The sequence below is a fragment of the Mesorhizobium sp. M0189 genome (assembly GCF_040322135.1).
GTDB lineage: Bacteria > Pseudomonadota > Alphaproteobacteria > Rhizobiales > Rhizobiaceae > Mesorhizobium.
Genome location: NZ_JAMYSW010000003.1, coordinates 222,876 through 279,103, shown reverse-complemented (window position 1 = coordinate 279,103; position 56,228 = coordinate 222,876). Strand labels below are relative to the sequence as shown.

General features: G+C 63.4%; 54 protein-coding genes and 1 tRNA gene (2 of these 55 cut by a window edge). 11 read left to right on the top strand and 44 right to left on the bottom strand.

What is annotated here, in order from left to right:
- The 12 genes from NKJ09_RS07055 to NKJ09_RS07000 all read right to left on the bottom strand — a co-directional run.
- Positions 1–296 carry the 5' portion of a hypothetical protein gene (locus tag NKJ09_RS07055; RefSeq protein WP_023719652.1) on the bottom strand. 145 nt of this gene lie to the left of the window's left edge, so 296 of the gene's 441 nt are visible here — the first part of the coding sequence; its start codon is at positions 294–296; the stop codon falls past the left edge of the window.
- Between the two features lie 50 nt (positions 297–346).
- Positions 347–607 (bottom strand): DUF2312 domain-containing protein, encoded by a 261-nt coding sequence (locus tag NKJ09_RS07050; RefSeq protein ID WP_023719653.1) that lies wholly within the window; start codon positions 605–607, stop codon positions 347–349.
- Positions 608–768: 161 nt separating this feature from the next.
- The gene (pyc, locus tag NKJ09_RS07045) at positions 769–4,227 is read right to left on the bottom strand and encodes a pyruvate carboxylase (RefSeq protein WP_352480942.1); all 3,459 of its coding nucleotides are present in this window, start codon (positions 4,225–4,227) and stop codon (positions 769–771) included.
- Positions 4,228–4,401: 174 nt separating this feature from the next.
- Positions 4,402–5,520 carry a branched-chain amino acid ABC transporter substrate-binding protein gene (locus NKJ09_RS07040; RefSeq protein WP_023719655.1) on the bottom strand — a complete coding sequence of 373 codons (1,119 nt, stop codon included), beginning with the start codon at positions 5,518–5,520 and terminating at the stop codon, positions 4,402–4,404.
- 140 nt (positions 5,521–5,660) lie between these two features.
- The gene (locus NKJ09_RS07035) at positions 5,661–6,008 is read right to left on the bottom strand and encodes a DUF6867 family protein (protein WP_023719656.1); all 348 of its coding nucleotides are present in this window, start codon (positions 6,006–6,008) and stop codon (positions 5,661–5,663) included.
- 17 nt (positions 6,009–6,025) lie between these two features.
- The gene (locus NKJ09_RS07030) at positions 6,026–6,754 is read right to left on the bottom strand and encodes an ABC transporter ATP-binding protein (protein ID WP_023719657.1); all 729 of its coding nucleotides are present in this window, start codon (positions 6,752–6,754) and stop codon (positions 6,026–6,028) included.
- Positions 6,754–8,241: an ATP-binding cassette domain-containing protein gene (locus NKJ09_RS07025; protein WP_051409683.1), complete on the bottom strand. Its 1,488-nt coding sequence runs from the start codon at positions 8,239–8,241 to the stop codon at positions 6,754–6,756. The genes NKJ09_RS07030 and NKJ09_RS07025 overlap by 1 nt, the downstream gene beginning before the upstream one ends.
- Before the next feature lie 23 nt (positions 8,242–8,264).
- Positions 8,265–9,860 carry a high-affinity branched-chain amino acid ABC transporter permease LivM gene (gene livM / locus NKJ09_RS07020; protein WP_352480943.1) on the bottom strand — a complete coding sequence of 532 codons (1,596 nt, stop codon included), beginning with the start codon at positions 9,858–9,860 and terminating at the stop codon, positions 8,265–8,267.
- Between the two features lie 4 nt (positions 9,861–9,864).
- Entirely contained in the window at positions 9,865–10,767 is a 903-nt protein-coding gene (locus tag NKJ09_RS07015) for a branched-chain amino acid ABC transporter permease (protein ID WP_023719660.1), read from the bottom strand.
- A 334-nt stretch (positions 10,768–11,101) separates the two neighbouring features.
- Complete coding sequence (locus tag NKJ09_RS07010; protein WP_023719661.1) at positions 11,102–12,103, bottom strand: 4-hydroxyproline epimerase; 1,002 nt, start codon at positions 12,101–12,103, stop codon at positions 11,102–11,104.
- 28 nt (positions 12,104–12,131) lie between these two features.
- A complete protein-coding gene (locus tag NKJ09_RS07005; RefSeq protein WP_352494144.1) occupies positions 12,132–13,382 on the bottom strand; it encodes an NAD(P)/FAD-dependent oxidoreductase in 1,251 nt (416 codons plus the stop codon).
- Between the two features lie 48 nt (positions 13,383–13,430).
- A complete protein-coding gene (locus NKJ09_RS07000; protein ID WP_352762525.1) occupies positions 13,431–14,324 on the bottom strand; it encodes a dihydrodipicolinate synthase family protein in 894 nt (297 codons plus the stop codon).
- Between the two features lie 103 nt (positions 14,325–14,427).
- Here NKJ09_RS07000 and NKJ09_RS06995 point away from each other — a divergent pair, with 103 nt between their 5' ends.
- A complete protein-coding gene (locus tag NKJ09_RS06995; RefSeq protein WP_023719664.1) occupies positions 14,428–15,081 on the top strand; it encodes a GntR family transcriptional regulator in 654 nt (217 codons plus the stop codon).
- Positions 15,082–15,095: 14 nt separating this feature from the next.
- Here NKJ09_RS06995 and NKJ09_RS06990 read toward each other — a convergent pair whose 3' ends face one another.
- The 3 genes from NKJ09_RS06990 to NKJ09_RS06980 all read right to left on the bottom strand — a co-directional run bounded on the left by NKJ09_RS06990 (position 15,096) and on the right by NKJ09_RS06980 (position 17,819).
- A complete protein-coding gene (locus tag NKJ09_RS06990) occupies positions 15,096–15,410 on the bottom strand; it encodes a hypothetical protein (RefSeq protein WP_352494142.1) in 315 nt (104 codons plus the stop codon).
- A gap of 305 nt (positions 15,411–15,715) precedes the next feature.
- Positions 15,716–16,015 (bottom strand): hypothetical protein, encoded by a 300-nt coding sequence (locus NKJ09_RS06985; RefSeq protein ID WP_023719666.1) that lies wholly within the window; start codon positions 16,013–16,015, stop codon positions 15,716–15,718.
- A gap of 307 nt (positions 16,016–16,322) precedes the next feature.
- A complete protein-coding gene (locus NKJ09_RS06980) occupies positions 16,323–17,819 on the bottom strand; it encodes a CoA-acylating methylmalonate-semialdehyde dehydrogenase (RefSeq protein ID WP_023719667.1) in 1,497 nt (498 codons plus the stop codon).
- A 375-nt stretch (positions 17,820–18,194) separates the two neighbouring features.
- Between NKJ09_RS06980 and NKJ09_RS06975 the strand changes: the two genes are divergently transcribed.
- Positions 18,195–19,076 carry a LysR family transcriptional regulator gene (locus NKJ09_RS06975; protein ID WP_352480948.1) on the top strand — a complete coding sequence of 294 codons (882 nt, stop codon included), beginning with the start codon at positions 18,195–18,197 and terminating at the stop codon, positions 19,074–19,076.
- 38 nt (positions 19,077–19,114) lie between these two features.
- On the opposite strand, the gene NKJ09_RS06970 is transcribed toward NKJ09_RS06975, so the two are convergent.
- The 8 genes from NKJ09_RS06970 to rsfS form a co-directional block, all read right to left on the bottom strand.
- On the bottom strand, positions 19,115–20,371 hold the full coding sequence (locus NKJ09_RS06970; protein WP_352494141.1) for a D-amino acid dehydrogenase: 1,257 nt from the start codon (positions 20,369–20,371) through the stop codon (positions 19,115–19,117).
- A gap of 138 nt (positions 20,372–20,509) precedes the next feature.
- Positions 20,510–21,679: an alanine racemase gene (gene alr / locus NKJ09_RS06965; RefSeq protein ID WP_352494140.1), complete on the bottom strand. Its 1,170-nt coding sequence runs from the start codon at positions 21,677–21,679 to the stop codon at positions 20,510–20,512.
- Between the two features lie 29 nt (positions 21,680–21,708).
- On the bottom strand, positions 21,709–22,230 hold the full coding sequence (locus tag NKJ09_RS06960; protein ID WP_352480951.1) for an RNA pyrophosphohydrolase: 522 nt from the start codon (positions 22,228–22,230) through the stop codon (positions 21,709–21,711).
- Between the two features lies 1 nt (position 22,231).
- The gene (locus NKJ09_RS06955) at positions 22,232–23,443 is read right to left on the bottom strand and encodes a divergent polysaccharide deacetylase family protein (protein ID WP_352494139.1); all 1,212 of its coding nucleotides are present in this window, start codon (positions 23,441–23,443) and stop codon (positions 22,232–22,234) included.
- Positions 23,444–23,641: 198 nt separating this feature from the next.
- On the bottom strand, positions 23,642–24,967 hold the full coding sequence (locus NKJ09_RS06950; protein ID WP_352494138.1) for a S41 family peptidase: 1,326 nt from the start codon (positions 24,965–24,967) through the stop codon (positions 23,642–23,644).
- Positions 24,968–26,311, bottom strand: coding sequence for a murein hydrolase activator EnvC family protein (locus tag NKJ09_RS06945; RefSeq protein ID WP_352494137.1), 1,344 nt, complete (start codon positions 26,309–26,311; stop codon positions 24,968–24,970).
- Between the two features lie 151 nt (positions 26,312–26,462).
- The gene (gene rlmH / locus NKJ09_RS06940) at positions 26,463–26,945 is read right to left on the bottom strand and encodes a 23S rRNA (pseudouridine(1915)-N(3))-methyltransferase RlmH (protein ID WP_352494136.1); all 483 of its coding nucleotides are present in this window, start codon (positions 26,943–26,945) and stop codon (positions 26,463–26,465) included.
- Between the two features lie 61 nt (positions 26,946–27,006).
- Entirely contained in the window at positions 27,007–27,384 is a 378-nt protein-coding gene (rsfS, locus tag NKJ09_RS06935; protein WP_023678068.1) for a ribosome silencing factor, read from the bottom strand.
- A gap of 240 nt (positions 27,385–27,624) precedes the next feature.
- On the opposite strand from rsfS, the gene NKJ09_RS06930 reads away from it, so the two are divergent.
- Positions 27,625–28,482 carry a mechanosensitive ion channel family protein gene (locus NKJ09_RS06930; RefSeq protein WP_023719676.1) on the top strand — a complete coding sequence of 286 codons (858 nt, stop codon included), beginning with the start codon at positions 27,625–27,627 and terminating at the stop codon, positions 28,480–28,482.
- Between the two features lie 29 nt (positions 28,483–28,511).
- Here NKJ09_RS06930 and NKJ09_RS06925 read toward each other — a convergent pair whose 3' ends face one another.
- The 5 genes from NKJ09_RS06925 to obgE form a co-directional block, all read right to left on the bottom strand.
- Entirely contained in the window at positions 28,512–29,801 is a 1,290-nt protein-coding gene (locus NKJ09_RS06925) for an MFS transporter (protein ID WP_023719677.1), read from the bottom strand.
- 72 nt (positions 29,802–29,873) lie between these two features.
- Complete coding sequence (locus tag NKJ09_RS06920; protein WP_031194203.1) at positions 29,874–30,461, bottom strand: nicotinate-nucleotide adenylyltransferase; 588 nt, start codon at positions 30,459–30,461, stop codon at positions 29,874–29,876.
- 249 nt (positions 30,462–30,710) lie between these two features.
- Positions 30,711–31,997: a glutamate-5-semialdehyde dehydrogenase gene (locus NKJ09_RS06915; protein WP_352480953.1), complete on the bottom strand. Its 1,287-nt coding sequence runs from the start codon at positions 31,995–31,997 to the stop codon at positions 30,711–30,713.
- A gap of 13 nt (positions 31,998–32,010) precedes the next feature.
- Complete coding sequence (gene proB, locus NKJ09_RS06910; protein WP_023719680.1) at positions 32,011–33,165, bottom strand: glutamate 5-kinase; 1,155 nt, start codon at positions 33,163–33,165, stop codon at positions 32,011–32,013.
- A 2-nt stretch (positions 33,166–33,167) separates the two neighbouring features.
- Positions 33,168–34,199 (bottom strand): GTPase ObgE, encoded by a 1,032-nt coding sequence (obgE, locus tag NKJ09_RS06905; protein WP_352480954.1) that lies wholly within the window; start codon positions 34,197–34,199, stop codon positions 33,168–33,170.
- 171 nt (positions 34,200–34,370) lie between these two features.
- Between obgE and NKJ09_RS06900 the strand changes: the two genes are divergently transcribed.
- Entirely contained in the window at positions 34,371–35,240 is an 870-nt protein-coding gene (locus NKJ09_RS06900) for an endonuclease/exonuclease/phosphatase family protein (protein WP_352480955.1), read from the top strand.
- Between the two features lie 10 nt (positions 35,241–35,250).
- Here the strand turns inward: NKJ09_RS06900 and NKJ09_RS06895 are convergent, their stop codons facing one another.
- The 3 genes from NKJ09_RS06895 to NKJ09_RS06885 form a co-directional block, all read right to left on the bottom strand.
- Complete coding sequence (locus NKJ09_RS06895) at positions 35,251–35,838, bottom strand: GNAT family N-acetyltransferase (protein ID WP_352480956.1); 588 nt, start codon at positions 35,836–35,838, stop codon at positions 35,251–35,253.
- A 115-nt stretch (positions 35,839–35,953) separates the two neighbouring features.
- On the bottom strand, positions 35,954–36,223 hold the full coding sequence (rpmA, locus tag NKJ09_RS06890) for a 50S ribosomal protein L27 (protein WP_023678077.1): 270 nt from the start codon (positions 36,221–36,223) through the stop codon (positions 35,954–35,956).
- A gap of 98 nt (positions 36,224–36,321) precedes the next feature.
- Entirely contained in the window at positions 36,322–37,029 is a 708-nt protein-coding gene (locus NKJ09_RS06885) for a 50S ribosomal protein L21 (protein WP_352480957.1), read from the bottom strand.
- Positions 37,030–37,367: 338 nt separating this feature from the next.
- Here NKJ09_RS06885 and NKJ09_RS06880 point away from each other — a divergent pair.
- The 3 genes from NKJ09_RS06880 to NKJ09_RS06870 all read left to right on the top strand — a co-directional run bounded on the left by NKJ09_RS06880 (position 37,368) and on the right by NKJ09_RS06870 (position 39,386).
- Positions 37,368–37,457, top strand: a tRNA-Ser gene (locus NKJ09_RS06880).
- A 431-nt stretch (positions 37,458–37,888) separates the two neighbouring features.
- Positions 37,889–38,527, top strand: coding sequence for a DUF1326 domain-containing protein (locus tag NKJ09_RS06875; RefSeq protein ID WP_023719685.1), 639 nt, complete (start codon positions 37,889–37,891; stop codon positions 38,525–38,527).
- A gap of 61 nt (positions 38,528–38,588) precedes the next feature.
- On the top strand, positions 38,589–39,386 hold the full coding sequence (locus NKJ09_RS06870; protein ID WP_352494135.1) for a DUF2182 domain-containing protein: 798 nt from the start codon (positions 38,589–38,591) through the stop codon (positions 39,384–39,386).
- 129 nt (positions 39,387–39,515) lie between these two features.
- Here NKJ09_RS06870 and NKJ09_RS06865 read toward each other — a convergent pair whose 3' ends face one another.
- Entirely contained in the window at positions 39,516–40,091 is a 576-nt protein-coding gene (locus tag NKJ09_RS06865; protein WP_352494134.1) for a DUF308 domain-containing protein, read from the bottom strand.
- Positions 40,092–40,167: 76 nt separating this feature from the next.
- A complete protein-coding gene (locus NKJ09_RS06860) occupies positions 40,168–40,767 on the bottom strand; it encodes a TetR/AcrR family transcriptional regulator (RefSeq protein ID WP_352494133.1) in 600 nt (199 codons plus the stop codon).
- A 736-nt stretch (positions 40,768–41,503) separates the two neighbouring features.
- On the opposite strand from NKJ09_RS06860, the gene NKJ09_RS06855 reads away from it, so the two are divergent.
- Both NKJ09_RS06855 and NKJ09_RS06850 read left to right on the top strand, forming a co-directional pair.
- A complete protein-coding gene (locus NKJ09_RS06855) occupies positions 41,504–42,397 on the top strand; it encodes an alpha/beta fold hydrolase (RefSeq protein ID WP_352494132.1) in 894 nt (297 codons plus the stop codon).
- A gap of 197 nt (positions 42,398–42,594) precedes the next feature.
- Entirely contained in the window at positions 42,595–42,849 is a 255-nt protein-coding gene (locus NKJ09_RS06850; protein WP_245278615.1) for a hypothetical protein, read from the top strand.
- 21 nt (positions 42,850–42,870) lie between these two features.
- Here the strand turns inward: NKJ09_RS06850 and recQ are convergent, their stop codons facing one another.
- The 9 genes from recQ to uxaC all read right to left on the bottom strand — a co-directional run bounded on the left by recQ (position 42,871) and on the right by uxaC (position 52,209).
- Positions 42,871–44,706: a DNA helicase RecQ gene (recQ, locus tag NKJ09_RS06845; protein ID WP_352494131.1), complete on the bottom strand. Its 1,836-nt coding sequence runs from the start codon at positions 44,704–44,706 to the stop codon at positions 42,871–42,873.
- Positions 44,707–45,068: 362 nt separating this feature from the next.
- Positions 45,069–45,407 (bottom strand): cupin domain-containing protein, encoded by a 339-nt coding sequence (locus NKJ09_RS06840; protein WP_023719692.1) that lies wholly within the window; start codon positions 45,405–45,407, stop codon positions 45,069–45,071.
- 24 nt (positions 45,408–45,431) lie between these two features.
- Complete coding sequence (kduD, locus tag NKJ09_RS06835) at positions 45,432–46,199, bottom strand: 2-dehydro-3-deoxy-D-gluconate 5-dehydrogenase KduD (protein ID WP_352480961.1); 768 nt, start codon at positions 46,197–46,199, stop codon at positions 45,432–45,434.
- Positions 46,196–47,053 carry a 5-dehydro-4-deoxy-D-glucuronate isomerase gene (gene kduI / locus NKJ09_RS06830; protein WP_023719694.1) on the bottom strand — a complete coding sequence of 286 codons (858 nt, stop codon included), beginning with the start codon at positions 47,051–47,053 and terminating at the stop codon, positions 46,196–46,198. The genes kduD and kduI overlap by 4 nt, the downstream gene beginning before the upstream one ends.
- A 28-nt stretch (positions 47,054–47,081) precedes the next feature.
- Positions 47,082–47,858, bottom strand: coding sequence for a FadR/GntR family transcriptional regulator (locus tag NKJ09_RS06825; protein ID WP_352480962.1), 777 nt, complete (start codon positions 47,856–47,858; stop codon positions 47,082–47,084).
- Positions 47,859–47,868: 10 nt separating this feature from the next.
- Positions 47,869–49,149 carry a TRAP transporter large permease gene (locus tag NKJ09_RS06820; RefSeq protein WP_023719696.1) on the bottom strand — a complete coding sequence of 427 codons (1,281 nt, stop codon included), beginning with the start codon at positions 49,147–49,149 and terminating at the stop codon, positions 47,869–47,871.
- Between the two features lie 4 nt (positions 49,150–49,153).
- Positions 49,154–49,681 (bottom strand): TRAP transporter small permease, encoded by a 528-nt coding sequence (locus tag NKJ09_RS06815; RefSeq protein ID WP_023719697.1) that lies wholly within the window; start codon positions 49,679–49,681, stop codon positions 49,154–49,156.
- A 103-nt stretch (positions 49,682–49,784) separates the two neighbouring features.
- Positions 49,785–50,762 (bottom strand): TRAP transporter substrate-binding protein, encoded by a 978-nt coding sequence (locus NKJ09_RS06810; protein WP_352494130.1) that lies wholly within the window; start codon positions 50,760–50,762, stop codon positions 49,785–49,787.
- 37 nt (positions 50,763–50,799) lie between these two features.
- Positions 50,800–52,209 (bottom strand): glucuronate isomerase, encoded by a 1,410-nt coding sequence (gene uxaC / locus NKJ09_RS06805; protein ID WP_352762515.1) that lies wholly within the window; start codon positions 52,207–52,209, stop codon positions 50,800–50,802.
- Between the two features lie 175 nt (positions 52,210–52,384).
- Here uxaC and NKJ09_RS06800 point away from each other — a divergent pair, with 175 nt between their 5' ends.
- Together NKJ09_RS06800 and uxuA are read left to right on the top strand one after the other, a co-directional pair.
- Positions 52,385–53,887, top strand: coding sequence for a mannitol dehydrogenase family protein (locus NKJ09_RS06800; protein ID WP_352494128.1), 1,503 nt, complete (start codon positions 52,385–52,387; stop codon positions 53,885–53,887).
- A complete protein-coding gene (gene uxuA / locus NKJ09_RS06795; protein ID WP_352494127.1) occupies positions 53,884–55,062 on the top strand; it encodes a mannonate dehydratase in 1,179 nt (392 codons plus the stop codon). The genes NKJ09_RS06800 and uxuA overlap by 4 nt, the downstream gene beginning before the upstream one ends.
- A gap of 1 nt (position 55,063) precedes the next feature.
- On the opposite strand, the gene lepB is transcribed toward uxuA, so the two are convergent.
- Together lepB and NKJ09_RS06785 are read right to left on the bottom strand one after the other, a co-directional pair.
- Positions 55,064–56,041: a signal peptidase I gene (lepB, locus tag NKJ09_RS06790; protein WP_502895829.1), complete on the bottom strand. Its 978-nt coding sequence runs from the start codon at positions 56,039–56,041 to the stop codon at positions 55,064–55,066.
- An 89-nt stretch (positions 56,042–56,130) separates the two neighbouring features.
- On the bottom strand, positions 56,131–56,228 hold the 3' portion of the coding sequence (locus NKJ09_RS06785; RefSeq protein ID WP_023719703.1) for a F0F1 ATP synthase subunit epsilon. The gene runs 310 nt beyond the window's last position; 98 of the gene's 408 nt are visible here — the last part of the coding sequence; the start codon falls outside the window, past its right edge; the stop codon is at positions 56,131–56,133.

Here is a 56,228-nt window from a genome sequence, read left to right as displayed (position 1 = left end):
TCTGGCCTGAGCTTCAGCCTGTCTTCGATGGCCGGCTGGAACGGCTTCAGCCGCGACCAGGCTTGCGTGGCACCGAACTTCTCGTTGCGGCCGAAGAAGACGCCGACATGATTCTGCGCAGGCGCGACGTACATGGAAAGGACCAATGCGAAGTCGGGCAGCCCACGCTGCCAGAACCACGGTCCACGCCTCGCCAGCAGAGCCCTTTCATCCGGATGCCGTTCCGCGAACAGCGTCCAGAAGCTGCGTTGGCGGAATTCAGAGGCGCGGCGGGCGCCAAAATCGAATTCGCTCATGTTCGAACCGTTGAGGGGCGCCGCAACCGGCGCCCAAGGCTATTACCGGCCTACACCATTCCAAGCGCGGCCTTGTACAGATCGAGGATGGACTCCTCTTCCTGCCGCTCGGCCTGGTCCTTCTTGCGCAGCCGGATGATCGACCGCATCGCCTTAGTGTCGAAGCCGGTGCCCTTGGCCTCGGCGAACACTTCCTTGATGTCGTCGGCAATCGTCTTCTTCTCTTCCTCGAGCCGCTCGATACGCTCGATGAAGGCGCGCAACTGGCCGGCGGCAACAGTCTGGCTGGTCTCGGTGATGTCGTCGGCCATATTCTTCTCTCCGCGTCGTTTTCTCACCGCGACTCGGGGTGACCCGAGCGGCGAATTGCAGCGGTTCGATGCCCGACCGGGCGCGGCGGGTCAAGGTGCTATCGATGCGGCATGAAGGGCTGCTGCCAGGCGCCGACAAGGCTGTCTGATGCCGGCCTATTTCACCCGAATGCGATCAGCAGATCCTTGGCATCGATCTGGTCGCCGGCCTTGACGAGCACCTCGGCGATGGTGCCGTCGCGCTCGGCATGCAGCGCCGTTTCCATCTTCATCGCTTCGATCGACAGCAGCACGTCGCCGGCCTTCACCGCCTGGCCGGCAGCGACCGCAAGCGCCGAGACGACGCCGGGCATCGGCGCGCCGACATGCGCCTCATTGCCCGGCTCCGCCTTGCGCCGTGCCTTGGCAGCGGACGCGCCATGCGCCCGGTCCGGTACCTTCACGCGGCGCGGCTGGCCGTTGAGCTCGAAGAACACGGTGACCATGCCCTTTTCGTCGACATCGCCCATGGCAAGGCAGCGCACCACCAGCGTCTTGCCTTTCTCGATGTCGACGAAAATCTCGTCTTCCGGCTTCATGCCGTAGAAATAGGTCGGTGTCGGCAGCACGCTGACCGGGCCGTAGGTCTCCTGCGCGGCGGCGAAATCCGAAAACACCTTCGGATACATCAGCCACGACGCGAACTCGAACTCACTGAGCTTGCGCTCGAGCTTTTCCTCGACCTCCCTGCGGCTGGCCGTGAGGTCCGCCGCCTTGAGCAGCGAACCCGGCCGCACCGTGATCGGCTTTTCGCCCTTCAGCACCTTCTTCTGCAATGGCTTTGGCCAGCCGCCCGGCGACTGGCCGAGGTCGCCGCGCAACATCGACACCACAGAATCCGGGAAGGCGATGTCCCGCGCCGGATTCTCGACGTCGGCGACGGTCAGGTCCTGGCTGACCATCATCAGCGCCATGTCGCCGACGACCTTGGACGACGGCGTCACCTTGACGATATCGCCGAACATCAGATTGACGTCGTGATAGGTCTGCGCCACTTCGTGCCAGCGCGTCTCCAGCCCAAGCGAGCGCGCCTGTTCCTTGAGGTTGGTGAACTGCCCGCCAGGCATTTCGTGCAGATAGACCTCCGATGCTGGCCCCTTCAGGTCGCTTTCGAAGGCGGCGTACTGGTTGCGCACCGCCTCCCAGTAGAACGAGATATTCCTGATCCATTGCGGGTCGAGGCCCGGATCGCGCTCGGTGCCCTTCAGCGCCTCGACGATCGAACCCAGGCATGGCTGCGAGGTGTTGCCAGATAGCGAATCCATCGCCGCGTCGATGCCGTCGACACCGCTCTCCACCGCTGCCAGCACGGTGGCCGCCGACAGGCCGGATGTGTCGTGCGTGTGGAAGTGGATCGGCAGGTCTGTCGCCTCGCGCAGTGCCTTGAACAGCACGCGGGCAGCACTCGGCTTTAGAAGCCCCGCCATGTCCTTGACGGCAATGATATGGGCGCCCGCCGCCTGCAATTCGCTGGCCAGGCCGACATAGTATTTCAGATCGTATTTCGCCCGCGCCGGATCGAGTATGTCGCCGGTATAGCAGATCGCCGCTTCGATCAGCTTGCCCTCGGCGCCGACCGCATCCATGGCCACACGCATGTTCTCGACCCAGTTCAGGCAGTCGAAGACGCGGAACAGGTCGATGCCGCCAGCAGCGGCCTGGTGGACGAAATGCTGGACGACGTTGTCGGGATAGTTGGTATAGCCAACGCCGTTGGCGCCACGCAGAAGCATCTGCAGCAGAAGATTGGGTGCTGCCTCGCGCACCAGCGACAGCCGCTCCCATGGATCTTCGGTGAGGAAGCGCATGGCGACGTCGAATGTTGCGCCGCCCCAGCATTCGAGTGACAAAAGCTGCGGCAGAGCGCGCGCATAGGTGCCGGCGATGCCGGCGATGTCATAGGTGCGCACACGCGTCGCGAGCAAGGATTGATGCCCGTCGCGCATTGTCGTGTCGGTGACCAGCACCTCTTTTTGCTCGCGCATCCACGCCGCGAATTTCTCCGGCCCGAGCACGTCGAGCTTCTGCTTGCTGCCGTCAGGCACATTGCCGTTGAGATATGGCACCACCGGTGGCGCCGCATCTGCTTTTGGCTGCGGCCGGCCGCGCGTCTCGGGATGGCCATTGACCGAAACGTCGGCAAGATAGTTGAGCAGCTTGGTCGCGCGGTCCTGCCGCTTCACGCTGGCGAACAGTTCCGGCGTCGTGTCGATGAACTTGGTGGTGTAGGAATTGTCGGCGAAGCTCCGGTGATTGATGATCGCCTCGAGAAAGGTGAGATTGGTCGCCACGCCCCGGATTCGGAATTCGCGCAACGCCCGGTTCATGCGGGCGATGGTCTCGGCCGGCGTCGGCGCCCACGCCGTCACCTTTTCCAGCAATGGATCGTAGAAGCGGGTGATGACCGCGCCCGAATAGGCGGTGCCCCCATCAAGGCGGATGCCGAAGCCGGTGGCGCCGCGATAGGCGGTGATGCGGCCATAGTCGGGGATGAAATTATGCTCGGGGTCTTCAGTGGTGATGCGGCACTGCAGCGCGTGCCCGTTGAGCCTGATGTCCTTCTGCGTCGGCACGCCCGATTCCGCCGTGCCGATGGCAAAGCCGTCGAGTATGTGGATCTGTGCTTTGACGATGTCGATGCCGGTCACTTGTTCGGTGACGGTGTGCTCGACCTGGATGCGCGGATTGACCTCGATGAAATAGAATTTTCCGGTATCGGCATCCTGCAGGAACTCGACCGTGCCGGCGCCGATATAGCTGGTTTCGCGCGCGATCCTCAGCGCATAGGCGCAAAGCTCCTCGCGCTGCGACATTTCGAGATAGGGAGCCGGCGCCCGCTCGACCACTTTCTGGTTGCGGCGCTGGATCGAACAATCGCGCTCGAACAGATGCACCGCATTGCCATGCGTGTCGCCCAGCACCTGCACCTCGACATGGCGGGCGCGCTCGATCAGCTTCTCGAGATAGACCTCGTCCTTGCCGAAAGCCGCCTTCGCCTCACGCTTGCCTTCCATCACCTCGCGGGCGAGATCGGCCTCGGAGCGGATGGCGCGCATGCCGCGGCCGCCGCCGCCCCAAGATGCCTTGAGCATCACCGGGTAGCCGATCGTCCTGGCGAGTTCCTTCACCGCCGCCATGTCGTCCGGCAAGGGATCGGTGGCGGGAATTACCGGCACACCGACTTCGATTGCGAGATTGCGGGCGGCGACCTTGTTGCCCAGCCTGCGCATCGTATCCGGCTTTGGCCCGATGAAGATGATGCCGGCCGTGGCGCAGGCCTCGGCGAATTCCGGGCTCTCCGACAGCAGGCCGTAGCCTGGATGGATGGCATCGGCGCCCGAAAGCCTGGCGACGCGGATAACCTCCTCGATCGACAGATAGCTTTCGATCGGCCCCATATCCCTGGTCAGGTGCGGCCCGCGCCCGACCTGGTAGCTTTCGTCGGCCTTGAAGCGATGCAGGGAGTATTTGTCTTCCTCCGCCCAGATCGCCACGGTTTTGAGGCCGAGTTCATTAGCCGCGCGGAAGACGCGGATGGCAATTTCGGAGCGGTTGGCGACAAGGATCTTCGAGATTGCCAAGGACAGGGCTCCGGACACGGGGAAGGGAACTGCCGGACATGATTAGCGCGAAAATGCTGCAGTGCAAACAAAATCGGGCAGCGGCTAAACCGATTTAAATCAACTCGATGTCGTCAAAACGGAAATGCCCGGCGCAAGCGCCGGGCATTTCCAAAATTATCGTCGTCGACAGGCTTACATCTTCTGGATGTAGGTGTACTTGCCGTCGTCGCCCTTCTTCCACTCGTACATGACGTAGCCGGGCAACGTCGGATCGCCCTTCGCGTCATAGGAGAGGTCGCCCAGAACGGTCTTGAACGGACCCTTCTCATGCAGCGCCTTGGCAACTTCCTGCGGGTCGTTCGACTTGGCAACGGTGGCTGCTTCGGCGATCGCCTGCATGGCGGCGTAGGAGTAAAGCGTGTAGGCCTCCGGTTCGAAGCCCTGCGCGCGGAACTTCTCGACGAGTTCCTTGTTCGTCGGGATCAGACGCGGATCCGGGCCGAACGTGTTCAGCGTGCCCGCAACTGCGTCGCCAGCGATCGAGGCCAGCTCGTTCGACACGATGCCGTCGCCGGAAACCAGCGTCGCCTTGAGGCCCTGGTCAGCCGCCTGGCGGATGATCAGGCCGGCTTCGGTGTGCAGGCCACCCCAATAGATGATGGAAACGCCGGCTTCCTTCATCTTGGCGATCAGCGCCGAGAAGTCCTTGTCGCCGACATTGACGCCTTCGTACATGACTTCCGTCAGGCCGGCTGCGTTCATCGCCTTCTTGGTCTCATCGGCAAGGCCCTGGCCGTAGGTCGTCTTGTCGTGGATGACCGCGATCTTGGCATCCTTGAAGTTCGCCGCGAGATAGGCGCCGGCGATGCTGCCCTGCTGGTCGTCACGTCCGCAGGTGCGGAACGTGTTCCACATGCCGCGTTCGGTGAACTTCGGATTGGTCGCGGCCGGCGTGATCTCGAGGATGCCGTTTTCCGCGTAGACTTCCGACGCCGGGATCGAGACGCCCGAGTTGAAGTGGCCAACCACGAACTTGACGCCGTCGCCGACGAACTTGTTGGCGACCGAGATGCCCTGCTTCGGATCGGAGACGTCGTCGCCGACCGAGAGCTTGATCTGCTCGCCATTGATGCCACCGGCCGCATTGATGTCGGCGACGGCCTGTTCGGCACCCTTCTGCAGCTGCGCGCCGAAGGCGGCATTCGGACCGGTGATCGGACCGGCGACGCCAACCAGGACGTCAGCCCACGCGCTGCCGCTGAACGCGATCAGCGCGGTCAGGGCGACGGCGGACAAAAGTGATTTTTTCATGTAAAACGCTCCCATTTACGGAGTGGGCGTTGGATGATGCTTTCATGCGATGCCCACTTTTACTCGCAGAAAACGTACTTTGCCGATTTTCAGGCACTTGTCACGCCGATTCATCCCCGAAACGGCGTTAATCATGAACGTCAACCTTTCGGCTTCCAGCTCAAAACCGATGCTCTTTCATAGAGCCAATTATACTGTGTCACCATCTGGTTTGTGCGCGTGTATTGATAGCCGATGAAGCCCAATATCATCAGTACGATCGTATCCACGATATAGTAATGCAGCGAGAACATCGTGCCGCCGAACAGCGCGTGATGAATGAACCTTACGCCAATGCCAAGGCCGAGCATGTAGGCGAACAATTGGAGGAAGCTGCGCCATGTCTGGGCGCTGGCCTTGCCGGTCATCCATGCCGCCCAGCCGCCGAGCAGGCAGGTGACGAAGAAGAACTGCCAGATCGAGGGTTCCTCGTAGAGAATGCCCTGCATGATGAAGTCTCCTGAACTCAGTGGTGGCCGCCTTCGAGATAGGCGGCGCGCACTTCCGGATTGGCGAGCAGCTCCTTGCCGGTGCCGCTCATCGTCACATTGCCGTTGACCATGACATAGCCGCGCGTCGCGAGCTTCAGCGCGCCGAAGGCGTTCTGCTCGACCAGAAACACTGTCAGCCCTTGGGTCCGGTTCAACTCGCGGATGGCGTCGAAGATCTGCTTCACGATCAGCGGCGCCAGGCCGAGCGACGGCTCGTCGAGCAGGAGCAGCTTCGGCCGTGCCATCAGCGCACGCCCGATCGACAGCATCTGCTGTTCGCCGCCCGACAGGGTGCCGCCGCGCTGGGCGATGCGTTCCTTCAGGCGCGGAAACAGCGTGAACACCTTCTCGACGTCCTCGTCGTAATGCTTGAGGCCGTCGAGGCTGGCGCCCATCTGCAGGTTTTCCATCACCGTCATGCGCGGGAAGATGCGCCGGCCCTCCGGCGACTGGGCGATCCGCATGCGCGCGATCTCATGCGTTGGCATCTGGGTAATATCGGTGCCGGCGAAGGTGATCGTGCCCGCCCGGGCCCGCGGAGCACCAAAAATGGTCATCATCAGCGTCGACTTGCCGGCGCCGTTGGCGCCGATCAGCGCCACGATCTCGCCCTGCCTGACGGTGACGTCGACACCGTTCAGCGCCCTGATGTTGCCGTAGTAGGTCTGGACGCCTTTGATATCGAGCAGCGTTGTGCCGGCCATCACTTGCGCCCTCCGCGCTTGCCCGCAGGTGCGGCAGCAGTCTTGCCGGCAACTGTTTTCGCAGTTTTCCCGGAAGCGTGGCTCGTTTCCACTTTCCCGGCGTCGACGCGGCGCGAAAATTCCGTCTCCTTGCCGGCGGCGAGAAGCTTGGCCTGACCAACCCAGTCCTCACGGGCGATGCGTCCGTCGAAGGCGAGATAGGCCTCGACGGCCGCGACGTCGGCTTTCTTCCATGCCGCGATCTGGTCGAAATGGAAGATGCCGTGCTGGTTAAGCTTCTTCTCGTTGACCGTGCCGATGCCCTTGATGCGGGTCAGATTGTCGGCCTCGCCGCCACGTGGCGCTGTGAGCCGGTTCGAAACGCCCGCGACCTTCGACTTGGCCGGCGCCTTAGCCGTGGAGGGTTTCGCGGTCGGCTTAGCTGCAGCGGGTTCCGCCTTGGCCGGGGGAGCGGCGGCTTGCGCTGCTGCCTTGCTTGCCGCGGCACTCGACTTTGCATCGAACTGCCCGGCTTTCGAGGCGCCTTTCGACACGGTCACGCGCTCGCCCTCGCTGTGGCCGATCGTATCGGTCACCGGTCCGGCGAGATACGAAGACGATGTGCCTGGGCCGTGCGCGGAATCGGGACCGGTGTCCAATTGCTCGATGACGTCCTCGTCGCCGACTTCGGTCAGTACCGTCTCGACTTCCTCGTCTTCGACGCCGAGATAGGCAGCGATGACGCGCGGGTCCGTGCGTACCGAATGCGGGCTGCCGTCCGATATCTTGCGCCCGTATTCGAGCACCACGACGTGGTCGGAAATCTGCATGACCACCGCCATGTCGTGCTCGATCAGCAGGATCGAGGTGCCGGTGTTGTCTTTGATGTCCATCAGCAGCGCGTTGAGCGCCATTGATTCTTTCGGATTGAGGCCGGCAGCCGGCTCGTCGAGGCAGAGCAACTCCGGACCCGTGCACATCGCCCGCGCGATCTCGAGGCGTCGTTGCGCGCCATAGGGCAGGTCGCCGGCCGGGTCGTCGGCACGGTCGACGAGATCGGCCTTCTCCAGCCAGTGCCTGGCCAGTTCGACCGACTCGGCCGATGCCTTCCGGTAGCCGCTGAAGCCGAACAGGCCGAGCACGGTGTAGCCGGACGCCTTCATCAGCTTGTTGTGCTGGGCTACCAGCAGGTTCTCGAGCAGCGTCATGCCCGAGAACAGGCGGATGTTCTGAAAGGTGCGCGCCACCTTGGCGCGTGCCGGGATTTCATGGTTCGGCAGGCGTTCGAGCAGATAGCTCGAGCCGTCGCGCCTATTGAGCGTGAGCATGCCTTCCGACGGTTTGTAGAAACCGGTGATGCAATTGAACACCGTGGTCTTGCCGGCGCCGTTCGGTCCGATCAGCGCGGTGATCTCGCCGCGCTTGGCCTGGAAGGAGAGATCGCCGATGGCGACCAGACCGCCGAATTTCATCGACAGATGGTCGACCTGCAGGATGGCATCGTTCATGGGAGATGGGTTCGTATCACTCATCAGCCGTGGCCTTCCTTGGTGAAGGAGCCGGATACGGCCTTGCTCTTCTTGAGGAAGGCTGTCGGTTCACGGCTGCCGACGAAGCCGCGCGGCTTCCACAGCATGACGATGACCATGGCCATGCCGAATAAAAGCATGCGGTAGAGTTCCGGGGTGAAGTCGGGGCCGAAGACCTGCTTCAGGAAATCGAGTTCGCGCAGCACCTCCGTGCCGCCGATCATCACCATGGCGGCGACGGCGATGCCAACCAGCGAACCCATGCCGCCAAGCACGACCATAGCCAGAATGATGGCCGACTCCAGGAAGATGAAGGATTCGGGGCTGACGAAACCTTGCCGTGCCGCGAAGAACGAGCCGGCGAAGCCGCCGAACATGGCGCCGGTGGCAAAGGCAGTGAGCTTGGTGGTGGTGGTGTTGATGCCGAGCGAGCGGCAGGCGATCTCATCCTCGCGCAGCGCTTCCCAGGCGCGGCCGACAGGCATGCGCCTTAGCCTTATCGTGACGAAGGCGGTGAGCAGGCAGAGCCCCAGGATCAGATAGTAGAGGAATATCTTGTAGTAGGCGCTCGATGTGGCGATATCCAACACCTTGGCGATATAATTCGGATCCGAAACGTTGAACGTCATCAGGCCGAAAAAGGTGACCTTGGGGATGCCGGAGATGCCGGCCGAGCCGTTCGTAACCTCGCGCCAATTGATCAGCACGAGACGAATGATCTCGCCGAAGGCAAGCGTCACGATCGCCAGATAATCGCCGCGCAGACGCAGCACCGGAAACCCGAGCAATACCCCCCAGAAGGCGGCCATGGCGCCGGCGGCGGGCAGCAGGATCCAGAACGACAGGCCAAAATGCGTGCCGAGCAGCGCATAGGCATAGGCGCCGACCGCGTAGAAGGCGACGTAGCCGAGATCGAGCAGGCCGGCGAGGCCGACGACGATGTTCAGCCCCCAGGCCAGCATCACATAGATCAGGATCTGGATGCCGAAATTGTCGACCCATTTCAGTGAACCCTGGAACCCGCCGGCCATCGACCCTGCGTACACGGCAAGCACCGCCACGACGATGATCGGGTAGAGCGCCAGTGCGGTTATGCCCAACGCCGAGAAATGGGCGAGGATGAAGGTGCGGAAATAGAACAGCACCGAGGCCAGCGCATAGATGATCGCCAGCGCCCGCGCGAAGCGCGCATAACCGGCGAGACCCGGCCCCAGCAAACCATCGAGCGAGCCGGCCAGCAGCGCCAGCACAGCCACTACGACGACGGCAGCAATGAAATACGGCAACCGGAAGAACCGCGTCGCCACGCTTTCCGGCAACAGCCCGGTGGCGATGTCGGCAATCTTCTGGTTGGCCAGGAAGGGCTGGCCGTAGGCAACGTAGAGAAAGCGGCCGAGCATGGTGGCGATCACCACGGCGGCGAGCAGGCCCCAGCGCTGTACGAGGATCAGCTCGTTGGAGATGTTCTGATCGGTCCGCAGGCCGATGAACAGCACGAACAGGCCGAGCGCGATGGCACCAGCATAAAGCGCCTCGCGCGTGGCGCGTTGCACTGGGGTGGCGACGACGCCGCGCTCCGGAGATACAGTGACCGCCATGACCTCAGACCTTTTCGACTTCTGGCCGGCCCAATATGCCGGAAGGCAGGAAGATCAGGACGATCGCCAGGATGGAGAAGGCGGCGACGTCCTTGTAGTCGATCGAGAAATAAGCCGACCACATGCTTTCGATGAAGCCGATCATCAGCCCGCCGAGCACGGCGCCGGGCAGCGAGCCGATGCCGCCGAGCACCGCCGCGGTGAACGCCTTCACGCCGGGCGTGAAACCGTCGGAGAAGGCGATGACGCCGTAATACATCAGGAACAGCGTGCCGGCGACGGCAGCAAGGGCCGCACCCATGACGAAGGTGATCGAGATGGTGCGGTCGACGTCGATGCCAAGCAACGCCGCCATCTTGCGGTCCTGCTCGCATGCCCTTTGCGCCCGGCCTAGTGAGGTCTTGTTGACCAAATACCAGAACAGCGCCAGCAGCAGCGCGGTGACGATGACGATGATGATCTGCTTCAGCGATACGCTGATGCCCTCGATGTTGTAGACCGTGGACACCATCGGCGGGATCGGCTTGTTGCGCGGCCCTTGCGTCACCTGGACGAAGTTCGACAGGGCGATCGACATGCCGATCGCGGTGATCAGCGGGGCCAGCCGGAACGAACCGCGCAAAGGCCGGTAGGCCACCTTCTCGATCGTCCAATTATACAGGCTGGTCAGCAGCATCGCGACGATCATCATGATCAGCAGCGCGATCACCACCGGCAAGGAATAGAACAATGCGCCGAGAATGAGGAAAACGATGAGGGCGGTGAATGCCCCGACCATGAAGATGTCGCCATGGGCAAAATTGATCATGCCGATGATGCCGTAGACCATCGTATAGCCGATCGCTATCAGCCCATAGATCGATCCCAGCGTCAGCCCATTGATAAGCTGCTGGACAAAATACTGCATGCTGTCGTGGCTCCCCTGGAATGTCGCCCATGCAGACGCATTCCTTTTCGTATTTCCCCTAGTCGTAAAGTTTCGAGCCCGGATTGCAACGTGATTTTTCGATGGCTATGCGTGTTTTCGCCGCACGCCGTCCGATTGCCCGTTTTATTCCCGTCCGGCCCCTGGACCATCGCGGACCCTACCATTGGCCTAACGCAATGTCTTTGACGATTCAACCGCACCATGCGCCTCGTTTCGAAGAAATCGCCGTCAAAATAAGTTGATGAGCGGGATCGTTGCGTCGTTGATCGCAATCCGTTTACGCTCTCTTTCTTCCCCTGCGTCAGCGTTTTTTCTATTTGACGACGAAGCCGTGCGCGAACGGGTCGCGGTCGTCGATGAAGATCGTGTTCAATCCGGTCATCCGTGCCCAGCCGCCGATCGACGGAATGATCGCCGGCTTGCCGGCGACGGTGACCTCTTTTTCCACCCTGCCCTTGAACAGCGAGCCGATGATCGATTCATGGACGAAGTCGTCGCCAACCCCAAGCTTGCCCTTGGCGTGAAGCTGCGCCATCCGCGCCGAGGTGCCGGTGCCGCAGGGCGAGCGGTCGATCGCCTTGTCGCCGTAGAAGACGGCGTTGCGGGCATCGGCTTGCGGGTTGGTCGGCGCACCGGTCCACAATATGTGCGACAGCTTGTCGATGCCGGGATTCTCCGGGTGGACGAAGGAATATTTCTCGTTGAGCCGCTGCCGCACCACCGGGCTCCAGGCGATCAGCTCGCCCGCCGAATGGTCGGCCATGTCGCGATAGTTCGTTTGCGGTTCGACGATGGCGTAGAAATTGCCACCATAGGCGACATCGACGCTGATCTCGCCGAGCCCGGGGCATTCGACCGTCAGTCCCTCGGCATAGAGGAAGGACGGCACATTGGTGATGCGCACCTCCTCGACATAGTCGCCGACCTGCTTGTACTCGGCGACGACCAGGCCCGCCGGCGTATCCAGCCTGAGCACGCCCGGCGTCTTCGGCTTGATCAGCCCATGTTCGACGGCAAAGGTCACAGTGCCGATTGTGCCGTGGCCGCACATCGGCAGACAGCCGGAGGTTTCGATGAACAGGATGGCGATGTCGCAATCCTCGCGCGTCGGCGGATAGAGGATCGAGCCGGACATCACGTCATGGCCGCGCGGCTCGAACATCAGCCCGGTGCGGATCCAGTCATATTCGGCCAGGAAATGCGCTCGCCGCTCCATCATCGTCGAGCCGTTGAGCAGCGGTCCGCCGCCGGCGACCAGCCGCACCGGATTGCCGCAGGTGTGGCCGTCTATGCAGAAGAAGGAATTCTTGGCCATGCCGGCTCCCAACTGAATGTCTTCGATCTCAAAACCGTTGCGGACTGAACGGACCGAGATCGAGCGATGGACCCTGCCCGAGAACGAGCTCACGGATCAAGCGTCCGGTCGCCGCGGCCTGGGTCAGGCCGAGATGACCATGGCCGAAGCCATACACCACCGACGGCGTTTTTTGCGACCGCCCGATCACCGACAACGAATCCGGCAGCGACGGCCGGAACCCCATCCATTCGCGGCCATTGGCCGGATCCAGCCCTGGCAGGAATTTTTGCGCCTTTTCGAGCAGTGCTTTCGAGCGCGCATAATTGGGCGGCCTTTCGAGGCCGCCGAGCTCGACCGCGCCACCGACGCGCAGGCCGGTCTCGAGCGGCGTGATGACAAAGCCATGCCCGGAGAAGATCAATTGCCGCTTTACGTCGAACGCAGTCTTCGGCAGCGTCGTGTTGTAGCCACGCTCGGTCTCCAGCGGGATGCCGTCGCCGAGATGTCTTGCCAGCAGATGCGACCAGGCCCCGGCAGCGATGACGACATGCTTTGCCCGACGCGTCGTACCGTCGGCCATGGTCAGGATCGCGTCGCCCTGTCCCGCCTCGATACGCTCGATCCGGGCCTTTTCGAACCCCGCGCCCAACCTCTCGGCATAGGCCCATAAGGCCTTTCCAAGCAGCTTGGGGTCGGCGACGGTCTTCCACCCCGGCACGAACGTGCCCCTGGCGAAGCGCGGCGACAGGCCGGGCTGCAAGGCGGCGAGAGCGCTGCCTTCGACATGGTTGAAGCCGATGCCGAAGCGCTGCCTTGCCGCCCAGCCGGGCAGCGACGCCTTGAACTCGGCCTCGCTTTCGTAGAGTTCGAGCGAGCCGTCCTCGTGCAGCATCGGCCGTGTGCCGGAACGGTCGAGCAAGCCCATCCATTCCGCCTCGGCGAGCTTCATCATCCCGGCCTGCGCGGCAAGGCCGGCTTCATAGCGGTCGCTTCGGCCGGCCCGCCAGAAGCGGACCAGCCAGGGCAACAGCTTCGGCAGATAGGCGGGCGGAATGCTGAGCGGGCCTAGCGGGTCGGCGAGCCATTTCGGCAACTGCCTGATCATGCCCTTGTGAGCCAGCGGCAGCACATCGGAGAACGCCAAGGCAGCGGCATTGCCGGAGCTGGTTTCCTCGCAGATCCCCGTCCGATCGAAAATCGTGACGTTTCGCCCCGCCTCGGCCAGAAAGCCGGCGGCGCAGATGCCGATAATGCCGCCACCAATGATGGCAACATCGAGCGTAGCATTATCATTCATTGCCATGCGCCGCGCTGCACATCTGCAAATACCCTCGAAGGGACTGGATCAGAATGCCGGCAGCTCTGGCCGCACCGCCAGCGCGTCCCTGACGGTCTTTTCGACAGCCTTGCGCCGCTCGCCCGCCAACGGCTGACGCGGCATGCGCACCCGGTCATTGGTATCGATGGCGAAGACCTCCGCGAGCTTGATGTTCTGCACCAGATAGGTCGAGACGTCGAGGTCGAGCAGCGGCCGGAACCAGCGGTAGATTTTCAACGCCTCCTCGCGGCGGCCCTGTCTCATCAATTGATAGATGGCGACTGTCTCGCGCGGGAACGCGGTGACCAGGCCCGCCACCCAGCCAATGGCGCCGACCGACAGCGCCTCGAAGGCAAGATTGTCGACGCCGGTGAACAGGTCATAGCGGTCGCCGAGGCGGTTGATGATCTCGGTCGAGCGGCGGATGTCGTCGGAGGACTCCTTGATGGCAACGAAGCGCTGGTCCTTCGCCAGTTCCTCCATCTGGTCGACAGTGACGTCGACGCGGTAGGCAAGCCGGTTGGAATAGATCATCAGCGGCAGGTCGCCGGCCGCGGCGACGGCGCTGAGTGCCGCGACCGTCTCCTCGGTATTGGTATGGTAGATCGGGCTCGGCACCACCATCAAACCGTTGGCGCCTTCTTTTGCGGCGCGGCGCGCGATCGTCGCCGCCTCGCGTGTGCCGGCTTCGTTGACCGTCAACAGCACCGGTTTGTTGCCGGCGATCTTCTGCGCGGTCTTCAGCACCTCGATCTTTTCGTCATGCGACAGCATCGGTCCTTCGCCAAGCGAGCCACAGACGATGATGCCGTCGCAGCCGGCCTCCATCTGCAGCGCAAAGCAGCGCTCCATCTCGGCATGGTCGAGGCGATCATCCTCGGTGAATTTGGTCGTAACGGCGGGGAAAACTCCGGCCCACATGTCGGTCGCTCCATCTGATATATCAGTCGTATATTTCTTAAGACGCCGGCTGTCAACGTTGAATCTGATATGATATATCAAAAATATATCAGGAGACGCCGCATTGGTATATGACAACCCAGGCTCCGAGCCGGCGACTGCGAAGGCCTACCGCAGGCTCGAGCATATGATCGTGACGCTCGAACTGGCGCCCGCGAGCTTCATCACCGAGGGGGCGCTGATCGACAGGCTCGGCCTCGGCCGCACCCCGGTGCGCGAAGCGATCCAGCGGCTGGCCTGGGAGGGGCTGCTCGAGGTCCGGCCGCGTGCCGGCATTGCCATTGCCCCGCTTCACCCTGGCGACTGGCTGCGCGTCCTCGATGCCCGCCGCGGCGTCGAGGTCGTGCTTGCCCGCTCGGCCGCCCGCTTCGTCACCCGCGAGGCCGCCGACCTGTTTCATGACGCAGCGCTGGCCATGCAAAAGGCCGTGATTTCGGAAAATGTTCTTTGCTTCATCCAAGCCGACAAGGCGCTTGATGAGGCGCTGGCGCTGGCTGCAGACAACCCGTTCGCGGCGCGCCTGGCGGCGCCCTTGCAAACCCACAGCCGCCGCTTCTGGTTCCGCTACAAGGCCGATACCGGCTTGGCCGAATCCGCCGAGCACCATGTCGCATTGATCCGCTCGATCCTCGCCGGCGACGAAGAGGCCGCGGCCAAGGACGCCAAGCGGCTGATGGCGTTGCTGCGCGGCCACGCTGAGGCAGCTGCTACGCGCTGACGCCGCCCGCTCCCTCATGAGTTTTGGCCGGGCAGGGCCTCCACGCTTTCCCAATTTTCGCCGGCTGCGACAATGCAGCTTCTGCCGGCGACGTCGGTCACGATGACCGTCCAGCTTCCGCTATCGGCGACAAAAACTTCCATGACCGCCTCCTGACCGATCAGTCCGAGAGCAAACTGTCTTTCCTGGAAATTCTCGGCCAGGTGGGCGACGAGGTCGCCATGTTCAACGCAGTATTGATATTGGGCGCTTGCGGCATTCGTACCCCCCGCGAATAAGCCAGCAAAAGCTACGGTCTTCACCCATCCTAACAGCGATTTGCGTGCCATAGGGCACCTCCTTTGCCATCACGATCCGGCAAAGGGAGGTGATTGACGGCCTCATTTTGCCGGAGCGATCCAGGCCGGTTCCGACGTCATCATCGCGTCGCTCCTTTCCGTGTTCCGGTCTGCCGCCAGCGGGAACGATTCTGGATGTTCTCGCTATGTTCCATATATGGTATCGCTAACGAAAAATAGCAAGCCGTGCGCGCCTCAAGTGGGCGCGGGGAGATCCGTTTCAAGGTCGCCGAGAACAGGGCCGCAGCCCGGCTGTCGTGCCGAGGCTGCGGCCAGGTGAATAGGAAAGGCCTACTTCAGGTACCGGGCAGCGCCGCTATCGTCATCGCGCTCTCCCAGCCTTCGCCGACTGAAATCACGCAGCTTTGACCTTTTGTATCGCTGGCGAGGATGGTCCAGGTGCCCTTGTCGGAAACGAAGACTTCAAGCACCACATTCGGATTGACGACGCCAACCGCGCTCGGGTTTTCATGAAACTTCTCGCCGAGCGCCTTGACCATATCGGCGCGTGCCGCGCATTGCTCGGCAGCCATTGCCGGGATGGCGGAAAGCGCCGCCGTTGCCGCGCAAGCTATGATCGCCATGAGACGTGTCATCTGACATCTCCTTTGCGCCGGACGATATCCCCCGGAGCCGTCACCAGCGCCGTTGGTTGATCTGCCAGCTCCTCCTTCGCGGCAGGACTGCAACCTAAGAGGATTGCTGCCTTCTTGGTTCCATCACATTCGTGTTCATGCGGATGAAGACGGCGACAAAAAAGGCCCGGGCTCCAAGCCCGGGCCTTTTCTTGCTTTCTGCGATTTGGATCAGTTCATCGTCGGGATGACGAACTCGGCGCCGTCCTTCACACCGGCCCGCGCGCCCGCAGCCGAAGCGAGGACGCGCAGACAGGAAACCGTCCGGCTAATTCATCGTCGGGATGACGAACTCGGCGCCGTCCTTCACGCCGGACGGCCAGCGCGACGTCACAGTCTTGGTCTTGGTGTAGAAGCGGAACGCGTCCGGCCCGTGCTGGTTGAGGTCGCCGAACGAGGACGCCTTCCAGCCGCCAAACGTATAGTAGGCGATCGGCACCGGGATCGGCACGTTGATGCCGACCATGCCGACCTGGACTCGTGAGGCGAAGTCCCGCGCCGCATCGCCGTCGCGGGTGAAGATGGCGACGCCATTGCCCATCTCGTGCTCGTTGGCAAGCTTGATGGCGTTTTCGTAAGTCGGCGCGCGCACCACCGACAGCACCGGCCCAAAGATCTCTTCCTTGTAAATGCGCATGTCGGCAGTCACGTTGTCGAACAGGCAGCCGCCCATATAGTAGCCGTTCTCGTAGCCCTGCATGGAAAAGCCGCGGCCATCGACCACCAGCTTGGCGCCTTCCTTGACGCCGGTGTCGACATAGGATTTGACCCGCTCCAGCGCCTGCGCCGTGACCAGAGGGCCGAAATCGGCGGAAGAATCCGTCGACGGACCGACCTTCAGGCTCTCGACGCGCGGCACCAGTTTTTCCATTAGCCGGTTGGCGGTGTCGTTGCCGACCGGGACGGCCACCGAGATCGCCATGCAGCGCTCGCCGGCCGAGCCGTAGCCGGCGCCGATCAGCGCGTCGACGGTCTGGTCCATGTCGGCATCGGGCATGATGATCATGTGGTTCTTGGCGCCGCCGAAGCACTGCACGCGCTTGCCGGCCGCGCAGCCGCGCGAATAGATGTACTGGGCGATCGGTGTCGAGCCGACGAAACCGATAGCCTTGATGTCGGGATCGTCGAGGATGGCGTCGACCACTTCCTTGTCGCCGTTGACGACATTGAGGATGCCCGCCGGCAGGCCGGCCTCGATGAACAGTTCGGCAATCCGCATCGGCACGCCCGGATCGCGCTCCGACGGCTTGAGGATGTAGGCATTGCCGCAGGCGATGGCCGGCGCGATCTTCCACAACGGGATCATCGCTGGAAAATTGAACGGCGTGATGCCGGCGACGACGCCGAGCGGCTGGCGCATCGAATAGACGTCGATGCCGGGGCCGGCGCCATCGGTGAACTCGCCCTTCATCATATGCGGCGCACCGATGCAGACCTCGACCACTTCGAGGCCACGCTGGATGTCGCCCTTGGCGTCGGCGACGGTCTTGCCGTGTTCGCGCGCCAATATCTCGGCCAGCGCATCATACTCCTTGGCGACCAGCTCGAGGAACCGCATCAAGACGCGCACGCGCCGCTGCGGGTTGGTTGCCGCCCAGCCGGGCTGTGCCGCCTTGGCGTTTTCGACCGCTGCGCGCAATTCCGCCTGCGAAGCCAACGCCACCGTGCCACGCACCGTGCCGTCCATCGGCTGCATGACGTCCTGCTTGCGGCCGCTGGTTCCGGCGACACGCTTGCCGCCGATGAAATGACCGTATTCGATCATGGTCTCTCTCCCTGGTTCGTGATGAGGCATTGTCCGCCTTTGCGGGAGCGATGGCAACGCGAGTGAAAACGCAACCGTTGTGCAGAAAATAGATAGCGGCGCGCGATTGTGCATCAAATGGCGCAAATGGTAGGGAGTGTACTCCTATCGCTTGGATTGCTGAGTTGAGTTTCTTCACACCCCCCTCTGTCCTGCCGGACATCTCCCCCGCAAGGGGGGAGATTGGCGACTTCGGCCTTACCGCCCTTTTTGCGACGTTGGAGATTGGCGAAAGCCGACCGGACATCCGATCTCCCCCCTTGCGGGGGAGATGGCCGGCAGGCCAGAGGGGGGTGGGCGGGAACACGGCGCTCTTTATCGAAACGGACCATCCCCATGAACTGGGATGACGTTCGCATCTTCCTTGCCGTGGCGCGCGCCGGCCAGATCCTCGGCGCCGCCAGGCGGTTGGAGCTCAATCACGCGACCGTCTCGCGCCGCATTGCCGCCCTCGAGGATGCATTCAGGACAAAACTGTTTCGCCGGCTTACCACCGGCAGCGAGCTGACGCCGGCAGGCGAACGTTTCCTCGAAATCGCCGAACGCATGGAGGGCGACATGATCGCCGCGCGCTCGACCGTTTCAGGCGAAGGCGACGACGTTTCGGGCACCGTGCGCATCGGCGCGCCGGACGGTTTTGGCGTCGCCTTCCTGGCCAGGCGCCTCGGCGCGCTGACCGCTCTGCACCGTGAACTCACCATCCAGCTGGTGCCGGTACCGCGCTCCTTCTCGTTATCCCGGCGCGAGGCCGACATTGCCATCACCGTCGAACGGCCGACGGAAGGCCGGCTGGTGGCGGGAAAGCTGGTCGACTACACGCTCGGCCTGTTCGCGTCGCGGGCCTACGCCGACACGCATGGCCTGCCCGGAAGCGCCGCCGAGCTGGGCCAGCACACGCTGATCGGCTACGTGCCGGACCTGATCGTCAGTCCCTCGCTCGACTACGCGGCCGAATTCAGCGCCGACTGGCGCACCAGCTTCGCCATTTCCTCAGCGCTCGGCCAGGCCGAAGCGGTGCGTTCCGGCGCCGGCATCGGCATACTGCACACCTTCGTTGCCCACTCGATGCCGGAGTTGGTGCCTCTCGATATCGTCGCACCCATCCGCCGCGCCTACTGGCTGGTCTATCATGAATCGGTCAGGCCGCTGCGCCGCGTTCAGATCGTCGCGAGCTTCATCACCAAGGCCGTCGAACGGGATCGGGGATTGTTCGCGTGAGATCTATCGGCCGCTGGCTGTCTTAGCTGCTGGGGGTCTTACTTGGCGTATCGTCCCGGCCCGAGATCGCCGACGTCGATGTCTGGCACCCGGCTGGAGATGATGTCGGCCAGAACCTTGGCCGAGCCGCAGGCCATGGTCCAGCCGAGCGTGCCGTGGCCGGTATTGAGATAGAGATTGGAGAAATCGGTGCGCCCGATCAGCGGCGGCCCGTCCGGCGTCATCGGCCGCAGCCCGCACCAGAAGGTGGCCGACCGCATGTCGCCGCCGCCCGCGAAAAGGTCGCCGACCGAATGTTCGAGCGTGCGGCGCCGCGATTCGTGCAGCCGCATGTCGAAGCCGGAGATTTCCGCCGTGCCGCCGACCCGGATACGGTCGCCGAGGCGGGTGATCGCCACCTTGTAGCTCTCGTCCATCACCGTCGACACCGGCGCGGCGGCGGCGTCCTTGATCGGCAGGGTGATCGAATAGCCCTTGACCGGGTAGACCGGGATGGGCCGCTTCAGCATGCGCATGAACCGCGCCGAATAGCTGCCCATCGCCATCACATAGGCGTCAGCGACCATCCAGCCCTTGCTGGTGCTGATGTTGGTGATGCGATCGCGCTTCTTGACGACGCGCCGTATCTCCGTGTCGTATTCGAAGGTGACGCCGCGTGCCGCGCAAAGCTCCGCAAGCCTGTCGGTGAACATCTTGCAGTCGCCGGTTTCGTCGCCGGGCAACCGCAGGCCACCGACGAATTTCTCGCGCACGCCAGCCAGCGCGGGCTCGGCAGCAATGCAGCCGTCGGGGTCGAGGACCTCATAAGGGACGCCATAGGTCTTCAGCACCTCGACATCGCCGCCGACGCCATCGAGCTGCTTTTGCGTTCGGAAAAGCTGCAGCGTACCCTTGGCGCGCTCGTCATAGGCGATGCCGGTCGCCTCGCGCAGCGCCTTCAGCGTGTCGCGGCTGTATTCGGCCAGCGGCACCATGCGCGCCTTGTTCAGCGCGTAGCGTTCAGCCGTGCAATTGCGCAGCATCTTGACCAGCCATATCCACATATGCGGATCGAGCGCCGGCCGCACCACCAGCGGACCATGCTTCATCAACAGCCATTTGACGGCCTTCAGCGGAACGCCGGGCCCGGCCCAGGGCGAGGCATAGCCGGGCGAGATCTCGCCGGCATTGGCAAAGCTGGTTTCCAGCGCCGGGCCTTTCTGGCGGTCGATCACCGTCACCTGATGGCCGGCCTCGGCAAGAAAATAGGCGGTGGTGACCCCGATCACACCGCCGCCCAGCACGAAGATCTTCATCGCTTAGTTCTCCGCAACGGCGTCTCGTCAGGGTTCGGGTCCGGGATCATCGCCGCCTTCTGTCTGCCGGATTCTGCGGCGTCCGCCAAGTGCCGATGCTGAGGGAAACGACATGCGTGAGGACAACAAGCTTGCGTCCTAGCCATTCACATAGCGCCGGTGGAAGCGGTGGCCGAGGCTGGTCAAGACCTCATAGCCGATGGTGCCGGCCTGGCCGGCTACCTGGTCCACGGTCTGCGACGACGGCTCGATCAGTTCGACGAGGTCGCCGGCCTTCAGCTTGCCGGGCGGCAATGCGGAAATGTCAAGGATGATCGAATCCATCGAAACCCGGCCGATGAAGGGCAGCCGCACATTTTCGAACCAGGCAGCGGAAGCGGCGCGTCGATGCCAGCCATCGCCGTAGCCGAGCGAAATCGTCGCCGCGGCAAGCGGGGCCTTGGTGTGGAAAGTGTGGCCGTAGCCGACACCGGCGCCGGCCTCCAGCATCCGCGTCTGGATGACCTTGGCTTGCAATCGCACCACCGGCAGCATCGGGTTGTCCTTCGCCGGCGTCGGATTGATGCCATAGAGAGCGGCACCCGGACGAACGAGGTCGTAGTGATAGCGCTGCCCGAGAAAAATGCCTGATGAATTGGCAAGCGACGCCGGCGCTCCCGGCAGCATCCGGCGCAGCCGTTCGAATTCCAGCCGTTGCTGCTCGTTGGCCGGTTGCTCGGGTTCGTCGGCGCAGGCGAGATGGCTCATCACGAAGGTCAGTTCGACACCATCGAAAGCCTGCGGATCCTGCGCGATGGCTTTCACCTCCTCGGGCGCCATGCCGAGCCGCGACATGCCGCTGTCGACCTGGACGGCGGCAGGCAATTTATGGCCCACCCGCCCGGCCATCTCGCGCCATGCCGCAAGTTGGCTGGCGCTGTTGACGACAGTGCAAAGCCCCGCCGCAACCGCTTCCCGTTCCGCACCTGGCGGAATGCCGTTCAGCACGTAGATGGCCGGGTCTGAGCCGAGCGCCTTGCGCAGCAAGACGCCGCCGGCCAAATGCGCGACGAAGAAAATATCACAGCCTTCAGCCATCAGCGCCGCCGCCACCGGCGCCGCGCCAATCCCGTAACCGTCGGCCTTGACCACTCCGGCACAGCTGACGCCGCCCAGACGCGCCTTCAGCCGCCGGTAATTCTCACGGACGGCGCCAAGATCGACGGTCAGGATCGCCCCCGCCGCCGCTTCGCTGATCGGCTCACTCGGGGCGCCGGCCTGCGGTAGAGAGACGGTCTGCGGAAGGGATTTGCTGGAGATGTCGGGCATGCCGACCTGTTTTAGCGGAAGGCCGGCGGCTACGCCACCAGGTGCCGGAACGCTGCCACCACGTCTTCGTAGACCTTGCGCTTGAACGGCACGATCAGACCGGGCAGTTCCAGCATCGGCCGCCACGCCCACCGGTCGAACTCGGCCTTGTGGCCACCCGGCGGCGGATTGATTTCGATCTCGCTTTCGTCACCGTGGAAGCGGAAGGCAAACCATTTCTGCGTTTGGCCGCGATATCGTCCCTTGAAGGCGACGCCGACCAGATGGGCCGGCAGGTCGTATTTGATCCAGTGCGGCGCCTCGGCCAGCAGCGACACCGAGCGCATGCCGGTCTCTTCGTAAAGCTCGCGCTCCGCCGCGGGCAGCGGCTCCTCGCCATCGTCTATGCCGCCCTGTGGCATCTGCCAGAGCTGCGTGGTTCCAGCGAATTCGCTGTCCGGCTCGGCAATGCGATGGCCGACCCAGACCATGCCATCGCCATTGAGGACCATCACCCCTACGCAGGGCCGGTAGGGCAGTGTCTCGGCGTCAACGAGCTTGTTCTTTGCCATGTCAGCCTTTTTCCGGATCTATGGCCACCGCCGAAATCGGCACGATCTCGATGCCGCGCTTCTTGGCCTCGGTCACCCAGGACGACACGGTATCGACTGTCAGGTCGAAGGCCGAGCCGATGCCGACGGCAAAGCCTTTCGCCCGTGCCGTCGCTTCCAGCCCATCCAGTTTCTTCAATATGGCGCCGCGGTCCTGCACCGCGTCGATCGCCGTATCGCCGCCGACGAACGGCACGCCGTCCTTCAGCGCCAATTCGGATGCCAGGCTGCGCGCCGACGAACCGTCGTCGACATAGGCCAGACCACGCTTGCCAAGCTCGGCCATCAACGGCCCCATCGCCGTCGCGTCGGCCGAAAAGCGGGCGCCCATATAGTTCATGACGCCGGTGTAGTTGGTCGTTCGCGACAGCGCCCAGCGTAAATTCTTCAAATTCTCGTCCGGCGCCGCTGCCACGGTCAGCGTGTTACGGCCGGGGTTGACGTTCGGATAGTCGAACGGCTCGAGCGGCACCTGCATGATGACCTCATGGCCGCCTTGCCGCGCCACCTGCATCCAGCGGCCGATGCTGTTGCCTTGCGGCGCGAAGGCCAGCGTCACTTCCGCCGGCAGCTTGGCGATGGCTGCCTGCGTGCCGGTCTGCGACACGGCAAGCCCGCCGATGACGAGCGCCACGCGTGCACCGCGTGCGCCGGACCACGGCCGCGCATAGACATCGAACGGGCGCCGGCCGTCGGCGGCGCGGATCGGCAGCGGACCGGTCTCGCTGGCCTCGATCAGCGCCTTGTCGGGAATGTGCGCGATCCTGAGGTTCTGGCCGATCGTCGAAGGGTCGCGGATGACAATGGCCGCCTTGGGCGGACCGTCGCCCTCTTCGGTCTGGACATGGATGATCTGCGGACCGCCCATCTTCCCGCTTGTCGTTTGTTCGCCCGTCTTCTGTTCGCTTGCGTTGCTTGGCGCTTCCGTTGCGGGCGTCGCCTTGGCCGGCGCCGCGGCGGGATCCGCCGCTGCCGGCATCTTCGGCGTCGAAACGGCGACTTCTTGCGGCTTGCGGAACGGCTTGTCGCGCAAGGCGATCGCGCCGGAAACGCCGACCACGGCCAGCACGACGAGCGCGGCCGCGACTGCACCGGCGCTGATCCTGCTGCCTGGGCGCGGCGCCCGGATCGCCTGTCCGAGAGGTCGTTCTATGTCCTTGCCGATATCAGCCAAGCCCGCACCCCCGGCGCGCATCTCCGAAGTGAAACCTCCGGAGGCGCAAATCCAAAATGTCGGCGCGTCCCCTCGCTTCACTGGACGCGCAGCATGCCGGCCGCGGCCCCGAATCAAACTGCCGGAGCCTCGCGGCCCCGGCAGCATCGCATCGCTTCGCTCAGGCAGCCAGACCTGTTTGGCCCGGCTTGCCTGCCCTTATTGGTTCAACACGGCCTTCTGCGGATTCGGTGGGAACGCCGGATCGGTCTTCTGGCCGCGCAGCAGCTGCTCGGCATAGATGAGCTGCAAATCGTCCTTCGGTTCCGGCGGCACATAGGCTGCCGAGCCCGAACCGGTCGTGCCTTCGTCGGCGCCCTTGATATGGCCCTTGAGGTCCGATTCGCCGCGCGTCAGGTCCCTGCCCTGCAGTTCCGCCGGCAGCGGCTGGTCGACCTTGATATCGGGCGTGATGCCCTTGCCCTGGATCGACTTGCCGGACGGCGTGTAATAGAGCGCCGTCGTCAGCCGCAGCGCCCCGTTCTCGCCAAGCGGAATGATGGTCTGCACCGAACCCTTGCCGAAGGACTGCGTGCCGACCACCGTGGCGCGGCGCAGATCCTGCAGCGCGCCGGCGACGATTTCCGAGGCACTGGCCGAGCCGCCATTGACGAGCACGATCAGCGGCTTGCCGCCGACGTCGTCGCCGGCCCGCGCGTCGAAGCGGGTGACGTCCTTCGGATCGCGGCCGCGCGTCGAGACGATCTCGCCACGGTCGAGGAAGGCATCCGACACACTCACCGCCTGGTCGAGCAAACCGCCCGGATTGAGGCGCAGGTCGAGCACGTAACCCTTGAGCTTGTCGTTCGGCACCTGCTTCTTGATGGTGTCGATGGCATTCTCGAGGTCGTCATAGGTCTTTTCGGTAAAGGAGGTGATCTTCATGTAGCCGATGTCGTTTTCGACCCGGAACTTCACCGCCTTTACCTTGATGATGTCGCGCACGACCGTCAGTTCGATCGGCTTGTCGGCGCCCTGGCGCAGGATGGTGAGCTTGATCGGTGTGTTGACCAGCCCGCGCATCTTCTCGACGGCGTCGTTGAGGGTCAGGCCGCGAACCTCCTCGCCGTCGATCTTGGCGATATAGTCGCCGGCGAGCACGCCAGCCTTGGCGGCCGGCGTATCGTCGATCGGCGTGATCACCTTGACCAGGTCGTTCTCCATGGTGACCTCGATGCCGAGGCCGCCGAACTCGCCCTTGGTCTGCACGCGCATGTCCTGCGCTTCTTCGGCATTCATGTAGGAGGAGTGCGGGTCGAGCGAGGACAGCATGCCGTTAATGGCATTTTCGACCAGCGATTTGTCGTCGGGCGGCGTCACATAATTCGCCCGCACCCGCTCGAAGATATCGCCGAAGATCGCCAGTTGCTTATAGGTCTCGGAGCCCGCAGCCTTCGCCGTCGAGCCGGGCGCGCCATAGACCAGGCTCATCGCCGATGCACCCATCAGCGCACCGGCAAACAGAAGCGACAGTTTCCGCATCATTCACGTCCTTCCAGAAAAACGGTCCGCCCACCATGGGGCCGGATCGACGGGTTTTCCATCCTTGCGGAACTCGACATAGAGCTCCGGCGTGGCATTTCCATTCTTCGATGCCGAGGTGCTCGCCACCCGGGCCTCTCCCATCGCGCCGACCGGCTCACCTGCGAGCACCGACTGGCCAGACGCGACGCTGATTCTGCTCATCCCCGCTAGGACGACATGATAGCCGTCACCCGCATTCAGGATCAAGAGTTGACCGTAAGAGCGGAAAGGCCCCGCATAAAGCACGTTTCCATCCGCCGGCGCTGTGACGATGGCTCCCGATTGTGTCGCAACCATGTCACCGAGCATCACCGCGCCGTTACCGTCGTTGGCCCCGAAGCGCCGCTTGATCCTGCCGGTGACCGGCAGCGCGATCTGCCCTTGAAGCGCGGAAAACGGCGCAGCAGCGGTGAGCCTGTTGCTCTCCGGCACCGGCAGCGAGGCCAGTTCCGTTGGCGCCGGGGCCGATGCCGGGCCCTTGTCGGCGTCCACCGTCTTTTGCTCGGCTGCCTTGGCCGCATCCGCCGCCTTGCGGGCCCTGTCGGCCTCGAGCGATGCGATCAGCTCTTTCAGGCTGCCGGCCTTGGCCGCCAGCGTCGCGGACCGTTGCTTTTCGGCGGCCAGCGCGGTTTGCGTATCGGCGGCGAGCTTCTGCTTGGCTTCGAGCAGCATGCCGAGCCGCTTTTTTTCCGCCGCCTGCTCGCCGACCGCTGCCGTCAGCCGCGCCCGCTCGGCCTCGATCGAGGCCGTCACCCGCGACTGCTCTTTGAGATCGGCCAGCAACATGTCGGTCTGCTGGCGCAGTTCCGGCACCACGGCACCGAGCAGGATGGCGCTGCGCACCGACGACAATGCGTCCTCCGGCTTGACCAGGATCGCCGGCGGCGGATTGAGCCCCATGCGCTGCAGCGCGCCGAGCACTTCGGCCAGAACGTCACGTCTGGCGGCCAGTGAGGCGCGTATCTTCTGCTCCTGCGCCTTCAGCCCTTCCAGCTTGCCGCCAATGTCCTCGATGTCCTGGCCGAGCTTCTGCTCGGTCATCGCCGACTGGATCAGTGCCGCGGTGATCGAGGCATGGTCCTTCTTGACCGCCGCTATGTCGGCGGCGAGCTTGGCCAGCCGCTCGGACGACAGCGTGATCTCTTTCGATACCTTTTCGTATTCGGCGCGGCTCTGGTCCGGGTCCGGCGCCAGGTCGAGCGTGTTCTCAGCCCGCGCGATCCCGAGCGAAACCACGATCACCGCCGCTGCGATGCCGTAGCGCACGCGCCAGGAGCCCGTTCGTGATTTCCAGTCTTCAGACATTGAAGCCCAACTCTATGCGCGGCTTCGTTAACGAACCATCAACCATGTTCGAGCCCGGCCGCCATCCGCAAACCCCTATGAGCCCAAACTGTCGATGAGCATTGGGGCAGAAATCCGGGCGGCTGGCGTCAATTCGCTGATCGAACCGGCTTCATGAACGATGGTAGGGGTGGCCGGAAAGGATCGTGGCCGCCCTGTAAAGCTGCTCGCCCAGCATGACGCGGACCAGCTGATGCGGCCAGGTCAGCGCGCCGAGCGACACCGTCAGATCAGCCAAGTCACGCAGCGACTGGTCATGGCCGTCGGCGCCGCCAATGGCGATCACCAGCGCCTTGCGCCCGCCATCGCGCAGCAAGCTTATGCGGCCGGCGAAATCCTCGGAGGAAAGGTTCTTGCCGCCCTCATCCAGCAGCATCAGCGCCGTGCCCGGTTGCAAGTGCGTCTGCAGCTTCTGGCCTTCCTCGCGCCGGCGCTCATTGGCCGTCTGCGCGCGGCCTTCGGCAATCTCGGCGATCCCGGCGAATTCGAGGCCTACGGCAGGGCCGCTCTTGGCGAAACGCTCGAAATAGCGGTCGGCCAACTGCTTCTCGGGGCCGGCTTTCATTCGGCCCACGGCATGAACGGTAATCTTCATCCCTGCCTCGGAGAGCCGCTGATGCGTGTCGCACAACGACATGCATCAAGACGAATACGGCTCAGTGGAGGGTCTCTTCCTCAAGATCCGGCGCCTGCCACATCTTTTCGAGATTGTAGAAGTCGCGGACCTCGGGACGGAAGACATGGACGATGATGTCGCCCGAATCGATCAGGACCCAGTCGGCGCCAGCCAGCCCCTCGACGCGCGCCGTGCCGAGCCCGGCATCCTTGAGCGCCTTGAGGAGATGATCGGCGACAGCCGAGACATGACGGTGCGATCGGCCCGACGCGACGACCATGTAGTCGCCGAGGCTCGATTTCCCCTGAATGTCGATTGAGACGATGTTTTCAGCCTTGGAGTCTTCCAGACTGGCAAGGACTGTCTTGATGGCGCGGGACACGGCGTCGTTTACGCTGATCCCGGCCGGCGAAGGCACGATGTCGGCCTTCTTCCGCAGTGCTGTTCTCAGTGTATTTCCTTTCGCAGCAAGAACAACCAAATCACCTTTCAAATCAGGTGACACTGCTTAGATAGGCAGAGTTAGGTTGCAGTTTCAAGACACCGCTCGCAAGCAGACGCCCGGTAACGGCCGAATATGCGGCTTTTCCGGGCCAGAAATTCGGAACCGCCTCGCCCCGCAGCGGTTATCAGCTCATCCACGAACCGGAATCCCGACATGCCGATCGATCCTCAGAACGCCCTCCTCACCGTGCAATCCGGCCTGGCGCAACTCAGCACGCTGATCGTCTCCTACTCGCTTTCGGCGGTCGGCGCCGTCATCCTGCTGGTCATCGGCTACATCGTCGCCGGCCTCGCCGAGCGTTCGATCTATGCCGGCCTCGGCCACGTTCACGGCTTCGACGAAACGCTCCGCCATTTCTTCTCGCAGGTCGTCCGCTACGCCATCCTCGGGCTTGTCGTGATCATGGTTCTCGGCCAGTTCGGCGTGCAGACGGCTTCGATCATTGCCGCCATCGGTGCCGCCGGCCTGGCCATCGGTCTGGCGCTGCAAGGCACGCTGCAGAACATTGCCGCTGGCATCATGCTGCTGGCGCTGCGGCCGTTCCGCATCGGCGAATATGTCGAGGTCGGCGCCATATCCGGTACCGTCGAGGAGATCGGGCTGTTTGCAACAACGCTGAGGACGGTCGAAGGTGTCTACGTGCTTGCACCTAACTCGACCCTGTGGAACCAGCCGGTCCGCAATTTCACCCGCAATGGTGTGCGCCGCGGCGACATCACGCTCAGCATCGGCTCGTGGAACGACATCGATTTCGCGCAAAAGACCATGCTCGGTGTCGCCGCCGCCGACCGGCGCGTCAGGCGGCAGCCGGCGCCGATCGCCTTTGTCGCGACTGTCGGGGACAGCACTGTCGCCATCACCTTGCGCTACTGGACGGCGGCTGCCGATTTCTTCGCCGCCCAGATCGACCTCACCAAGAGTGTCAAGCAGGCGTTCGATGCCGAAGGCCTTTCAATTCCGGCGCCGGCGCCGCAAGCGCCGCAGCCGGAGGCCTCAGCCACGCAGCAATAGAGCATTTGAAGCCAGCCCGCAGATGGCCCTCAAAGCTCTCCGCGCCCGCGCTGATCTTCGGGCGCGAAGGCGAGATCGACAGGCAACGGCGCCTGCGCCGTCATCGGCGCGAAACTGCCGGTCTCGGTGGCGGGCACGGGCCGCACCATGCCGACGCGCCAGAGAACGAACAAGCAGTAGGCGGCGGCAATGACGATTGCCACATAGATGAAGGCCTGCGTGCCATAGATGGCGGAAAGCCCGGTCACAATGCCGGGCACGACGAAGCCGGACAGCGACCAGGCAAACAAGAGCGAGCTCGACAGCGCCACCATGTCGTCCTTGCCGGCGCGGTCGCCAGCATGGGCGCTGGCCAGCGAATAGATCGATTCCGAGGCGCCGTCCCAGACCACGTAGATGACGAGCAGCGTCGCCAGAGCGCCACCGTCGAAACCCAGTGCAAACAGGCCCGCCGCGGCGGCAAGCGCCGACGCCGCGATCAGCACAAAGCGCCGGTCGGTGCGGTCGGAAATCCAGCCGAGGGGAATCTGCAGGATCAGCGTGCCGACCGGCATTGCCGAAAGCAGCAAGGCGACGTCGGCCTGGCTGTAGCCTCTGGCGGTGGCATGGATTGGCGCAAAACCCGAAATCGTCATCGACAGGCCGCCGACGGCAAGCATGCCGGCAACGCCGACCGGCGAGATTCGCCAGGCGCGGCCGAGCGCCACCGACGCCGCTTGCGGCGCCGGTGGCTGCGCGAGCCGCGTCAGCCCGACGGGAAGGATCGACAGCGCGGTGAAGGCAATGCCGATCAGCGGCGCATCGGCCGCGCGGATATCGATCAACGCCAGCGTCGAATAGCCGACGCCGAGTCCGGCGACATAGGCAACGTAGAAGATAGCCATGACCCGGCCGCGGATGGCGTTTGCGACGACATCGTTCAGCCAGCTCTGCGCGACAATGAACAGGCCGCATATGGCAAAGCCGTAGAGCGCCCGTGCAGCGATCCATGGCAATGGGTGCGGCCCGGCGCCGACCGCGGCGTTGGACAGCACGATCAGCGCCGACAGTACCATGAACACGCGGGCATGGCCGACACGCCGCACCAGCGGCCCGGTCAGGATGCAGCCAGCGAGGCCGCCAGCCGAAAGGCCGGTGACGATCAGCCCCGCCCAAGTCGGATCGAAGCCCTCGGCGCCGAGCCGGACTGGGATATAGGCGAACATGAGCCCATTGCCGACGGCGATCAGCGCCATCGACAAGAGGATGCTGGCAATGGCGATCGAGGGCGCCGGCTGCCCTAGACCGTTCTTGTCCTGGTCGCGCTCGAGAATCGTCATGACCGAGGATCGCCCATCAAGCAGGTCAAGGCAGCGGCAAATGCGACATGGCTGGACTTGCCTTCCGCCCCCTCAGCCCTTTGCCACATTGCGGATCGCGCTCGACGACAGCGACGAACGCGGGCCGTGGATGAAGGTCCAGGCCGGCGCGTTCATGCGGGCGAGCCGCGGTGCGTCGCCTTCGTCGACGCGGGCATAGTCGAAAGTCTTGGCGACCACGGACGACAGGAACGACAGCGTCGCACCTGGCCGGTCGACCACCGCGATCGGGAACGTCATCACGATACGGCGCCAGCGCTGCCAGCGGTGGAAGTCGCGAAGCGAATCGGCCCCCATGATCCAGACGAAATCGACGCCGGGGTTACGCGCCTTGACCAACGCCAGCGTGTCGGCGGTGAAGCGGACGTGGTGGGCCGCCTCGAAGGCGGTGACCTTGATCTTCGGGTTCTTGGCGATCTTTTCAGACAGCTGCAGCCGCTCGGCCAGCGGCGCAAGTTCACCAGCGTTCTTGAGCGGATTGCCGGGCGTCACCATCCACCACAGCTGGTCGAGAGCAAGGCGTCTGAGTGCGATCTCGGCGACCAGCGCATGCCCGGCGTGCGGCGGATTGAACGAACCGCCAAACAGCCCGACCGCCACGCCTTTCCCGGCATGCGGCATCTTGAGGTAACGGGAGGATATGGCATGTTCGGACAAGGCAAGCATGCGTCAGGCACCCCCCTCTGCCCTGCCGGGCATCTCCCCCTCAAGGGGGGAGATTGTCAGCTTCAATGACAGCTTGAATTCTGCCCGCCCGGCAATTGGCGAAATCGCGAACGAGAGCTGATCTCCCCCCTTGAGGGGGAGATGTCCGGCAGGACAGAGGGGGGTGGCTGGGCGCAAGGCTTCAGGTTCTTTGAACACAAAGCTTCAAGGCCTCACCTGTCCCGACCCGCGTACACGATATTTGAACGACGTCAGTTGCTCGACGCCGACCGGTCCGCGGGCATGCATCTTGCCGGTGGCGATGCCGATTTCGGCGCCCATGCCGAATTCGCCGCCATCGGCAAACTGGGTCGAGGCGTTGTGCAGAAGGATCGCCGAATCGACCTCGTTGAAGAACCGGTCGACCGCTGTGGCGTCCTCGGCGACGATCGCCTCGGTGTGATGCGAGGAGAACGTCTCGATATGCTCGATCGCGCCGCCAATGCCGTCGACCAGCTTCACAGCGATGATCGCGTCGAGATATTCGGTCACCCAGTCTGCATCGGTCGCGGGCTGGGCATCGGCATAAAGCCTCAGCACCTCGGCATCGGCATGGATCTCGCATCCTGCCGCCCGTAGGGCCTCGAGGATCGGCACCAGGTGCGTGACGGCGACGGCACGGTCGACCAGCAGCGTCTCGGCAGCGCCGCACACCCCGGTGCGCCGCATCTTGGCATTGACCGCGATCTTGACCGCCATGTCGAGATCAGCCGATCGGTCGATATAGAGATGGCAGATGCCCTCGAGATGGGCGAAGACCGGCACCCGCGCCTCCTTCTGCACACGCTCGACCAGGCTGCGGCCGCCGCGCGGAATGATGACCTCGAGATTGCCGGAAAGCCCTTTCAGCATTTCGCCGACGGCGGCGCGATCGGTGGTCGGCACCAATTGTATGGCATCCTCCGGCAGCCCGGCTGCCTTCAGCCCCTCGACCAGGCAGGCATGGATCGCGGCGGAAGAATTCGCTGAATCCGAGCCGCCGCGCAGGATCACCGGATTGCCCGCCTTGAGGCAGAGCGCACCGGCATCGGCGGTCACGTTCGGCCGGCTCTCATAGATGACGCCGATGACGCCTAGCGGCGTGCGCACCCGTTCGATGTGCAACCCGTTCGGCCGGTCCCATCCAGCAATGATTTCGCCGATTGGGTCGCGCAACTCGGCGATCTCGCTGATGCCGTCTGCCATGGCGCGGATGCGGACGGGATCGAGCTTCAGCCGATCCATCGACGCTGCCGATAGGCCAGCCTCCTCGCCATTTCTGATGTCGATTGCGTTGGCGTCGAGGATATCCTGCTCATGCCGAAGGATCGCCTGAGCCATGCCGACCAGCGCCTTGTGCTTGCGCTCGGCCGCTGCGATGGCCAGCGGTCGGGCCGCGGCATGCGCGCGGCGGCCGATATCGGCCATCAGCGCGACGGTGTCATCCCGGGATTTTTCATGCAGCGTCAGCATGGCTCATCCTCCGCTATGTAACCTGGTCACCGACTACTTGCTCACCACCGGCATGGCTCACCACAAGGTCGTCGCGGTGGATCATCGCCGAACGCGCCTCGTAGCCGAGCACGGTTTCGATCTCGGTCGTCTTCAGCCCAGCGATCCTTACGGCATCGGCGGCATCATAGGCAACCAGCCCGCGCGCTATCTCGCGGCCCTCGGGCGACAGGATCGCCACCGTGTCGCCACGCGCAAAATTGCCGCTGACCAATTTGACGCCGGCCGGCAGCAGCGACTTGCCGGAGAGCAGCGCGCCGATGGCGCCGGCATCGACGGTCAGCCGGCCAGCCGGTTCGAGCTGCCCGGCGATCCAGGTCTTGTAACCTTTGACCGGGCTGCTGCTCGGCCGGAAGAAGGTGGCGCGCTCGCCGCGCTCGATTGCCAGCAGCGGCGACAGCCGCGTGCCTGATGTGATGATCATGGCGGTGCCGGCGGCGGTTGCAATCTTGCCGGCATCGAGCTTGGTGCGCATGCCGCCGCGCGACAATTCCGAAGCGGCGGCACCCGCCATCGCCTCAATGTCGGGGGTGATGCGGTCGACGATCGGAATGAACCGAGCGTGCGGGTCACGCGCAGGCGGTGCCGTGTAGAGCCCGTCAATGTCGGAGAGCAGCACCAAAAGGTCGGCGCCCATCATGGTGGCGACGCGCGCCGCCAGCCGGTCGTTATCGCCATAACGGATTTCGGAGGTGGCCACCGTATCGTTCTCGTTGATGACCGGCACCGCCTTCATCTTGAGCAGCGTCGAGATCGTCGCCCGCGCGTTGAGATAACGGCGGCGCTCTTCCGTGTCGCCGAGCGTCAACAGGATCTGGCCCGATTTCAAACCATTCTTGCCGAGCGCATCCGACCAGGCGCCGGCCAAGGCGATCTGCCCGACGGCGGCCGCCGCCTGGCTCTCCTCGAGCTTCAGCGCCCGCTTGCCGAGGCCGAGGATGGTGCGGCCAAGTGCAATCGCACCGGAAGACACAACGAGAATTTCGGCGCCGCCATTGGCCAGCACGGCGATGTCGTCGGCAAGCGAGGCCAGCCAGTCGCGCTTCAGGCCCGTCGTGCGGTCGACAAGCAGCGCCGAGCCGATCTTGACGGCAATGCGCCGATAATTTTTCAGCGATTGCGCGGCCATGGCTATGCGTTCCAGCGCGTCTCGACCGGCGCAGCGACAGCTTCGCGCGCCTTCGCCACCACAGCCATCAGCGCGCGCAACACCGCCTCGACGCCCTCGCCGGTGACCGCCGAAAGCAGCATCGGCGCGCGGCCGGCGGCGCGTTTCAGCGAGGCGGCCTTCTTTTTGCGTGCGTCGGCATCGAGTATGTCGACCTGCGAAAGAGCGACGATCTCGACCTTGTCGGTCAGCCCGTTGCCATAGGCGTCGAGTTCGGCACGCACGGTCTTGTAGGCCTTGCCCGGATTTTCTTCCTGCGCCGAGACGAGGTGCAGAAGGACGCGCGTGCGTTCGACATGGCCGAGAAAGCGGTCACCGATGCCGACGCCTTCATGCGCGCCTTCGATCAGGCCGGGAATGTCGGCAATGACGAATTCGCGCCCGTCGATGCGGGCCACGCCAAGGCCCGGATGCAGCGTGGTGAAGGGATAGTCGGCGATCTTCGGCTTGGCCGCGGTGACGGCCGCCAGGAAGGTCGACTTGCCGGCATTGGGCAGCCCGACCAGGCCGGCATCGGCGATCAGCTTCAGCCTGAGCCAGATATTGAGCTCTTCGCCCGGCAGTCCGGGGTTGGCGCGGCGCGGCGCCTGGTTGGTCGAGGTCTTGAAATGCTGGTTGCCGAAGCCGCCATTGCCGCCCTTGGCCAACAGGAAGCGCTGGCCGACGACCGTCAGATCGCAGATCAGCGTCTCATTGTCCTCGGCAAAGACCTGTGTTCCGGCCGGCACTTTCAGCGTCACGTCGGCACCCTTGGCGCCGGTCATGTTGCGGCCCATGCCGTGCGTCCCGGTCTTGGCCTTGAAATGCTGCTGGTAGCGATAGTCGATCAGCGTGTTTAGTCCGTCGACCGCCTCCACCCAGACATCGCCGCCGCGGCCGCCGTCGCCGCCGTCCGGGCCGCCGAACTCGATGAACTTTTCGCGCCGGAACGACACCGAACCGGCGCCGCCGTCGCCGGAGCGGATGTAGACCTTGGCTTGATCGAGAAATTTCATCGGATTGTATGATTTCTGCTATTGGCTTTGCGGGATTGCTCTAAAGCAAGGCGGGTCGAAGGGCGAGGGCCGTTTTTGCTACTGTAACGTCGCGCGTATCTCTGGACGCGTAGCATTTGGTTGACCCTTGCCGAAAATCGATCTTCGGCTTTCCAAGCGCGAGATGTCGGAATGAAGCTGGTAACTTACAATATCCACTACGGCATCGGCCTCGACGGCCGCTATGATGTCGGTCGCATCGCCGATGCGGTGCGCGGCGCCGACGTGATCGCGCTGCAGGAGGTCACCCGCGCCAACCCGAAGAATGGCGGCCGCGACATGGTGGCCGAGCTCGGCGAGGCGCTGCCCGACTATTTTGCCGTCTACGGCAGCAATTTCGAAGCCGACGCCGGATCGCGCCTGGAGAACGGCCGCGCCATCACGACCACCTTCCAGCTCGGCAACATGGTGCTGTCGAGAACGCCGATCCATCTGTCGCGCAATCTCCTTTTGCCGCGCAGCCGCAGTTTCGAGGCGATGAACTTCCAGCGCGGCGCGCTGGAGGCGCTGATCGAAACGCCGCTTGGCTTCGTCCGCTTCTATTCCACTCATCTCGACCATCGCAGCCCGGTCGAACGCCTGAGCCAGATCCGCTTTCTGCGCGAACGCCTGTTGAACTACCCGCTCGAAGGCGGTGGGCTCTCCGGCGTCGCCGAGATCGGCTTACCGGACTTGCCTTGTCCCGAAGCCTTCGTCGTCATGGGCGACTTCAACATGCTCGCCGGATCGCCGGAACACGTCGAACTCGCCGGCCAGCCTGACCATGAATTCGGCATGCCGGTGACCGCCGACCTCGCCGTCGATGCCGCCGCGCGCCTCGGCGCGGCCGGCACCGATCTCGTCACCTGGGTCGACCCCAAGCGGCCGGGCGATGCCAGCCGCCACAAGCGCATCGACTACATCTTCACCAGCGCCTCGCTTACCAAATCGCTGAGGCGCCTGTGGGTCGACCGGCAAGCGGCCGGTTCGGATCACTTGCCGGTCTGGGTCGAGATGGCGTGAGCCGCATCCATCAAAAATGCACCCAATTCCTGAGGCTGGTCCAGGTCTTGCGATCGAGGCGGTAGCGCTCGACCGGCACCTGGCCGGCAACGATCGAATTCAGCATGCCCTGGCCGGCATACTGGAAGCCGCATTTGTGGATGACCCGGCGCGAGGCCGGATTGATCACCCGCGTCGAGGCGTGCAGCACCTGGATCGTGGTTCTCTGGAAGGCAAGGTCGACCAGTGCGTGCGCTGCCTCCGTCGCGTAGCCGCGTTTCCAGTACGGCTCGCCGATCCAATAGCCGAGCTCCAGCCCGCGATCCGTGGTGTTGAGCCCGGCACAGCCGACGAAGGTCTCGGTGCCGGCCAGCGTCAACGCATAGGCGATTCCGGCCCGGCGCGATGCCGTCATAGCCAGGAAAGCGCGTGCCTCGGCCTCGCCATAGGGATGCGGCATGCGGGCCAGCATTTCCGCGACATGGCGGTTATCGGCGAGCGCCACCAATTGCTCGATATCGCTTTCACGCGGGGCCCGCATGACCAGCCGCTCGGTGACCAGGACCGGGCAATCTATCGCGTAACTTTCGTCGTCTGTCGCTTCCGCTTCGGCAACCATGTCAGTCCTCCAGGCAAGAAAAAGGGGAGATGGAAACCCATCTCCCCTGATCCATTTCCTGGCTTGGCCAGACACCGGTCCCGAGATGGGTGCCGGTGTTCTCTTGCGGAACCGGCTACTCCGCTGCCTTCGTCATCGGGTTCACCGATACGTAGGTTCGGCCATTGGCTTTTTTGTTGAAGGTGACTGCGCCAGCTTCCAGCGCAAACAGCGTGTGGTCCGTGCCAATGCCGACATTGGTGCCGGGATGCCACGTCGTGCCACGCTGACGAATGATGATGTTGCCTGGAATCACGGCTTCGCCGCCGAATTTCTTCACGCCGAGCCGCTTGGAATGGGAGTCGCGACCATTGCGCGACGATCCGCCAGCTTTCTTGTGTGCCATCTAACTACTCCGATGCGCCGCGAGGCGCCTAAACGATCTTATGAACGCGTTCGCGTTCCGTTTCAAGTCCGATCCGGCGACGATTGCGCCAGTTCGTTCTACTTCTTCGCCAATTCCTTGGCCTGCTCGCGCCAGTCCTTGATCTGGTCGGCGCTGAACGGCATGTGCTCGTCGATCTTGGCGACATCCTTGTCGGACAGCTTGGCGATCTGGGCGAAGGTGGTGATGCCCTGTTCGTTGAGCTGGCCGGCGGCAACCGGGCCGATGCCCTTGATCACCGTCAGATCGTCCGGCTCGCCCTTCGGCGCCTTGAACAACGGCGCGGCGGCTTCGGCAGCCTTGTCCCCGGTCGTCTCGGCCTTGCCTTCCTTCTTCGGCGCAGCCTCTGCCTTGGCTGCGGCCTTCGGCGCAGCTTCAGCCTTCGCCTCGGTCTTGGCGGCAACTTCGGCCTTCGCTTCGGTCTTGGCGGCGGTCTTCTTCGCCGGCTTGGCGCCACCCAGCAGGATCTCGGCGATCCTGACAGTGGTCAAAAGCTGGCGATGGCCGATCTTCCGGCGCGAATTCTGCCGGCGACGCTTCTTGAAGGCGATGACCGTGCGGTTCTTGCCCTGCTCGACGACTTCGGCGGTGACCATCGCACCATCGACGAACGGCGCGCCGAACGTGACGTTCTCGCCTTCGCCATGCGCGAGCACATTGCCGATTTCGACGATGTCGCCGACATTGGCTTCGAGTTTTTCGATCTTCAGGAGATCGTTGGCGGCAACGCGATACTGCTTGCCGCCCGTTTTGATGACTGCGAACATTTTTTGCCTTTCGCTGTTCGGTCGGCCTTGATGAACCGCCTGAGGCGGTTCGGCCGTCTTTTTGTCAGTCTGCGGGTTCAAAAAACAAGCGGCGCGGAAGATCCCTCCACGCCGATTGCGCGCTGTCCCTAACCGAAGGTTCGGCTTGAGTCAAGGCAAGCGCCGCGGGCAAGCTGCGAATGGGCTGAGCCCAGTCCGGCAAACATGGAACATCGGGCACCGCAGCTTTGAACGCAGCACGGACGGGAACCTGCGGCGCCGGGGCAGATTGGCCCTTGTAACCTGCCTGTCCAGCCGTTATCTAGTGCGCCGCGCCGGCAACGGCGGACCATGACCGCGGAGAGGTGGCAGAGTGGTCGAATGCACCGCACTCGAAATGCGGCATGGGTGCAAGCCCATCGGGGGTTCGAATCCCTCCCTCTCCGCCAGTGATCCTAATTTCATTTTTTGATTTTTGCCTGCCGAACTCAGCCATAAATGCTCGTGAAGCCGCGGAGCTCAATTGCAGCCCGGCGTTAACCCTTGGCCCGCTAGGTCGTTGACCAAGCAACCGAGCGGTGTTGCGGAAGGTTGTCGGTTCGCAATGTGGGTCAAGCGAGCGTCAGCTGGATCGTGTATTTGGTGATCGACCCGTCGCGAACCTACCCACGACCTCATCGAGCACATGGAACGGAGCAAGAAACCACTTTCGTGGTCGCATTGGATGGTGGCTGGGTTCCGTCGCGAGCAGTTGCTGATCAACGCGGTGACTTGTGTCTGGGGCGTCAAGTCCACCAAAAATCAGCGAGCGATGCACTAACTGCTGGAGTGCGCCCCGCCTTCGACGTATAAATGGCGCTACATTCCGGGAGGAAGAGCCATGAATGCAGTGCCTCAATGGCGGCTCGCAGGCGACTGGTTCGACATCTGCAGCTGCGACATCCCTTGCCCTTGCGAGTTCGCCCAGCGGCCGACCGGCAATCACTGCCAGGGCGTGCTCGCCTGGCATGTACGCGAGGGTCAGTATGGCGACGTGAAGCTCGACGGCCTGTCGCTGGTGGCGCTCGGCGAGTTCGAAGGCAATCTATGGGCCGGCGAGGCAAAGGCCGTGATGGGCATGTACCTCGACGAGAAGGCGAACGAGCGGCAACGTGAAGCCCTGCAGGCGATCTTCGGCGGGCAGGCTGGCGGCTGGCCGGCGGGTTTTGCCGCCAACATCGGCGAGATGCGTGGCATGGAGTTCGTGCCGATCACTTTCGAGGTGGCGGGCGACCTTGCCACCTGGCGGGTCGAGATTCCTGGCCTCGTCGTCGGGCATGCGGAAGCGCTTTCAGGTCCCACAACACCACCCGGCAAGCGGGTGCAGACGATCAACCCGCCGGGCTCGGAGGTCGGCCCGGGCCAGGTTGCCACCTGGGGGCGTTCGGTCGAGGTGAGCACCAAAGGCTTCGGGCTCGACTGGACGGGCACGGCGCGCTCGAGCAAACACATTCCGTTCGACTGGACCGGCCCGAACTAGGGACGTGCCGATGCCTGACGCGTTCCCCGGGAAATCGTCGCGGCTCCGGAATTTGCGTGGCATGCCGCTCGGCCTTCTCGCATCGCTCGTCGTGCTAACAGCGGCGGCGTGGGCGCTGACCCTCAGCATGGATATGCCTATGGGCATTGCGGTGCGCGGCGGGATGGAGGGTATGGAAGGCATGGCCGGCATGGCGATGGCCGGAATTGCCGCTGACGGCTGGTCACTCGCCGGCGCCGCCGCCTTTCTTGCTGTATGGACGGTGATGATGGCTGCCATGATGCTGCCGGCGGCCGCGCCCATGATCTTTATGTTCGCGGCGGCGCAGGCCAGGCGCGAACAGCACGTTGCCGTCCCGACGTGGATATTCGTCGCGGGTTACATGCTCGTCTGGGCGGCGGCGGGCCTTCTCGTGTATGTCCTGGTCCAGATCGGAAGCGAGTTTGCGACGAGCCTCGATCCGCCTCAGCATTCGAAATGGGCGCCGCTCGCGCTCGGTATCACGCTTGGCGTCGCCGGACTCTACCAATTCACGACACTCAAGCACATTTGCCTCAGCCATTGCCGTTCGCCGCTCGCTTTCGTTGCGCAGCATTGGCGCGACGGGCGGGTTGGCGCACTCGAGATGGGGCTGCGGCACGGACTCTATTGCTTTGGTTGCTGCTGGGCGCTGTTTGCCGTGCTGGTCGCGGTGGGCATCATGAGTGTCGCCTGGATGCTGCTGTTGACGCTGGTCGTCTTCGTCGAGAAGCTGCTGCAGCGCGGCCGCCGCTTCGAAGTTGCCTTGGGCATTGCGCTGATGGCCCTCGGGATCGCTGTATCGTTCGGCGCGATCGAGATGCCTTGGATGAGCGGCTAGCCCCCAGCCGGGTGGTGAAATTCCAAACATATCGGTCCTTAAGGATAAGGGCGGGTCGTTGTGTTTGGCGAACCGATACTAGCAGCTGGCAGCCCTCTGATCGGGTCGGTGATGGCTCAAGATGGCGGGCTATGCAGCCTTCCGCCGCAATTGGCTCACACTCAGCCACACCGCCGAAACCAGGAAGTAGAGGGCGCCTACTGCGGCATAGCCGGCCACGTTGGTGATGGATGGCGGCATCGGCATCCGCGCCTGCGCGATGAAAAACGTGCCTGCCAGTGCTGATTGCCCTCCGCTCAGGATCATCGCCCACTGCGCGCCAGAGCTCTTCCAACGGCGGACCGCGGTGCCGAGTTGAAGCAGGCCAGACAGGATCGCCCATAGGCCGAACACCCCAAGCACCCAATTCATGCTCATCTTCAGCGCAACAACGACCGCGAGCGTTGTCGCCGCGCTGACCACGACGTTGATGGTCTGGGTGCGATTCTGTCCCAATCCTCCGCTGCGCGATGCGTCGACAAAATTGGCGAGGGCATCCCATGCAGGATAAGCCACGAGCAAAACCGCCGCCACCACCCCGGAATTCTGTCCCACTGTAAAGGCAGCCGCCACCCAGACAGCCGAGACCGCCGTCCGTGCGAAGTAATAGAGCTTGAGCCATTGTTCCTGGCTGGCGCGGGAAAGATCGCTACTGTGAACCGTCATTGGATGTCCTTTCGACTAGTAGGTAGGTCTCTCGACGAACGTCGCAGAGCCGTTACGGCGATGGTTATTTGAGGTCTTAGGATTGTATCTGGAGGGAACGCGGAGCGAGCCGCTCCAGGAGCGGGCGTGTCACGACGGCGAATATCTTCGGATCGCCATAGGCCCGTGCCGAAAGCATCGCGCCGTGGACAGTCGCCATGAACGCTTCAGCCTCGGCACGAGGGGCACCCATCAGTTGGAATCGGCCGAGCCGCGCACCGCGCTCCAGCACGGATGTCAGCCAAGCCGACAGGGAGCGGAAATGCGCCCGGACCTCAAGGCCAACTTCCTCGGGCAGCACGGGGAGCTCGCTTGCCAACAGCGCGCAGATACAAAACGGAGCGCTGGCATCCGCGATGCAGACTTCCCAATAGCCAGCGTAGTCCTGAAGCTGTTCGAGCGGATCGGAGACCTGAAGTTCGAGATTCGCCATCCCCGCTTCAGCTTCTTCCCGATACCGCGCAACCAGCGTTCGGACCAGATCGACCTTGCTTGGGAAATGGTGATGGATGCTCGCCTTACGAATCCCGACCACATCAGCGATGTCGGCATAACTGAAACCGTTGTAGCCGCCAGCGACGATCAGAGAACGCGCACAAGCCAGGATGTCGTCGGAGGTAGTAGACACGTTGCCCATGCCCCTACCTACCTTCTGGTAGGATGGCAGTCAAGCCCTCTTGCAACGCAACGACCAAAGCGAGAGCAGTAGCGTGGAACGTGGCTATGGCGCAGACGTCATTCGATGTTCCTTGTGTCTCGGCCGCCATCAATTCAAAAAAGCGCCGAGTGTTTGTCGATCGAAGTAGCCGTCCCACTTCGAGGAGAAGGCGACACCCTTCGGCCGACCGGATCATCGCAATCGCCGCGCGGCACTAGGCGTTTGCACCGACTGCGCTATCTCCCCATCGTTAGCCCTGTTCTATCGCTGGTTGAGATCGGGAGGTTTCCATGGATCGGCGACTATTTTTGACAGGAATGTTTGGCATTGCCGGGGCCGCGGCCCTTGCAAGCACGGTTCGGCCAATCAACGCAGTGGCCGGCGTTCCAACTGCCAGAAACGGCATTCTCGATGAACTCGAGGCGCCGGACGTCGAGACCTTCGACGACGATACTCAAGCAGAGTTGCAACCAGTCTATCATCGCCGGTGGCACCGGCCGCGCCGGCGCCGCCGGCGTGCTTGGAGAAGGGTCTGTCGCGTTTACTGGCGGAATGGCTATCGGCGCAGGCGGTGCTTCCGCAGGCGCGTCTGGGTCTGGTTTCGATTCTAGCAATTGGCCGGCTTGAACCCTGGCCATCGCGGCCGGGGTTTTCGCCTCAGGCGACCGTTAGTGCCCTTAGAGAGTTTGTCTGACGGCGCCGGAGGAGGCTGACGGTGTTTGCAGGTTTCAGAGCCACCAGCTTGCGACTGGACGATACGACCATTTTCGCAAGGGTCGGTGGCACCGGTCCGCCGCTGCTGCTTCTTCACGGTTTTCCAGAGACGCATCTGATGTGGAGGGATATCGCCGCAGCCTTGGCGCCCCGCTTCACGGTGGTCGCCGCCGACCTTCGAGGCTATGGCCAAAGCGGATGCCCGGTTTCCTCTGCCGATCATAGCCAATACGCCAAGCGCGCCATGGCCGGCGACATGGTTCAAGCCATGAAGCAACTGGGGTTTGAGCGATTCATGGTTGCCGGACATGATCGCGGCGGGCGGGTTGCCTATCGCCTTGCGCTCGACCATCCCGACAAAGTCCTCAAAATCGCCGTCCTCGACATCATCCCCACCGCCGCAACATGGGATCGGGCGGATGCCAGGCTGGCGCTCGGCTTCTGGCCCTGGAGCCTGCTTGCCCAGCCGGAGCCCCTGCCGGAACGTCTGATTGGCGCGGCTCCCGATGCCGTCGTCGACGATGCAATAACGCAATGGGGATCGTCGACGAAAATGGTCTCCAAAGAGGTCAGGGACGCCTATGTTGATGCGCTTCGCGATCCCGCGCATATTCATGCGATATGCGAAGAGTATCGCGCCGCTGCGACGACCGATCGTGAACATGACGCGCTGAACCAGGCAAACGGTCGTCGCATCGAGTGCCCGCTAATGGCGCTATGGAGTGGCGAAGGCGCCCTGGAGAACTGGTATGCGCAAGAAGGCGGGCCGCTGGCTATCTGGAGGAAATGGGCTGACAGCGTGGAAGGACGCGCTGTCCAAGGCGGGCACTTTTTCCCAGAAGAGCACCCCGACACGATAGCAGCGGTTCTCTCGGAATTCTTCGAGGACAAATAGGACGGTCAGGACAGAGGGTTGTAGAGGTCACATGCTTCAGTTACGCGGAACCTCGGGAGTGCTTCGCGGCCCCAGGTCGAGCATCCTCCGATATTCGTCTGTCCGGCATCAACGTGCTTGATAAGAGAATGAAGCCGATCTCCATGGCCACGCCTGTGATATGCAGCCTGATGTTTGTCGGAAGTTGTGCATCGCCTTTGCCTGCATCCTTTGATGCTGCGAAATACGACAAGATGAGTTGCGTCGAGCTCAACGTGGCGATCGGCACGGTCGCTGACGAGATGTCGGCAACAGCCATCGCTCGCGGCAAAGTCGTCCACACCAACATTCCGGATTGGCTGTGGGGAGGGCAGCGTGTCGCCTCGACCGTCGCTGCCCGCCAGAGCGCGAAGATCGAGCGCTTGCGGCAGCAGGAGGCTGCGATTGCGGCGGCGAGACGAAGCAGGTGCTGATTGCGTCACTGAAGTGGGTCTTCAGCCCGCCACACCGGACTGATGCGCAGCGATCGCGCCGAGGAATATCTCGCCGAAATCCTTGAGCTTGGCGGCGCCGACGCCGTTGACCGCGGCGAAGGCGTCCAGATCACGCGGGCAGCGTTCGGCCATATCGATCAGCGTACGATCCGAAAAGATCACGAAGGCCGGCATTTGGCGTTCCCGGGCAAGACGCAGCCGTACCGCCTTGAGCGCGGCCAGCAGCGCCGAATCCAGACCTTCCGTGCCTGCTGCGGTATCCACAGGACGTATCTTGCCTCGCGATGACTGGCGCGCGTCCACGCGATACCGGAATGAAGCCTCGCCCCGGGCGAGTTCACGGCCTTTCTCGGCGACGGCGAGGCCGCCATGGCCGGCTGAGTCCGATGTCAGGAACCCTCCCGCGACGAGTTGGCGAAGCAGCGACAGCAAGAGACTCTTCTTATGCGCCACACCGGTGCCGAAGCTGGCAAGCCTGTGGTGGTTCCTGGCCAGGACCTTCTCGGTCTCATGGCCGAGCAGGACATCGACAACGTGGGCAGCGCCAAAGCGCTCGCCGGTCTGTGTGATCGCTGCCAGGATGATCCGCGCCTCGGCGTCGCCATCCGCATGCGGCGCCTGGTCGAGGCAGTTGTCGCAATTGCCGCAAGGCGAAGCACTTTCGCCGAAATAGCCAAGCAGGATCTGGCGGCGGCACTGCGCCGTCTCGCAATAGCCGATCAACGTATCGAGCCGGCCATGCGCGCGCCTCTTGTGCTCCGCCGGTGCGCCCTCGTCGTCGATGAAAAGCCGGCGCATACGGATGTCGCCGAGACCGAAGAGCATATGCGCCTCGGCCGCCCGCCCGTCGCGGCCCGCCCGCCCGATTTCCTGATAGTAGGCTTCCAAGCTGCCCGGCAGGTCGGTGTGGAAGACATAGGCGACGTCCGGCTTGTCGATCCCCATGCCGAAGGCGATGGTCGCCACCATCACCACCCCGGACAAGGTCATGAAAGCGTTTTGATTCGCTTCACGCGCGTCCTTGCTCATGCCGGCATGATAGGCGAGCGCGCGTACGCCGTTCCGCTCGAGGAACGCCGCCATCTCTTCGGTCTTTTTGCGCGACAGGCAATAGACGATCCCGCTTCGGCCGGCATGGCGCTGCACGAAATTCAGCAATTGGCGCTTGCTGTCCTGCTTGGGCTCGATGCTTAGCTTGATGTTCGGTCGGTCGAAGCCGAGCACCACGGTATCGACGCGCCCGTCGAACAGTTGCGCGGCAATGTCGGTGCGCGTCGTCTCGTCCGCAGTCGCCGTCAGCGCAATGATCGGCACATCGGGGAAGATGCCGCGCAGCCGCGACAATTCTTCGTATTCGCGCCGGAACGCCGGTCCCCATTGCGAGATGCAATGTGCCTCGTCGATGGCGATCAGCCGGACATCGAGCTTGGTCAACGCCTCGAGCATCCGCGGGGTCATCAGCCGCTCCGGCGCAAGATAGAGCAGCCGTGTCTGCCCTGCCGCGACGCGGCGCCATGCAGCGACATTGGCATCGCGATCGAGCGAGGAATTGATCGTATCGGCCGCCACACCGGCAAGGCGCAATGCGGCGACCTGGTCCTGCATCAGCGCTACCAGCGGCGAAACGACAATGGTGAGCCCGCCCAGCACCAGCGCCGGGACCTGGTAGCAGAGCGATTTGCCCGCACCCGTCGGCATGACGGCCAGTACATGATGCCCGGCCAGCAGCGCCTCCATCACGGCCGCCTGGCCGAGACGAAAATCATCGAAGCCGAAGACATCCTTCAGGACGCGCCGCTTGGAATCCTCTGCCGGCATGCTCGCCGCAATCTGCATTACAGAACTTTCGCGGATACGACCTGCCGAAATTCCCCGGCGAATCGCCGGGTGATTGCCTGGACAGCAGATTCGAACATTTATCGACCCCTCTGGTCCTGTCCTCGGCACCGCCTGAAGCGAACTTCTCTCTCATTGGCCGATATCAGACCGTCGTTCCAGCCCCTATTCGCCTTGGCTGTGAATATCGCGCCGCCTCGGAGCGGTTAATCCTATCTTCACCATCATTCGGCAGGTTCAGGTTCTGCGGTGATGTTTTGAGTACCGCGGCGCCACAAGCGCCCAGGCAACACGCCCGCGTCTCTCCGGAGGCGCGGGTTTTTCGTTCCGAGAACTGACAGCCTGATCTTCGGGCCCGCAGCTCAGTCGAGGAAATCGGCGCGGGGCGGCGTAAAGTTGTCGACCAGTCGTCCCGCCTCCAGTGCCTTGACGCCATGGACCAGGTTGGAAGGAACGATGAAGCTGCTTCCGGTTTCCAAGATCTCGGTCCTGCCGTCGATGGTGACCTCGAAGCGGCCTTCGGCGACGTAGCTCGCCTGGACATGCGGATGCGAATGCAGCGCGCCGACGCCGCCCTTGTCGAAGGCGAACTCGACCATCATCAGTTCGTCCGTGTGCAGGAGCACGCGCCTGCGGTTGCCATCCGGCGTCGGCGTCCACGCACCCTCGCCGGCATGCGAGAAGATCTTGGTTCCGGTCATCGCCAAACTCTCATCTTTTGTTGTTCATCGCGCCAGCCAGCCACCGTCCACCGGCATCACCGCGCCGTGCATATAGTTCGACGCCGGCGCCAGCAGGAAGACGGCTGCGTCGCCGATGTCTTCCGGCGCGCCCCAGCGCCCGGCCGGAATGCGCGCCAGGATCGAAGCGCTGCGGTCGGGATCGGCACGCAGCGCCTCGGTGTTGTTGGTCTCGATATAGCCTGGCGCAATGCCGTTGACGTTGATGCCCTTTGCCGCCCATTCGCAGGCGAGCAGTCGGGTGATTCCGAGCACGCCATGTTTGGAGGCGGTGTAGGAGGCGACGCGGATGCCACCCTGAAAACTCAGCACCGAAGCGATGTTGACGATCTTGCCACGCCGTCCCGGGTCGGCAAGCACGCGCCTGGCAAAACTCTGGCTGAGGAAGAACACCGTCTTGAGGTTGACGCCGATGACGTCGTCCCAGTCGGCTTCGGTCAAGTCGACCGCATCGGCACGCCGGATGATGCCGGCATTGTTGACCAGGCCGTCGAGCGGCCCCGTATCGTCCCAGACGCGGTCAAGCATCGCCTGGGCGGCGGCATCATCGCCAAGGTCGCAGCGGACCGCCTCGAAGCGTCCGCCGGCCGCCGCAATCTTCTCCGCCGTCTCGTCCATCGCCGAGCGACCGACGCCGACGACCGCGCCGCCGGCACGCGCGATCGACACGGCGATGCCCTGGCCGATGCCGGTATTGGCGCCGGTGACGAGGATACGCTTGCCGGCAAGGCTGAAGGCCGAGAGGTCGCTCACTTGAGCTCCTCCATCGCCACCAGGTCGACATCGGTATAGTCGACATTGTCGCCGGCCATCGCCCAGATGAAGGCGTAGTTCGAGGTGCCGGCGCCCGAATGGATCGACCATCCCGGCGACAGCACCGCCTCCTCGTTGCGCACGACGAGATGACGCGTTTCGTCCGGTTCGCCCATGAAGTGAAACACCCGCGCCGTCTCCGGCAGGTCGAAATAGAGATAGGCCTCCATGCGCCGGTCATGCACATGGCACGGCATGGTGTTCCAGACCGAACCGGGGGCAAGCTGGGTCATGCCGACGACCAGCTGACAGGTCTTCACGCCGTCGGCATGGATGAACTGAAAGATCGAGCGCTCGTTGGAGGTCGCCTGGCTGCCGAGATCGAGCCGCTTGGCATCGCCGATGCGGATCAGCCGGTTGGGATGGCTCTGATGCGCCGGCGCGCTTAGCAGGTAGAACTTAGCCGGCTCAGCCGGATTGGTCGCAGCGAACGACACCTCATCGGTGCCCATGCCTAGATAGAGCATGTCGCGCGCCTGCAGCTCGTAGGATTGGCCGCTGGCTTTCACGACGCCTGCACCGGCGATGTTGACGATGATCATCTCGCGGCGGTCGAGAAAATTCTTGGTCCCGGTTGGCTTGATCGCCTGCAGCGGCAGCGGCGCGCCGGCGGGCATGGCACCGCCGACGATCATGCGGTCGTAATGGGTGTAGGTCAGGCTGATACGGCCGGGCTGGAACAAGTCCTCGATCAGAAAATTGTGACGCAGTTCGTCCGTGCCCATCGCCGCGGCAGAAACAGGATCGATGGCAAAGCGCGAGGTGAAATCCGTATGATTGTCAGTGTGATTCATTGCTGTCCCATGGAGCTGCCTCAATTGCTTATTCAGTTGCCGCGGCCTTGACCGAGTCGGCATAAAACACCTGACGCGCGTGCAGGCGTTCGCGATACCGCTGCTGGCTGGCACCGAGATGCGCGCGCATCGCCTCCCGTGCCGCCTCGGCATCGCCTGCCGAGATGGCATTAAGGATCATCAGGTGTTCGCGCTGCAGGCCGCGCTGGTAGGCGTCGGACTGCGCGAATTCGGTCGACCAGGGCGAGGTCACATCGCAAGGGATGGCGCGCCGGCCGAGCACATCGAGCATCTCGACATAGAACGGATTGTTGGTGGCGCTGGCGATTGCGCGGTGGAAGGCGAGGTCGGCCGGTCCCGTCGGCTCGCTGTTGAGGAGCAGCCGTTCGAACTCGAAGAAGGCTTCCTGGATCGCCGCTTCCTGTGCGGCGTTACGGCGGAGGGCGGCGAGCCCGGCGGATTCGATCTCGATCGCCAACCTGACTTCGAGCACGTTGAGGGCAATTGAATCCTTGCTGCCCATCTCCGCTGCCAGAGCCCCGAACGCTGTCGAGATATGCTCGGTGACAAAGACGCCGGCGCCTTGGCGCGGCTCGACCAGGCCGTCCGCGGCAAGCTTGGCCAGCGCCTCGCGTATCACGGTGCGGCTGACCCCGAAGGTTTCAGTCAACTGGCCCTCGGTCGGCAGCTTTTGCCCAGGCTGGATCTCGCCCGCCTGCAACTGCTTGCGGATCGCGGCGACGACGGTTTCCGAAAGCTTCGGTCTTCGTTCGACGCGGAGCCCGACTGCGGTGTCCGATGCCATGTCGCAACCCCTATTTGAAGACGCTCGGCAGCCATAGCGAAATGGCTGGAATGTAAGTGACGAGCGCCAGCACCACGAGGCCTGCGCCATAGAACGGCCAGATCGAGCGCATCGATTCCCAGACGGATATCTTGCCCACTGCGCACGCCACGAACTGCACTGCGCCCACCGGCGGCGTGTTCAGCCCGATGCCGAAATTGAGGATCATGATGACGCCGAAATGCACCGGATCGACGCCGTAGGCCTGCGCCACGGGCAGGAAGATCGGCGTGCAAATGATGATCGTCGGCCCCATGTCCATGAACGTGCCGAGGAACAGCATCAAGAGGTTGAGCAGCAGAAGCACGACCAGCGGATCGTCCGAGATCGCGTTCATGGAGGCTATCAGCGCTGCCGGTACTTTCAGGAAGGCCATCAGCCACGAGAATGCCGCCGCCATGCCGATGATAAGCAGCACCATGGCCGTGGTGCGCACGGCGCCATGGGTGGCATGAACGAACCCTTCCCAGGTCATCTGCCGGTAAACGAAGACAGTCACGAGCAGCGCATAGATGACGGCGATACAGGAACTCTCGGTGGCCGTGAAGACGCCCGATCGTACGCCGCCGAAGATGATCGCGATCAGCAGCAGGCCGGGCACCGCGACGGCGAAAAGATGCGCGACCGCGGTGAAGCCCGGAAACGGCTCGGTCGGATAGCCGCGGGAGCGCGCCACGAAATAAGCGGTGACCATCAGTGACAGGGCCAGCAGCAGGCCCGGGATGATGCCGGCCGTGAACAGATCGGCGATGGAGATCTTTCCGCCTGCCGAGATCGCGTAGATGATCATGTTGTGCGACGGCGGCAGCAGCAGCGCGATCAGCGCCGCCATCGACGTGACGTTGACGGCGTAGTCCGCTCCATATCCACGCGCCTTCATCTGCGGGATCATCAGGCCGCCCACCGCGGCTGCCTCCGCCACCGCGGAGCCCGAAATGCCGCCGAATAGTGTAGCGGTCGCGATGTTGACCTGCCCGAGGCCGCCGCGCAAATGGCCGACGAGCGAGCCGGCGAAGGCAACGATCTTGCTGGCGATGCCGCCGCGCACCATCAAGTCGCCGGCGTAGATGAAAAACGGAATGGCCAGCAGCGAAAAGACGCTCATGCCGGAATTCAGGCGCTGGAAGACGATCAGCGGCGGCAGGCCCATATAGAGGACGGTGGCCAGGCTTGCGACGCCGAGGCAGAAAGCGATCGGCGTGCCGATAAGCATCAGCAGGGTGAAGACGCCGAAGAGAATCCACAGTTCCATGGCGTCAGACCTTCACGTTGGCGGTGTCGAGTTCGGCTGCGACTTCGGCCGGCGGCAATTCATCGAGGGCATCGTCGATCGGCGCGCCGGAGAGGCGAAGCACGATGCGCTCCAGCGTGAAGAGCACGATGAGCGCGCCTCCCGCGACAAGCGGGACATAGTCCCAGCCCCCCGATATGCCGAGTGACGGCAAGACAGAGCCCCAGGTCAATGCGACCAGCTGGCTGCCATACCAGATCATGCCGATGCCGAAGGCGAGCGCGACGAGGTCCGAAATCATCCGCAGCCAGCGCTTGCCGCCTTTTGGCAGCACGTAGAGCAGGACGTCGAAGCCGAGATGATAGTTCTCGCGCACGCCGACGGCAGCGCCGAGGAAAATGAACCAGCTCATCAGCATCACCGAGCCCGGCTCGGTCCAGCTCGGCGAACGATTCAGAACATAGCGGCCGAACACTTGCCAGGCGACGAAGGCGGTCATCAGCACCAGCCCGATGCCGGCGATCGACAGCGCCGCCGTGCTGACGCGCGACATCACTTGCGCGACGCCGGACAGGAGCGGTCTTGGTTTTGGGCTGGAAGTCACCGGTTTTCTCCGCAAGAGGACGGCGGCGCGGGATGTCCGCGCCGCCGCTTGATCACTGCACGGCCTTGATGGCTTCGACCATGGCCTTCAGCTTGTCGTCCTTGACGTGCTTCTCGTAGACCGGGCCCATCGCGTCGATGAAGGGCTGCTTATCCGGCGTCGTGATCTGCGAACCGGCCGCCTCGACCTTGGCGCGCGATTCCTTGACCTTGGCGGTCCACAGCTCGCGCTGCTTGGCGACGCTCTCCTTGGCGGCCGCCTTGAAGATCGCCTGGTCTTCCGGCGTCAGCTTGTCCCAGCTCGACTTCGCCATGACGAAGGCTTCCGGCACCATCGTGTGCTCGTCGAGCGAATAGTATTTGGCGACTTCCGCGTGCTTGGCGGTGTCGTAGCTCGGAAAATTGTTCTCCGCGCCGTCGATCACCCCGGTCTCGATCGCCGAATACACCTCGCCATACGGCATCGGCGTCGCGTTGGCGCCGAGTGCCGCCACCATGTCGACGAAGATGTCGGACTGGATGACGCGGAACTTCATACCGGCCATGTCGGCTACAGTGTTGATCGGCTTCTTCGAATTGTAGAAGGAGCGCGAGCCGCCGTCGTAAAAGGCGAGCAGCACCAGCCCGACCTGGTCGAACGCCGCCGCGATCTGGTCGCCGATCGCTCCGTCCATGACCTTGTGCATATGGTCTTCCGAACGGAAGATGTAGGGCAGCGAGGGTACGGTGGTCTCCGGGATGAGCCCGTTGAACGGCGCCATCGAGACGCGGTTGAGATCGATCACGCCGGTGCGCACCTGCTCGATCGTGTCCTTTTCCTCGCCGAGTTGCGCGGAAGGATAGAGTTCGACCACATAGCGGCCGGCCGTGCGCTCTTTCACGAGCTCGCCGAAATATTTGACCGCCTCGACCGTCGGATAGCCGTCCGGGTGTGTGTCGGACGAGCGCAGAACCGTCTGGGCGCTTGCCGTTCCGGCCAGCAGTGCGGCGGCAAGTAGCGTAGCTCCCGCCAGTCTTGAAAAATGCAGCATTGGTTTCCTCCCGTTTGAACGATGGCGGCAAGCGCCGTTAGAGCCGGTACGCCTTTTTCGCGAGCGTATAGGCAAGTTCCTGCGCCACCTCGTGCGCCTCGTCCTCGCCGAGCCGATGCTCGGCGACGAGACGCGCCAGATATGCGCAATCGACCCGGCGCGCCACATCATGGCGGGCCGGTATGGATGGAAAGGCGCGGGTGTCGTCGTTGAAACCGACGGTGTTGTAGAAACCGGCCGTTTCGGTGGTCATCTCACGGAACCGGCGCATGCCTTCGGGGCTGTCGTGGAACCACCAGGCCGGCCCGAGCTTCAATGCCGGGTAGACACCGGCGAGCGGCGCCAGCTCGCGCGCATAGCTGGTCTCGTCGAGGGTGAACAGGATGATGGTGAGATCGCGCTCCAGCCCGACACAGTCGAGCAGCGGCTTCAACGCCGTCACATAATCGGTTCGAGTCGGGATATCGAAGCCTTTGTCCCTGCCGAACTTCTGAAAGACAGCCGGCGAATGATTGCGCCAGGAGCCGGGATGGATTTGCAGGACCAGCCCGTCGTCACGGCTCATCTTGGCCATCTCGGTCAGCATCTGGGCGCGAAACAGCTTTCGCTCGCGCTCGTCGTTCGAGCCCCGGCGGATGCGGTTGAACAGCTCCTCGGCGGCGGCATCCGAGAGATTGGCGGTTTCGGCCGTCGGATGGCCGTGATCGGAGGAAGTCGCGCCAAAGCTCTTGAAGAAGGCGCGCCGCTGGCGATGCGCATCGAGATAGCCGGCCCAATTGCCGGTGTCGCAGCCGGTGATCTCGCCAAGCCGGTCGAGATTGGCCGAAAAGCCTTCGAAGTCGGGATCGACGATCGCATCCGGCCGATAGGCGGTGACGACGCGGCCCTCCCAGCCGCTGTCGCGGATCATCTGGTGCCATCTGAGATCGTCGAGCGCGCCTTCGGTCGTCGCGATGACCTCAATGTTGAAGCGCTCGAACAGCGCTCGCGGGCGAAAATTCTCCCACTGCAGCAGCGTCGCGATCGTGTCGTAGTGGCGGTCGGCCGTCTTGGCATTCAGCGGCTCGTCGATACCAAACAGATGGGCGAGCACATGGTCGAACCACAGCCGGGTCGGCGTGCCGCGGAAGAGGTAATAATGCTCGGCGAAGCGCCGCCAGATCGTTCTGCCGTCGGTTTCCACCGGCGAACCGTCACGCGTCGGCACGCCAAGCTCCTCAAGCCGAACACCCTGGCTGAACAGCATGCGGAAAATGTAGTGGTCCGGCACGATCAGCAACTGCGCCGGATCGGGAAACGCCTCGTTGAGCGCATACCAGCGCGGATCGGTGTGGCCGTGCGGGCTGACGATCGGCAGGTCCTTGACCGCGGCGTAGAGATCGCGGGCCAGCGAAAGCGGGCGCGCCTCGGCGGCAAACAGCAAATCTGGATCCGTCAATGCGGCCACGTAAATCCTCCCAATCCGGACATCGGTAGGGTTGGAAAGAAATAATGTCAACATACAAAAAATGGGTTGTTGTATGATGACTTTTCGTCGGCCATTGCCCATTGTGCGTGACGGCAACGGGTGTTACGCCGCCTGCCAACAGTGACCCAGCAACCTCGATCAGACACGCCGCGCAATGACCAATAGACGCCTTTCCAACAGCACGCTGAAGGCACTGCCGGCTTCGGTCGCGGTTCCCCGCTACGACCGCGGCGCTATTGCGCCAGGCATCGTCCATCTCGGCGTCGGCGCGTTCCACCGCGCCCACCAGGCGGCCTATGTCGACGACTGTCTGGCGGCTGGAGAGACAGGCTGGGGCATTGTCGGCGTGTCCTTGCGCAGTCCAGGCACGCGCGACGCACTGGCGCCGCAGGATGGCCTCTACACACTGGCGATCAGGAGCAGCGTCGAAGAAGAGCTGCGCGTCGTCGGTTCGATCCTGTCGCTGCTGCTGGCGCCGGAAGATCCGGCTGCGGTGTTCGCCGCTCTGACCGATCCGCTCACCCGTATCGTCACGCTGACGATCACCGAAAAGGCCTATCTGAGGGCAGCCGGCGGCGGACTGGACAATACCCACCCCGACATCGTCCATGATCTGGCTAACCCGCAAATGCCACGAACGGCGCATGGTTTCCTGACGGAGGCGCTGTCGCGCCGCCGTGCCACCGGCATCCAGCCTTTCACCGTGCTCTGCTGCGACAACCTTCCGGCCAATGGCGCCACGCTGCACCGCCTGCTGGTCGAATTCGCCGCACTGCGCGATTCCAGGCTCGCCACTTCAGGCGATGCCAGGCTCGCCGCACACATCGCCGACGGCGTCGCCTTTCCGTCGAGCATGGTCGACCGCATCGTGCCGGCGACCACGGATGCCGACCGGGCGCGTATCGCCGTAGAGCTCGGCGTCGAGGATGCCTGGCCGGTGATGACCGAGCCGTTCTGCCAATGGGTGGTCGAGGACGACTTTCCGGCCGGCAGGCCGGCCTGGGAAAAGTTCGGCGTCACTATGGTCGGCGACGTCGGGCCGTTCGAGGACATGAAGCTGCGGCTGCTCAACGGCTCGCATTCGGCAATCGCCTATCTCGGCCTGCTCAGCGGCTACGACACGGTCGACCGCGCCTTTGCCGATCCGGCGATCCGGCAATTCGTCGACGGACTGTGGGCCGAGGCGATCCCGACGCTGCCGCAGGACGCCGGGCTCGATACGGCCGGCTACACGGCCCAGCTCGCCGAACGTTACTCGAACACGGCGCTGGCCCATCGCACGGCGCAGATCGCCAATGACGGCAGCCAGAAACTGCCACAGCGCATCGTCGCCTCGGCCGTCGAGCGGCTGAGTGCCGGTGATCCCCCAGCCCATCTGATGCTGGTGGTGGCCGCCTGGATCGCCGCTTGCGAGGCGCGCGGCAAGACCTTGCCCGAAGCCCATTTCACCGACCCGATCGACACTCGGCTTACGGCGCTCGGCAGCCGGCCGGCTGATGAAGCTGTGACAGCGATGTTCGATCTCGCCGGCTTCGCCAGGGACCATTCCCAGCGCATGACACTGATTGATCTGACGACAGCCCATCTCGAGCGCCTGCGGCGGGGCGGGCCTGCCGCTGCCTTGGCGGCGCTTGGCATAGGGAGTGAGAAGCCATGAGACAGACTTGGCGCTGGTTCGGGCCCGACGACCCGGTGACGCTTGCCCATGTCCGTCAGGCCGGCGCCGTCGGCATCGTCAGCGCGCTGCATCACCTCAATGACGGCCGCGCCTGGCCGGCGGACGAGATCGCCAGGCGCAAGGCAGAGATCGAGGCAGCAGGCCTGACCTGGGACGTGGTCGAGAGCATCGTCGTCCACGAGGACATCAAGACCCGCAGTGGCGACTGGCGCACCCTGATCGACAATTATAAGGCCTCGATCCGCGCCGTCGCTGCCGCCGGCATCAACACCATCTGCTATAATTTCATGGCGATCACCGACTGGACGCGCACCGACCTCGACTATCCGATGCCGCATGGCGGCACGGCGCTGCGCTTCGATGTCGTCGAGCTCTGCGCCTATGACGTCTTCATCCTCGAGCGAAAACGGGCGGAGGCCGATCACCCGCCGGCCCGTGTCGAGGCGGCGCGTGTGCGGCTGCAAGGCATGAGCGAAAGCGACAAGGCGAGACTGGAGCTCAACCTGATCGGCTGGGTGCCGGCGCGCGAATTCATCTTCGATCGAGCGAGCTTCCGCCGCGCCCTCGACCTCTACAAGGACGTCTCTACCGAAGGACTGCGCGAAAACCTGTTTGCCTTCCTGCGCGAGATCGTGCCGGTTGCCGAAGAGGCCGGCGTCAGGATGGCGATCCACCCCGACGATCCGCCTTTTTCGTTGTTCGGCCTGCCGCGCATCGTTTCCAAGGCAGCCGATGCCCGCGCGCTGCTCGACGCCGTCGCTTCGCCGGCTAACGGACTGACACTGTGTACCGGCTCCTACGGCGCGAGCGCGCAGAACGATCTGCCGGCAATGGCGAAGGCTTTCGCCGAGAACATCCATTTCGCCCATCTGCGCAATGTCACCAAGGAGCCCGACGGCTCCTTCCACGAAGCCGAGCACCTCGACGGCGACACCGACATGGTGGCGGTCGTGTCGGCGCTGATTGGCGAGGAGCGGCGGCGCAAGGCGGCAGGCAGGGCGGACTGGCAGATTCCGATGCGTCCGGACCATGGCCATGCCATTGTCGACGACATCGGCAAGAAGGTGAACCCCGGCTATTCCTGCATCGGCCGCCTGAAGGGCCTCGCCGAACTGCGCGGCGTCATGCGCGCCGTGGAAGCGCTGACGGTGTGAGCTATTTGCCTGACGGATCCAATACTTGCCGGGAAGAATAGTCGACGCCTTTAGAATTCCAGAACAGCCGCACGGCCTTGCCGACCAGATTTTCACTGGGAATAAACCCGACGCTGAATCGGCTGTCGGAGGAATTGTCCCGATTGTCGCCAAGTGCAAAATAGTGGCCTGCGGGCACGATCCACGAGTTCGTGTTGTCCCCGATGGATGAATCTGTCAGGTTGAGAACGGTGTAGGACACGCCCTCTGGCAAAGTTTCACGTTGAAGTTTGACTGGATCGGGGAACTCTTCGGACGAAAAAGAGCCGATATCCTCGAGCCCCACCGCTACCTCGTTGATGTAAAGCATCCCGTCGATGATCTGGATCTTTTCGCCCGGAAAGCCGACGATCCGCTGGATGTAGTTCACGCTCGGATCGGGCGGGAACTTGAATGCCACCACATCTCCCCTTTTGGGTTCCGCGCCCAATAGGCGCCCGTCAAATGAGAGCACGTTGAAGGGCACGCTGTAGCGACTGTAGCCGTATGCGGATTTGGACACGAAGAGATAGTCGCCCTCCCGCAACGTCGGCGTCATGCTGCCAGACGAGATCGAAAACGATTGGAACACCAACGAGCGGATTACAAACGCAGCCACGATGGAGGCGTAAAACGCCAACACGAACACCGACACCCCTTGCGCATACCATTTGTCCGGCTTGAACCGATGCGCAAAGGGAACAACGAGCGTCGCCCACAGGATCATCAAGCCGATACCTGAAAAGTTGCCCGCCGCCGCAAGATCCATGCCCGGCACCACCGGAATTCCGATGTAGCAAAGCGCGATGCTGACAGCACTGATCACAAACAGGCTTATAACAGCCAGTTTGCCAGCGCCAATCCATAGAAATCCGCCAAACGGGCCGCCAAGGGCCGACACCAGGGCCGTCGACCATCTGGATCGCGAGACTGTTTCTTGTTGCACTGTTTGTTCTGTCATCGGCCCCCCACGCCAAGGCAGCCTGACTGTTCACCAAATAAAAAAGCGAGGCAAGCCTCGCTTTCTCGACGCCGAACTGATCCTTCGCGTTAAGCCGGCAGGATGGCGCCTTCAAGCGTGGTGAGCTGGTTAAGGAACTGCTCGGCCTTGCTGCGGGTCTGGTCGTCCTTGGCGTCGGCGGCGTCTT

Coding starts and splice junctions, on each gene's coding strand:
- NKJ09_RS07050 (WP_023719653.1), bottom strand. CDS start 607: ATGGCCGACGACATCACCGAGACCAGCCAGACTGTTGCCGCCGGCCAG.
- NKJ09_RS07040 (WP_023719655.1), bottom strand. CDS start 5,520: ATGAAAAAATCACTTTTGTCCGCCGTCGCCCTGACCGCGCTGATCGCG.
- NKJ09_RS07035 (WP_023719656.1), bottom strand. CDS start 6,008: ATGCAGGGCATTCTCTACGAGGAACCCTCGATCTGGCAGTTCTTCTTC.
- NKJ09_RS07030 (WP_023719657.1), bottom strand. CDS start 6,754: ATGGCCGGCACAACGCTGCTCGATATCAAAGGCGTCCAGACCTACTAC.
- NKJ09_RS07025 (WP_051409683.1), bottom strand. CDS start 8,241: ATGAACGATGCCATCCTGCAGGTCGACCATCTGTCGATGAAATTCGGC.
- livM (WP_352480943.1), bottom strand. CDS start 9,860: ATGGCGGTCACTGTATCTCCGGAGCGCGGCGTCGTCGCCACCCCAGTG.
- NKJ09_RS07015 (WP_023719660.1), bottom strand. CDS start 10,767: ATGCAGTATTTTGTCCAGCAGCTTATCAATGGGCTGACGCTGGGATCG.
- NKJ09_RS07010 (WP_023719661.1), bottom strand. CDS start 12,103: ATGGCCAAGAATTCCTTCTTCTGCATAGACGGCCACACCTGCGGCAAT.
- NKJ09_RS07005 (WP_352494144.1), bottom strand. CDS start 13,382: ATGAATGATAATGCTACGCTCGATGTTGCCATCATTGGTGGCGGCATT.
- NKJ09_RS07000 (WP_352762525.1), bottom strand. CDS start 14,324: ATGTGGGCCGGAGTTTTCCCCGCCGTTACGACCAAATTCACCGAGGAT.
- NKJ09_RS06990 (WP_352494142.1), bottom strand. CDS start 15,410: ATGGCACGCAAATCGCTGTTAGGATGGGTGAAGACCGTAGCTTTTGCT.
- NKJ09_RS06985 (WP_023719666.1), bottom strand. CDS start 16,015: ATGACACGTCTCATGGCGATCATAGCTTGCGCGGCAACGGCGGCGCTT.
- NKJ09_RS06980 (WP_023719667.1), bottom strand. CDS start 17,819: ATGATCGAATACGGTCATTTCATCGGCGGCAAGCGTGTCGCCGGAACC.
- NKJ09_RS06975 (WP_352480948.1), top strand. CDS start 18,195: ATGAACTGGGATGACGTTCGCATCTTCCTTGCCGTGGCGCGCGCCGGC.
- NKJ09_RS06970 (WP_352494141.1), bottom strand. CDS start 20,371: ATGAAGATCTTCGTGCTGGGCGGCGGTGTGATCGGGGTCACCACCGCC.
- alr (WP_352494140.1), bottom strand. CDS start 21,679: ATGCCCGACATCTCCAGCAAATCCCTTCCGCAGACCGTCTCTCTACCG.
- NKJ09_RS06960 (WP_352480951.1), bottom strand. CDS start 22,230: ATGGCAAAGAACAAGCTCGTTGACGCCGAGACACTGCCCTACCGGCCC.
- NKJ09_RS06950 (WP_352494138.1), bottom strand. CDS start 24,967: ATGATGCGGAAACTGTCGCTTCTGTTTGCCGGTGCGCTGATGGGTGCA.
- NKJ09_RS06945 (WP_352494137.1), bottom strand. CDS start 26,311: ATGTCTGAAGACTGGAAATCACGAACGGGCTCCTGGCGCGTGCGCTAC.
- rlmH (WP_352494136.1), bottom strand. CDS start 26,945: ATGAAGATTACCGTTCATGCCGTGGGCCGAATGAAAGCCGGCCCCGAG.
- NKJ09_RS06930 (WP_023719676.1), top strand. CDS start 27,625: ATGCCGATCGATCCTCAGAACGCCCTCCTCACCGTGCAATCCGGCCTG.
- NKJ09_RS06925 (WP_023719677.1), bottom strand. CDS start 29,801: ATGACGATTCTCGAGCGCGACCAGGACAAGAACGGTCTAGGGCAGCCG.
- NKJ09_RS06920 (WP_031194203.1), bottom strand. CDS start 30,461: ATGCCGCATGCCGGGAAAGGCGTGGCGGTCGGGCTGTTTGGCGGTTCG.
- NKJ09_RS06915 (WP_352480953.1), bottom strand. CDS start 31,997: ATGCTGACGCTGCATGAAAAATCCCGGGATGACACCGTCGCGCTGATG.
- proB (WP_023719680.1), bottom strand. CDS start 33,165: ATGGCCGCGCAATCGCTGAAAAATTATCGGCGCATTGCCGTCAAGATC.
- obgE (WP_352480954.1), bottom strand. CDS start 34,199: ATGAAATTTCTCGATCAAGCCAAGGTCTACATCCGCTCCGGCGACGGC.
- NKJ09_RS06900 (WP_352480955.1), top strand. CDS start 34,371: ATGAAGCTGGTAACTTACAATATCCACTACGGCATCGGCCTCGACGGC.
- NKJ09_RS06895 (WP_352480956.1), bottom strand. CDS start 35,838: ATGGTTGCCGAAGCGGAAGCGACAGACGACGAAAGTTACGCGATAGAT.
- rpmA (WP_023678077.1), bottom strand. CDS start 36,223: ATGGCACACAAGAAAGCTGGCGGATCGTCGCGCAATGGTCGCGACTCC.
- NKJ09_RS06885 (WP_352480957.1), bottom strand. CDS start 37,029: ATGTTCGCAGTCATCAAAACGGGCGGCAAGCAGTATCGCGTTGCCGCC.
- NKJ09_RS06875 (WP_023719685.1), top strand. CDS start 37,889: ATGAATGCAGTGCCTCAATGGCGGCTCGCAGGCGACTGGTTCGACATC.
- NKJ09_RS06870 (WP_352494135.1), top strand. CDS start 38,589: ATGCCGCTCGGCCTTCTCGCATCGCTCGTCGTGCTAACAGCGGCGGCG.
- NKJ09_RS06865 (WP_352494134.1), bottom strand. CDS start 40,091: ATGACGGTTCACAGTAGCGATCTTTCCCGCGCCAGCCAGGAACAATGG.
- NKJ09_RS06860 (WP_352494133.1), bottom strand. CDS start 40,767: ATGGGCAACGTGTCTACTACCTCCGACGACATCCTGGCTTGTGCGCGT.
- recQ (WP_352494131.1), bottom strand. CDS start 44,706: ATGCAGATTGCGGCGAGCATGCCGGCAGAGGATTCCAAGCGGCGCGTC.
- NKJ09_RS06840 (WP_023719692.1), bottom strand. CDS start 45,407: ATGACCGGAACCAAGATCTTCTCGCATGCCGGCGAGGGTGCGTGGACG.
- kduI (WP_023719694.1), bottom strand. CDS start 47,053: ATGAATCACACTGACAATCATACGGATTTCACCTCGCGCTTTGCCATC.
- NKJ09_RS06825 (WP_352480962.1), bottom strand. CDS start 47,858: ATGGCATCGGACACCGCAGTCGGGCTCCGCGTCGAACGAAGACCGAAG.
- NKJ09_RS06820 (WP_023719696.1), bottom strand. CDS start 49,149: ATGGAACTGTGGATTCTCTTCGGCGTCTTCACCCTGCTGATGCTTATC.
- NKJ09_RS06815 (WP_023719697.1), bottom strand. CDS start 49,681: ATGTCGCGCGTCAGCACGGCGGCGCTGTCGATCGCCGGCATCGGGCTG.
- NKJ09_RS06810 (WP_352494130.1), bottom strand. CDS start 50,762: ATGCTGCATTTTTCAAGACTGGCGGGAGCTACGCTACTTGCCGCCGCA.
- NKJ09_RS06800 (WP_352494128.1), top strand. CDS start 52,385: ATGACCAATAGACGCCTTTCCAACAGCACGCTGAAGGCACTGCCGGCT.
- uxuA (WP_352494127.1), top strand. CDS start 53,884: ATGAGACAGACTTGGCGCTGGTTCGGGCCCGACGACCCGGTGACGCTT.
- lepB (WP_502895829.1), bottom strand. CDS start 56,041: ATGACAGAACAAACAGTGCAACAAGAAACAGTCTCGCGATCCAGATGG.